The 53715-nt window shown below is 72.2% G+C and carries 63 protein-coding genes and 1 pseudogene (2 of these 64 cut by a window edge); 31 read left to right on the forward strand and 33 right to left on the reverse strand.

Annotated features, from left to right (window positions below):
• The 4 genes from GA0070608_RS25000 to GA0070608_RS25015 form a co-directional block, all read right to left on the reverse strand.
• Positions 1-513, reverse strand: the 5' portion of a protein-coding gene (locus GA0070608_RS25000; protein WP_091630914.1) for a DprA-like winged helix domain-containing protein. 825 nt of this gene lie to the left of the window's left edge; 513 of the gene's 1338 nt are visible here — the first part of the coding sequence; the start codon lies at positions 511-513; the stop codon falls past the left edge of the window.
• Positions 514-622: 109 nt separating this feature from the next.
• Positions 623-1351 (reverse strand): SDR family oxidoreductase, encoded by a 729-nt coding sequence (locus GA0070608_RS25005; protein WP_091630915.1) that lies wholly within the window; start codon positions 1349-1351, stop codon positions 623-625.
• Between the two features lie 68 nt (positions 1352-1419).
• Entirely contained in the window at positions 1420-1773 is a 354-nt protein-coding gene (locus tag GA0070608_RS25010; RefSeq protein WP_091630916.1) for a hypothetical protein, read from the reverse strand.
• Positions 1773-2351 carry a helix-turn-helix domain-containing protein gene (locus GA0070608_RS25015; RefSeq protein ID WP_091630917.1) on the reverse strand — a complete coding sequence of 193 codons (579 nt, stop codon included), beginning with the start codon at positions 2349-2351 and terminating at the stop codon, positions 1773-1775. The genes GA0070608_RS25010 and GA0070608_RS25015 overlap by 1 nt, the downstream gene beginning before the upstream one ends.
• Before the next feature lie 99 nt (positions 2352-2450).
• On the opposite strand from GA0070608_RS25015, the gene GA0070608_RS25020 reads away from it, so the two are divergent.
• Entirely contained in the window at positions 2451-2912 is a 462-nt protein-coding gene (locus GA0070608_RS25020) for a peroxiredoxin (protein WP_091630918.1), read from the forward strand.
• Between the two features lie 72 nt (positions 2913-2984).
• A complete protein-coding gene (locus tag GA0070608_RS25025) occupies positions 2985-3671 on the forward strand; it encodes a hypothetical protein (RefSeq protein ID WP_091630919.1) in 687 nt (228 codons plus the stop codon).
• A 57-nt stretch (positions 3672-3728) separates the two neighbouring features.
• On the opposite strand, the gene GA0070608_RS25030 is transcribed toward GA0070608_RS25025, so the two are convergent.
• Entirely contained in the window at positions 3729-4190 is a 462-nt protein-coding gene (locus GA0070608_RS25030; RefSeq protein WP_091630920.1) for a MarR family winged helix-turn-helix transcriptional regulator, read from the reverse strand.
• Positions 4191-4290: 100 nt separating this feature from the next.
• On the opposite strand from GA0070608_RS25030, the gene GA0070608_RS25035 reads away from it, so the two are divergent.
• Entirely contained in the window at positions 4291-5703 is a 1413-nt protein-coding gene (locus GA0070608_RS25035; protein ID WP_091630921.1) for an MFS transporter, read from the forward strand.
• 106 nt (positions 5704-5809) lie between these two features.
• Here the strand turns inward: GA0070608_RS25035 and cydB are convergent, their stop codons facing one another.
• The gene (cydB, locus tag GA0070608_RS25040) at positions 5810-6808 is read right to left on the reverse strand and encodes a cytochrome d ubiquinol oxidase subunit II (RefSeq protein ID WP_091630922.1); all 999 of its coding nucleotides are present in this window, start codon (positions 6806-6808) and stop codon (positions 5810-5812) included.
• A 15-nt stretch (positions 6809-6823) separates the two neighbouring features.
• Positions 6824-8239 (reverse strand): cytochrome ubiquinol oxidase subunit I, encoded by a 1416-nt coding sequence (locus GA0070608_RS25045; protein WP_091630923.1) that lies wholly within the window; start codon positions 8237-8239, stop codon positions 6824-6826.
• Between the two features lie 196 nt (positions 8240-8435).
• Here GA0070608_RS25045 and GA0070608_RS25050 point away from each other — a divergent pair, with 196 nt between their 5' ends.
• The 4 genes from GA0070608_RS25050 (at position 8436) to GA0070608_RS25065 (ending at position 12224) form a co-directional block, all read left to right on the forward strand.
• Positions 8436-9209: a lysophospholipid acyltransferase family protein gene (locus tag GA0070608_RS25050; RefSeq protein ID WP_091630924.1), complete on the forward strand. Its 774-nt coding sequence runs from the start codon at positions 8436-8438 to the stop codon at positions 9207-9209.
• 49 nt (positions 9210-9258) lie between these two features.
• Positions 9259-10020 (forward strand): glycerophosphodiester phosphodiesterase family protein, encoded by a 762-nt coding sequence (locus GA0070608_RS25055; protein WP_245715934.1) that lies wholly within the window; start codon positions 9259-9261, stop codon positions 10018-10020.
• 16 nt (positions 10021-10036) lie between these two features.
• Positions 10037-11425: an MFS transporter gene (locus GA0070608_RS25060; protein ID WP_091630926.1), complete on the forward strand. Its 1389-nt coding sequence runs from the start codon at positions 10037-10039 to the stop codon at positions 11423-11425.
• An 85-nt stretch (positions 11426-11510) separates the two neighbouring features.
• Complete coding sequence (locus GA0070608_RS25065; RefSeq protein WP_091630927.1) at positions 11511-12224, forward strand: thymidine kinase; 714 nt, start codon at positions 11511-11513, stop codon at positions 12222-12224.
• A gap of 3 nt (positions 12225-12227) precedes the next feature.
• On the opposite strand, the gene GA0070608_RS25070 is transcribed toward GA0070608_RS25065, so the two are convergent.
• The 3 genes from GA0070608_RS25070 to GA0070608_RS25080 form a co-directional block, all read right to left on the reverse strand.
• A complete protein-coding gene (locus GA0070608_RS25070) occupies positions 12228-12686 on the reverse strand; it encodes an Rv0361 family membrane protein (protein WP_091630928.1) in 459 nt (152 codons plus the stop codon).
• 121 nt (positions 12687-12807) lie between these two features.
• A complete protein-coding gene (locus GA0070608_RS25075) occupies positions 12808-13455 on the reverse strand; it encodes a response regulator (RefSeq protein WP_091630929.1) in 648 nt (215 codons plus the stop codon).
• The gene (locus tag GA0070608_RS25080) at positions 13452-14408 is read right to left on the reverse strand and encodes a HAMP domain-containing sensor histidine kinase (RefSeq protein WP_091636115.1); all 957 of its coding nucleotides are present in this window, start codon (positions 14406-14408) and stop codon (positions 13452-13454) included. Before GA0070608_RS25080 ends, GA0070608_RS25075 begins: the two co-directional genes overlap by 4 nt.
• Positions 14409-14886: 478 nt before the next feature.
• Between GA0070608_RS25080 and GA0070608_RS25085 the strand changes: the two genes are divergently transcribed.
• Positions 14887-16191, forward strand: coding sequence for an ArsB/NhaD family transporter (locus GA0070608_RS25085; RefSeq protein ID WP_091630930.1), 1305 nt, complete (start codon positions 14887-14889; stop codon positions 16189-16191).
• Positions 16192-16297: 106 nt separating this feature from the next.
• Positions 16298-16783, forward strand: a complete 486-nt coding sequence (locus tag GA0070608_RS25090; RefSeq protein ID WP_176733831.1) for a cation:proton antiporter regulatory subunit — start codon at positions 16298-16300, stop codon at positions 16781-16783.
• A 97-nt stretch (positions 16784-16880) separates the two neighbouring features.
• Here the strand turns inward: GA0070608_RS25090 and GA0070608_RS25095 are convergent, their stop codons facing one another.
• The 6 genes from GA0070608_RS25095 to GA0070608_RS25120 form a co-directional block, all read right to left on the reverse strand.
• Positions 16881-17879, reverse strand: coding sequence for a tyrosine-type recombinase/integrase (locus GA0070608_RS25095; RefSeq protein WP_091630932.1), 999 nt, complete (start codon positions 17877-17879; stop codon positions 16881-16883).
• A gap of 47 nt (positions 17880-17926) precedes the next feature.
• Complete coding sequence (locus GA0070608_RS25100; RefSeq protein ID WP_091630933.1) at positions 17927-19549, reverse strand: ABC-F family ATP-binding cassette domain-containing protein; 1623 nt, start codon at positions 19547-19549, stop codon at positions 17927-17929.
• 72 nt (positions 19550-19621) lie between these two features.
• Positions 19622-20047, reverse strand: a complete 426-nt coding sequence (locus GA0070608_RS25105) for an Hsp20/alpha crystallin family protein (protein WP_091630934.1) — start codon at positions 20045-20047, stop codon at positions 19622-19624.
• Between the two features lie 96 nt (positions 20048-20143).
• A complete protein-coding gene (locus tag GA0070608_RS25110) occupies positions 20144-20578 on the reverse strand; it encodes a GNAT family N-acetyltransferase (RefSeq protein ID WP_245715935.1) in 435 nt (144 codons plus the stop codon).
• Positions 20579-20638: 60 nt separating this feature from the next.
• Positions 20639-21157, reverse strand: a complete 519-nt coding sequence (locus GA0070608_RS25115; RefSeq protein WP_091636122.1) for a DUF2087 domain-containing protein — start codon at positions 21155-21157, stop codon at positions 20639-20641.
• 88 nt (positions 21158-21245) lie between these two features.
• Positions 21246-21743: a MarR family winged helix-turn-helix transcriptional regulator gene (locus GA0070608_RS25120; protein WP_091630935.1), complete on the reverse strand. Its 498-nt coding sequence runs from the start codon at positions 21741-21743 to the stop codon at positions 21246-21248.
• A gap of 69 nt (positions 21744-21812) precedes the next feature.
• On the opposite strand from GA0070608_RS25120, the gene GA0070608_RS25125 reads away from it, so the two are divergent.
• Entirely contained in the window at positions 21813-23033 is a 1221-nt protein-coding gene (locus GA0070608_RS25125; protein ID WP_091630936.1) for an MFS transporter, read from the forward strand.
• 61 nt (positions 23034-23094) lie between these two features.
• On the opposite strand, the gene GA0070608_RS25130 is transcribed toward GA0070608_RS25125, so the two are convergent.
• Together GA0070608_RS25130 and GA0070608_RS25135 are read right to left on the reverse strand one after the other, a co-directional pair.
• On the reverse strand, positions 23095-23727 hold the full coding sequence (locus GA0070608_RS25130; RefSeq protein WP_091630937.1) for a response regulator: 633 nt from the start codon (positions 23725-23727) through the stop codon (positions 23095-23097).
• A complete protein-coding gene (locus GA0070608_RS25135; RefSeq protein WP_091630938.1) occupies positions 23724-24929 on the reverse strand; it encodes a sensor histidine kinase in 1206 nt (401 codons plus the stop codon). The genes GA0070608_RS25130 and GA0070608_RS25135 overlap by 4 nt, the downstream gene beginning before the upstream one ends.
• Before the next feature lie 97 nt (positions 24930-25026).
• Between GA0070608_RS25135 and GA0070608_RS25140 the strand changes: the two genes are divergently transcribed.
• From GA0070608_RS25140 to GA0070608_RS25150, 3 genes are all read left to right on the forward strand, one after another.
• Entirely contained in the window at positions 25027-26181 is a 1155-nt protein-coding gene (locus GA0070608_RS25140; protein WP_245715936.1) for an ABC transporter permease, read from the forward strand.
• The gene (locus tag GA0070608_RS25145; protein WP_091630939.1) at positions 26178-26858 is read left to right on the forward strand and encodes an ABC transporter ATP-binding protein; all 681 of its coding nucleotides are present in this window, start codon (positions 26178-26180) and stop codon (positions 26856-26858) included. The genes GA0070608_RS25140 and GA0070608_RS25145 overlap by 4 nt, the downstream gene beginning before the upstream one ends.
• Before the next feature lie 90 nt (positions 26859-26948).
• Positions 26949-28412, forward strand: a complete 1464-nt coding sequence (locus GA0070608_RS25150) for a hypothetical protein (protein ID WP_091630940.1) — start codon at positions 26949-26951, stop codon at positions 28410-28412.
• 201 nt (positions 28413-28613) lie between these two features.
• Here GA0070608_RS25150 and GA0070608_RS25155 read toward each other — a convergent pair whose 3' ends face one another.
• Complete coding sequence (locus tag GA0070608_RS25155; RefSeq protein ID WP_091636130.1) at positions 28614-29978, reverse strand: MFS transporter; 1365 nt, start codon at positions 29976-29978, stop codon at positions 28614-28616.
• 67 nt (positions 29979-30045) lie between these two features.
• Here GA0070608_RS25155 and GA0070608_RS25160 point away from each other — a divergent pair, with 67 nt between their 5' ends.
• On the forward strand, positions 30046-30780 hold the full coding sequence (locus GA0070608_RS25160) for an AraC family transcriptional regulator (protein WP_091630941.1): 735 nt from the start codon (positions 30046-30048) through the stop codon (positions 30778-30780).
• 104 nt (positions 30781-30884) lie between these two features.
• Here the strand turns inward: GA0070608_RS25160 and GA0070608_RS25165 are convergent, their stop codons facing one another.
• Complete coding sequence (locus tag GA0070608_RS25165; protein ID WP_176733833.1) at positions 30885-31583, reverse strand: class I SAM-dependent methyltransferase; 699 nt, start codon at positions 31581-31583, stop codon at positions 30885-30887.
• A gap of 497 nt (positions 31584-32080) precedes the next feature.
• Here GA0070608_RS25165 and GA0070608_RS25170 point away from each other — a divergent pair, with 497 nt between their 5' ends.
• Positions 32081-32803: a hypothetical protein gene (locus GA0070608_RS25170; protein WP_245715937.1), complete on the forward strand. Its 723-nt coding sequence runs from the start codon at positions 32081-32083 to the stop codon at positions 32801-32803.
• Between the two features lie 95 nt (positions 32804-32898).
• Positions 32899-33906, forward strand: a complete 1008-nt coding sequence (locus GA0070608_RS25175) for an RNA polymerase subunit sigma-70 (protein WP_091630944.1) — start codon at positions 32899-32901, stop codon at positions 33904-33906.
• 324 nt (positions 33907-34230) lie between these two features.
• Here GA0070608_RS25175 and GA0070608_RS25180 read toward each other — a convergent pair whose 3' ends face one another.
• Positions 34231-34815: a dihydrofolate reductase family protein gene (locus GA0070608_RS25180; protein WP_091630945.1), complete on the reverse strand. Its 585-nt coding sequence runs from the start codon at positions 34813-34815 to the stop codon at positions 34231-34233.
• A 649-nt stretch (positions 34816-35464) separates the two neighbouring features.
• On the opposite strand from GA0070608_RS25180, the gene GA0070608_RS25185 reads away from it, so the two are divergent.
• The gene (locus GA0070608_RS25185) at positions 35465-35815 is read left to right on the forward strand and encodes a VOC family protein (protein WP_091630946.1); all 351 of its coding nucleotides are present in this window, start codon (positions 35465-35467) and stop codon (positions 35813-35815) included.
• Here the strand turns inward: GA0070608_RS25185 and GA0070608_RS32250 are convergent.
• Positions 35793-36065 carry a hypothetical protein gene (locus GA0070608_RS32250; protein WP_141719543.1) on the reverse strand — a complete coding sequence of 91 codons (273 nt, stop codon included), beginning with the start codon at positions 36063-36065 and terminating at the stop codon, positions 35793-35795. The genes GA0070608_RS25185 and GA0070608_RS32250 overlap by 23 nt on opposite strands.
• 56 nt (positions 36066-36121) lie before the next feature.
• Here GA0070608_RS32250 and GA0070608_RS25190 point away from each other — a divergent pair, with 56 nt between their 5' ends.
• From GA0070608_RS25190 to GA0070608_RS25210, 5 genes are all read left to right on the forward strand, one after another.
• Positions 36122-36457, forward strand: coding sequence for an ArsR/SmtB family transcription factor (locus GA0070608_RS25190; RefSeq protein ID WP_091636135.1), 336 nt, complete (start codon positions 36122-36124; stop codon positions 36455-36457).
• Positions 36457-37158: a cation diffusion facilitator family transporter gene (locus GA0070608_RS25195; protein WP_245715938.1), complete on the forward strand. Its 702-nt coding sequence runs from the start codon at positions 36457-36459 to the stop codon at positions 37156-37158. The genes GA0070608_RS25190 and GA0070608_RS25195 overlap by 1 nt, the downstream gene beginning before the upstream one ends.
• A complete protein-coding gene (locus GA0070608_RS25200) occupies positions 37155-37778 on the forward strand; it encodes a methyltransferase family protein (RefSeq protein ID WP_091630948.1) in 624 nt (207 codons plus the stop codon). Before GA0070608_RS25195 ends, GA0070608_RS25200 begins: the two co-directional genes overlap by 4 nt.
• A 90-nt stretch (positions 37779-37868) precedes the next feature.
• The gene (locus GA0070608_RS25205; protein ID WP_091630949.1) at positions 37869-38705 is read left to right on the forward strand and encodes a M55 family metallopeptidase; all 837 of its coding nucleotides are present in this window, start codon (positions 37869-37871) and stop codon (positions 38703-38705) included.
• Positions 38706-38836: 131 nt separating this feature from the next.
• A complete protein-coding gene (locus GA0070608_RS25210) occupies positions 38837-39634 on the forward strand; it encodes an aminoglycoside adenylyltransferase domain-containing protein (RefSeq protein ID WP_091630950.1) in 798 nt (265 codons plus the stop codon).
• Here GA0070608_RS25210 and GA0070608_RS25215 read toward each other — a convergent pair.
• Both GA0070608_RS25215 and GA0070608_RS25220 read right to left on the reverse strand, forming a co-directional pair.
• On the reverse strand, positions 39603-39968 hold the full coding sequence (locus GA0070608_RS25215; RefSeq protein ID WP_091630951.1) for a nuclear transport factor 2 family protein: 366 nt from the start codon (positions 39966-39968) through the stop codon (positions 39603-39605). The genes GA0070608_RS25210 and GA0070608_RS25215 overlap by 32 nt on opposite strands.
• 106 nt (positions 39969-40074) lie before the next feature.
• On the reverse strand, positions 40075-40521 hold the full coding sequence (locus GA0070608_RS25220; protein ID WP_091630952.1) for a DUF6194 family protein: 447 nt from the start codon (positions 40519-40521) through the stop codon (positions 40075-40077).
• A gap of 122 nt (positions 40522-40643) precedes the next feature.
• Between GA0070608_RS25220 and GA0070608_RS25225 the strand changes: the two genes are divergently transcribed.
• Positions 40644-40844 (forward strand): hypothetical protein, encoded by a 201-nt coding sequence (locus GA0070608_RS25225; protein ID WP_091630953.1) that lies wholly within the window; start codon positions 40644-40646, stop codon positions 40842-40844.
• Positions 40845-40934: 90 nt separating this feature from the next.
• Here GA0070608_RS25225 and GA0070608_RS25230 read toward each other — a convergent pair whose 3' ends face one another.
• Entirely contained in the window at positions 40935-41774 is an 840-nt protein-coding gene (locus GA0070608_RS25230) for a nitroreductase/quinone reductase family protein (RefSeq protein WP_091630954.1), read from the reverse strand.
• A gap of 439 nt (positions 41775-42213) precedes the next feature.
• Here GA0070608_RS25230 and GA0070608_RS25235 point away from each other — a divergent pair, with 439 nt between their 5' ends.
• Positions 42214-42396: a hypothetical protein gene (locus GA0070608_RS25235; protein ID WP_091630955.1), complete on the forward strand. Its 183-nt coding sequence runs from the start codon at positions 42214-42216 to the stop codon at positions 42394-42396.
• Positions 42397-42402: 6 nt separating this feature from the next.
• On the opposite strand, the gene GA0070608_RS25240 is transcribed toward GA0070608_RS25235, so the two are convergent.
• Together GA0070608_RS25240 and GA0070608_RS25245 are read right to left on the reverse strand one after the other, a co-directional pair.
• Entirely contained in the window at positions 42403-42870 is a 468-nt protein-coding gene (locus tag GA0070608_RS25240; protein ID WP_091630956.1) for a DnaJ family domain-containing protein, read from the reverse strand.
• A 61-nt stretch (positions 42871-42931) separates the two neighbouring features.
• Positions 42932-43498, reverse strand: coding sequence for a GNAT family N-acetyltransferase (locus GA0070608_RS25245; RefSeq protein WP_091636139.1), 567 nt, complete (start codon positions 43496-43498; stop codon positions 42932-42934).
• Positions 43499-43876: 378 nt separating this feature from the next.
• Here GA0070608_RS25245 and GA0070608_RS33665 point away from each other — a divergent pair.
• Both GA0070608_RS33665 and GA0070608_RS25255 read left to right on the forward strand, forming a co-directional pair.
• Positions 43877-43933: pseudogene (locus GA0070608_RS33665) on the forward strand (hypothetical protein); the annotation flags it as partial.
• A gap of 124 nt (positions 43934-44057) precedes the next feature.
• Entirely contained in the window at positions 44058-44366 is a 309-nt protein-coding gene (locus tag GA0070608_RS25255; RefSeq protein ID WP_245715939.1) for a substrate-binding domain-containing protein, read from the forward strand.
• A gap of 116 nt (positions 44367-44482) precedes the next feature.
• On the opposite strand, the gene GA0070608_RS25260 is transcribed toward GA0070608_RS25255, so the two are convergent.
• Genes GA0070608_RS25260 through GA0070608_RS25275 form a run of 4 tightly spaced genes read right to left on the reverse strand, consistent with a single transcriptional unit; the run spans position 44483 to position 47858 of the window.
• Positions 44483-44992, reverse strand: coding sequence for an NUDIX hydrolase (locus tag GA0070608_RS25260; RefSeq protein ID WP_091630958.1), 510 nt, complete (start codon positions 44990-44992; stop codon positions 44483-44485).
• 9 nt (positions 44993-45001) lie between these two features.
• Positions 45002-45826, reverse strand: coding sequence for an SDR family NAD(P)-dependent oxidoreductase (locus GA0070608_RS25265; RefSeq protein WP_091630959.1), 825 nt, complete (start codon positions 45824-45826; stop codon positions 45002-45004).
• Positions 45823-47148, reverse strand: coding sequence for a flavin-containing monooxygenase (locus GA0070608_RS25270; protein WP_091630960.1), 1326 nt, complete (start codon positions 47146-47148; stop codon positions 45823-45825). The genes GA0070608_RS25265 and GA0070608_RS25270 overlap by 4 nt, the downstream gene beginning before the upstream one ends.
• Before the next feature lie 59 nt (positions 47149-47207).
• Complete coding sequence (locus GA0070608_RS25275; RefSeq protein WP_281186146.1) at positions 47208-47858, reverse strand: TetR/AcrR family transcriptional regulator; 651 nt, start codon at positions 47856-47858, stop codon at positions 47208-47210.
• A gap of 71 nt (positions 47859-47929) precedes the next feature.
• Between GA0070608_RS25275 and GA0070608_RS25280 the strand changes: the two genes are divergently transcribed.
• Together GA0070608_RS25280 and GA0070608_RS25285 are read left to right on the forward strand one after the other, a co-directional pair.
• Complete coding sequence (locus GA0070608_RS25280) at positions 47930-49279, forward strand: MFS transporter (protein ID WP_091630961.1); 1350 nt, start codon at positions 47930-47932, stop codon at positions 49277-49279.
• A 112-nt stretch (positions 49280-49391) separates the two neighbouring features.
• Positions 49392-50549, forward strand: coding sequence for a coiled-coil domain-containing protein (locus tag GA0070608_RS25285; RefSeq protein ID WP_091630962.1), 1158 nt, complete (start codon positions 49392-49394; stop codon positions 50547-50549).
• A gap of 380 nt (positions 50550-50929) precedes the next feature.
• On the opposite strand, the gene GA0070608_RS25290 is transcribed toward GA0070608_RS25285, so the two are convergent.
• The gene (locus GA0070608_RS25290; protein ID WP_245715940.1) at positions 50930-51850 is read right to left on the reverse strand and encodes a serine protein kinase RIO; all 921 of its coding nucleotides are present in this window, start codon (positions 51848-51850) and stop codon (positions 50930-50932) included.
• Between the two features lie 215 nt (positions 51851-52065).
• Here GA0070608_RS25290 and GA0070608_RS34040 point away from each other — a divergent pair, with 215 nt between their 5' ends.
• Positions 52066-52194 (forward strand): hypothetical protein, encoded by a 129-nt coding sequence (locus tag GA0070608_RS34040; RefSeq protein ID WP_281186147.1) that lies wholly within the window; start codon positions 52066-52068, stop codon positions 52192-52194.
• 78 nt (positions 52195-52272) lie between these two features.
• A complete protein-coding gene (locus tag GA0070608_RS25300) occupies positions 52273-52863 on the forward strand; it encodes a pyridoxamine 5'-phosphate oxidase family protein (protein WP_091630965.1) in 591 nt (196 codons plus the stop codon).
• Positions 52864-52986: 123 nt separating this feature from the next.
• Here the strand turns inward: GA0070608_RS25300 and GA0070608_RS33675 are convergent, their stop codons facing one another.
• On the reverse strand, positions 52987-53145 hold the full coding sequence (locus GA0070608_RS33675; protein WP_245715941.1) for a hypothetical protein: 159 nt from the start codon (positions 53143-53145) through the stop codon (positions 52987-52989).
• 110 nt (positions 53146-53255) lie between these two features.
• Between GA0070608_RS33675 and GA0070608_RS25310 the strand changes: the two genes are divergently transcribed.
• On the forward strand, positions 53256-53715 hold the 5' portion of the coding sequence (locus GA0070608_RS25310; RefSeq protein WP_176733834.1) for a DUF4158 domain-containing protein. 2 nt of this gene lie beyond the right edge of the window; only the first 460 of its 462 coding nucleotides appear in the window; it begins with the start codon at positions 53256-53258; only part of the stop codon is in view: it crosses the right edge, with 1 base visible at position 53715.

Genomic DNA, 53715 nt, shown 5'->3' on the forward strand with positions numbered 1-53715 from the left:
GATCTGGACCTCGGCGAAGCCGCGTAGCCAGCGCACCGGGAGGGGGACCTTCTTTTCCACGACCGGGCCGTCCATGGTGGAGACGGTCAGGTCGTCGGGGCCGACGGACAGGTGCAGGGGGTCGAGGCCGCCGACGCGGGCCAGTGCCTCCCGGAGTGGGTTGTTGACGTCGACGTTGGTGGTGCCGTGCTCGACCACGTCGCCGTCGATGCCGGCGGGCAGGGTGTCGAGGCGGGCGTAGACGCCGCAGCAGCCGGAGAAGGATTCGAACCGGAGCCGGTCGCGGCTGCCGGTGACGACGGGGTCGAGGCTGGCCGGGCTGACCGGCCGGTGGTAGCGGGTCCGGGCCACCTCGGCGACGGCCAGTAGGCCGACGGCTGCGGCCTGCGGGGTGGTGAGGAACCCGGTGAAGAAGCGGGGGTTCGGGGTGGGGCCGCCGCTGGTCTGCAGGGCGAGTCCGCCCTGGCCGAGGGCGGAGGATCCGAGATACCGGTACGTCTGGACTGCGCTCACGTTCGCGGACAGTAGAGGACGCCTGCGACAGGAACCAGCGGCGCGGTCGTCGCCGACCGCGCCGGTGGGATTCTGATCTGGTCCAGGGTTTCCGGGGCTGGGTGGCGGGTCAGAGGCCGCCGGCGACGCGCAGGATGGTGCCGGTGGTGTAGGTGGCGTCGGGGCCGAGCAGCCAGGCGATGGCTCCGGCGACCTCGTCGGGTTCGCCGGGGCGGCCCAGCGGGATGCGGGCGGCGGCCTGCTCGGGTCGGTCGGGTTGACCGGACAGGGCGTGGATTTCGGTGCGGATGATGCCGGGGGCGACGGCGTTGACGCGGATGCCTCGGGGGGCGAGTTCCTTGGCGAGGCCGATGGTCAGGGCGTCGGTGGCGGCTTTGACGGCGGCGTAGTGGACGTACTCGCCGGGGCTGCCGAGGGTGGCGGCGACGGAGGAGACGTTGACGATGGCGGCGTCGGCGACCATCCGGCGGGCGGCCTGCTGGGCGCAGAGGACGTAGCCGATGAGGTTGACGTCGACGACGTCGCGCAGGTCGGTGGGGTCGAGGTCGACGAAGGCGCCGATGGGGCTGGTGATGCCGGCGTTGTTGACCAGGCCGGTGATCGGGCCGAGGTCGGCGGCGGCGTCGAAGAGGGCGGTGACGTGGTCGGGGTCGCGGGTGTCGGCGGGGACGGCGAGGCCGCGTACGCCGGTGGCTTCGATGTCGGCGAGCACGGCGGTGGCGGCGGTGTGGTCGCGGCGGTAACTGAAGGCGACGTGGTGCCCGGCGTGGGCGAGGCGGCGGGCGGTGGCCGCGCCGATGCCGCGGCTGCCGCCGGTGATGACGGTGACCGGTTTCATGGGCTTGTTCTTCTCCTGCTGTCTGACGGGCGACGTCACCGGGCGGCGCGTCGTGGGGTTGGTGGCGCTCAGGTGGCGTGGCGGATGGCGGCGGCGATGGTGGGTGCGGTGGGGTCGGACAGCAGGATCTCGTCGTAGCCGGTGGCGGTGCGGTCGACGGTGAGGTGCAGGCCGGGTTGGCCGGCGCGGGCGGACACGAGTTGTCGGGGTCCACCGAAGATGCCCCAGGTGCCGATCTTGACGAAGCCGGAGACGGTGAGGCCGCTGCGGGCGCCGCGGGCCAGGCGCAGCGGTTCGGCGACGGTGGTGACGTCCCGGACGGCGGTCAGGGGCACGGTCAGTTGTTGTCGCCTGGTCCACATCCGTTCGGCGGCGGTGAAGCGGATGTGGAGGTGGCCGGGTGTGAGGGTGGTGGTGGCCATCAGGTGGGTCCTTTCGTGGTGTCCGGGTCGTGGGTGTGGGGTGGGTCGACCGGCAGTAGGACGGTGGCGAGTAGCCGGGGCGTCCGGTCGGCGGTCGGTTCGTGGCGTACGAGTGGGAGCAGGAGTGCGCTGAGGTCCTGGCCGAGTCGGGCCAGTTCGGCGTCGCTGAGGTGCAGCACGAGTTGCTGGTAGCCGACGCCGTCGGCGGCGTAGTCGATGTGCTCGCGGTCGAGGTAGCGGGTGAACTCCGACAGCAGGCTCGACACGAAGGCGGTGAACCAGCGGGTGTGGTCGTCGCGGGTGGCGGCGGCGAGGGCGGTGGCGTCGGGTGTGATGCCCCCGTCGGGCAGCGCGTAGACGCGTTCGGTGGCGCCACCGACGCGTCGTTCCTCGGCGATCTCGATCAGGCCGGCCCGGACCAGGGTGGCCAGGTGCCGGTAGAGGGTCGCCTGGGGGACGTCGGGCAGGGCGGCGGCGAGGTCGCGGGTGGTGCGGCGGGCGCCGGCGACGGCGCGCAGGATCCGGATCCGTACCGGGTGCAGGGCCAGGTCGGACCATCGGTTGGGCGAGGTGTCCACGACCCAGACGTTATCATTCTCAATAGTGATAGCGGTAGCGGGAGGCAGGATCGCATACGCTTCGGCGCACTGCGGTGTCGACGGTGGAGGTGCGCGAAAGTGGCGGGTGTGGGTGTCGGGGACGTGGTGCAGGACTTCGAGCTGCCCGACGAGACGGGCACGCCACGGCGGCTGTCGGAGTTCCTGGCCGCCGGGCCGGTGGTGCTGTTCTTCTATCCGGCGGCGATGACCCGGGGGTGCACGGCGGAGAGCTGCCACTTCCGGGATCTGGCGGCGGAGTTCGCGGCGTTGGGCGCGAGCCGGGTGGGGATCAGCCGGGACCCGGTGGCGAAGCAGGCGGAGTTCTCCCGGCAGCACGGGTTCGACTATCCGTTGCTGTCGGATGCGGACGCGACGGTGGCGGATCTGTTCGGGGTGCGGCGGCGGTTGCCGCTGGGCGCGCTGAGTACCCGGCGGATGACCTTCGTGATCGGCACCGACCGACGGGTGCTCGAGGTGGTCCACAGTGAGCTGAACATGAACGAGCACGCGGACGCGGCGTTGCGGGCGCTGGGGGGTTGATCTTCCGCTTGTCGGGCCGGACTGGTATCAAGGCAGGCGTCTGAACAGGTGTACGAGGGGAAGAGGTTGCTGATGGGTGCCGCTGGCCAGGGTTTGTCCACTGACGAGGTGCAGAACATCCGGGAGTCGCTGGCCGCGGGTCGCAAGCCGAAGGTGGTGTTCACCGCCTCGGCGGGTCAGATCGCCGGCCAGGTGGGTCAGGTGGTGGAGCTGACCGACCCGGCGGTCTCGGACGAGTTCGTGGTGGTCCGCTTCGGTCGCGACGAGTTGCCCTTCTCCCCCACCGACGTGGCGGTGGCGCCGCGGGGCGCCGGACGCAAGGCGGCGGAGCCGCAGCCGGAGCCGCAGGTGGAGGCAGTGCCGGCGGAGCCGGAGTTCGTGTTGGACCGGCCGCGGGAGCCGGCGCCGAGGGAGGAGCCGAAGGTGGAGACGACGGACGCGAAGCCGGCACCGGCGCGGCGGCCGGTGAAGGCGGTGAAGCCGAAGGGCCCGGCGGGGCTGACGGTGACGCTGGCGTACGCCGACGGTGAGTGGACGGTGGCGGCGCAGCAGGGCAGCAAGTCCCTCGCGAAGCCGTACGTGGTGAAGCCGGCGGAGGCGCTGCGGATGGTGGCGCTGGTGGACGTGCCGGGGGTGCACGAGGCGGTGGAGCAGATCATGGGTGCCGAGCGGGCCGAGGCGGAGCAGCAGGCGGAGAAGCTGCGCGCGGAGCTGGCGGAGATCGAGGCGCGGTTGGCGGAGTTGCGCGAGGCGCGCTGAGCCCGGTGGTACGGCGGCGGGGTGGGTGGCACGATCACCTGCCCCGCCGCCGCGTGTTCAGCGCCGTGGCCGGGTGTGGTGGTCCAGGAGTTTGCCGAGCAGGCGGGTGAGCTGTTCGCGTTCGGTGCTGGTGAGCGGGGCGAGCAGGGTTTCCTGGACCTCGGCGAGGGCCTGCCCCATGCGGTGCAGTTCGGTGCGCCCGGCGGCGGTCAGGGTGATGACGTTGCGGCGCCGATCGGTGGGGTCGGGGGCGCGGACGACGAGATCGCGGGCGGTGAGTTCGTTGACGGTGGCGACGACGTCGCTGCGGTCGATGCCGCCGCGGCGGCCGAGGTCGGCCTGGCTGGCGGGGCCGAACTCGTCGAGGGTGGCGAGGACCCGGTAGTGGTAGCCGCGGGCGCCGACGCCGGCGAAGCTGTCGCCGACGAGCCGGCTGGCGTGGGCGGCGGTCTGGGTGAGTAGCCAGCTAGGGGTGGTGCGCAGCCGGGCGGGGGGTTCCTGCTCGCCGATGTGGTGCATGGGGTGAGCCTACCGTAATCGTTGGTGGGACCCACTATTGCTGTTAATGTTGGTCGCACCAACGTTGGCGCTACCAACATTTTCGGTGAAGGGATCCCTCATGTCCGCAGCCACCGCGACCGCTCTGCCGGCCGCGACCGATCGACGCCGCTGGCAGGCCCTGGGCTGGGTCGCCACCGGCCAACTCATGATCGCCGCCGATGCGACGATCATGAACATCGCCCTGCCCACCGTGCAGCGCGACCTGGCCCTCTCCCCCGCCCAGACGCAGTGGGTCGTCACCGCCTTCGCGCTCTGCTACGGCGGGTTCCTGCTGCTCGGCGGGCGACTGTCGGCGCGCTGGGGCCGCCGCCGCTGCCTGCTGGTCGGCCTCGGCGTCTTCGCGGCGGCCTCCCTGCTCGGCGGACTGGCGCAGGGCCCGGCCATGATCATCACCGCCCGGGCGTTGCAGGGCCTCGCCGGTGCCCTGTTCACCCCCTCGGTGCTTGCCCTGATCGGCACCGCCTTCCCCGCCGGCGCCGCCCGGGCCCGGGCGTTCGGCCGCTACGGCACCGTCATGGGCAGCAGCACCGGCGTCGGCCTGCTGCTCGGCGGCGTCCTCACCGACCTGGCCGGGTGGCGGTGGAGCCTGCTGGTCGCCGTCCCGATCGCCGCCCTGGCCGCCGTCGGAATCCTGCGTACCGTCGACGACGGGCCCGGCCACGGCGGCGCGCCGGTCGACCTGGTCGGCGCGGTCCTGGCCACCGCCGGGCTGATGACCCTGGTGTACGGGTTCAGCCGGGTCGAGGCCGCCGGCTGGGGCACGCCGTCGACCCTGGGCGCCCTCGCCACCGGCACCGTCCTGCTGGCGGCCTTCATCGCCACGCAACGGCGGGTGGCGCACCCGCTGCTACCACCGCGGGTGGTCCTCGACCGGCGGCGCGGCGGAGCGTACCTGGCGGTGCTGGCCATGGCGGTGGGCAACTTCGCCGCGTTCTTCTTCCTCACCTTCCACCTACAGGACGTGCTCGGCTTCCCGCCCGTGCTGGCCGGGCTGGCGTTCCTGCCCTACACCGTGGCCATCGTCGTCGGGGTACGCGTCGCCCGCCGGCTGCTCGCCGACGCACCGGTGCGTCGGCTGCTGGTGCCCGGCCTGCTGGCCACCGCGACCGGGCTGGCCCTGCTCGGCCTGCTGCGCCCGGACAGCACCTACCCGACCCTGCTGCTGCCGGTGATCGTGCTGCTCGGCCTGGGCAACGCACTCGTGCTGGCCACGGCCAACAGCGTCGCCACGCAGAACACCGGTCCGGACGCCGGCGTGGCGGGGGCCACCGTGATGACCGCGATGCAGGTCGGCTCGTCGCTGGGCGTGGCACTGCTGGGCAGCGTCGCCGCAGCGGTCACCGACGGCCACGGCGGCACCCACACCGAGGCCACCGTGCACGGCTACGCGGTAGCGGGCCTGGTCGCCGCCGTGATGCTCACCGTGGCCGGCGTGATCGTGCGCGCCGTCCTCGGCTCCGGGCGCCGGTGACGTGACGGGATGCGGCCAGGGGGCCGACGCGGAAGAAGTGTCGCGTCGGCCCCCTGGCCGGTGCGGGTGGCGGCGGCGGGGCCCACGGCCACCCGGCGGGGGCGGGTCAGTGCTGCGGGATGTGGGCCACCCCGATGCGCTTGCGGAACACCCAGTACGTCCAGCCCTGGTAGGCCAGCACGATCGGGGTGAACACCACCGCCACCCAGGTCATGATCTTCAGGGTGTAGGGGGTGGAGGCGGCGTTGGTGGCCGTCAGCGTCCCGGCCGCGTCGAGGGTGGAGGGCAGCACGTTCGGGAACAGCGCCGCGAACAGCGTCGCCACGGCCAGCGCGATCGCCACGGCGGTGCCGGTGAACGCCCAGCCCTCGCGGCGTACCCGGGCGGCGGCGAGACCACCGAGCAGGGCCAGTGCCGCGCCGACGGCGAACACGACGGCGGCCGGGCTCGAACGGATGGTCAACGTCCAGCTCAGGAACGCCACCGCGAGCACGGCGGTGGCCACGCCCAGGCGTACCGCGAGCGCGCCGGCGCGCTCGCGGACGTCGCCGACGGTCTTCAGCGCGATGAACACGGCGCCGTGGGTGAGGAACAGCGCCGCGGTGGTCGCGCCGCCGAGCAGGGCGTACGGGTTGAGGAGGTTGAGCAGGCCGCCGACGTACTCGTGCTCGGCGTCCAGTGGCACGCCGCGCAGGATGTTGGCGAACGCCACGCCCCACAGCACCGCCGGCACCGTCGAGCCGATGAAGATCGCCATGTCCCAGCGGCGCTTCCAGGACGCCTCGGGACGCTTGTGGCGGTACTCGAAGGCGACCCCGCGGATGATCAGGGCCAGCAGGATCAGCAGCAGCGGCAGGTAGAAGCCGGAGAACAGGGTGGCGTACCACTCGGGGAACGCGGCGAACATGGCGCCGCCGGCGGTGATCAGCCAGACCTCGTTGCCGTCCCAGACCGGGCCGATGGTGTTGATCAGGACGCGGCGTTCCTTGTCGTTGCGGCCGAGTACGGGCAGCAGCATGCCGACGCCGAAGTCGAATCCCTCGAGGATGAAGTACCCGGTGAACAGGACCGCGACGAGCAGGAACCAGATGGTGGTGAGTTCCACGGTTGTCTCCGGTGATCAGTAGGCGAACGCGAGCGGGCGCTCGGCGTCGTCGTCGGTGTCGTCGGTCTCCGGCGCCGGGGTGAGGTCGGGCACGCCGGCCTTGGCGTAGCGCAGCAGCAGTTTGACCTCGACCACGGCGAGGGCGGCGTAGATGAGGGTGAAGGCGGTGAACGAGGTGAGCACCTCGGCCATGGAGACGCTGCGGGACACGCCGTCGCGGGTGAGCATCTCGCCGAAGACGATCCACGGCTGGCGACCCATCTCGGTGAAGATCCAGCCGAAGGAGTTCGCCGCGAGGGGCAGCAGCGGCATGACCAGGCCGGCGCGCAGCAGCCACTTGCTGGTGGGCGTACGGCCCTTGCGCTGGCTCCAGAGCACCAGCAGGGCGATCGCGGCGGCAGCCATCCCGAAGGCGATCATGAAGCGGAAACTCCAGTAGGTGACCGGGATGATCGGGGTGTAGCTGCCGGCGCCGTACTGCGCGGCGTACTGGGCCTGCAGGTCGTTGATGCCCTGCACGGTGCCGTTCGGGTCGCCGGTGCCCAGCCAGGACAGCAGGTGCGGGATCTTGAGGGCGAACACCTCGCGGCTGCCGTCGAGGCTACCGATGGTGAGTACGGAGAACGAGGCGGGCGACTCGGTGGTGTAGAGGCCCTCGGCGGCGGCCATCTTCATCGGCTGTACCTCGGTCATGATCTTGCCCTGGATGTCACCGGTGAAGGCGACGGCGGCGGCGGAGATCAGGGTGACCCAGGAGCCGAACTTCGCGGCGAACCGGTAGGCGGGGGTGTCGGCGGAGTCGCGGTTGCGCACCAGGTGCCACATGGCGACGGCGACCAGCAGCGAGCCGGCCACCAGGAACGCGCCGGCGATGGTGTGCGGGAAGGTGATCATGGCGACCTTGTTGGTCAGCACGGCCATGAAGTCGGTGAGTTCGGCGCGGCCGGTGTCGGGGTTGATCCGGTAGCCGACCGGGTTCTGCATGAACGAGTTCGCCGCGAGGATGAAGTACGCGCTGAGGTTGCTGCCGATCGCGGCGGCCCAGATGGCGGCTAGGTGCAGCCGCTTGGGCAGCCGGTCCCAACCGAAGATCCACAGGCCGATGAAGGTCGACTCGAGGAAGAACGCGACCAGCGCTTCGATAGCCAGGGGGGCGCCGAAGATGTCGCCGACGAAGCGGGAGTAGTCGCTCCAGTTCATGCCGAACTGGAACTCCTGCACGATGCCGGTCACCACGCCCATGGCGAAGTTGATCAGGAAGAGCTTGCCGTAGAACTTGGTGAGCTTCAGGTACTTCTCGTCGCCGGTGCGGTGCCACATCGTCTGGAGGATCGCCACCAGCACGGACAGGCCGATGGTCAGCGGTACGAAAAGAAAGTGGTAGACGGTGGTGACACCGAACTGCCAGCGGGCGACGTCCAACGCGTCCACCAGTAACCCCCCAGGCTGTGCATACTACGAGACGTAGTAGATACTACTGCTCGTCGTAGACGATCCGGCAGGGGCGGGGGTCCCGAAGCGACCCGGGACCAATGACCCTGATCACCACTGCCGGACGGCCCGGTCGCCGGGCGAGGCGTGCCCCGCACCCCACGACCGGGGTCCCGCATGCGACCATTGCGCGCTGATGGACACCACCCGGCCGACCTGGCAGCCGCCGCTGATCTGGCGCGCCGCACAACTGTTCGCCCGCCTCGTCGTCGCGATCGTGGCCCGGCTGGAGGTCAGCGGCGACGTGCCCGCGGCACTGCGCCGGGGCCCACTGATCCTGGCCGCCAACCACATCAGCCCGTTCGACCCCGTCGTGCTCGCCGCCGCCTGCCGCACCCGGGGCGTCGCCCCGCGGATCATGGCCACCGGCGGGCTGTTCCGTACCCCCCTGATCGGCACCGCGATGCGCCGCGCCGGGCACCTGCGCGTCGACCGGGGCACCGCCGCCGTCGGCCGCGCCCTCGACGACGCCGCGGCGGCGGTCTCCGCCGGCTCGGTGATCCTGGTCTACCCGGAGGGCCGCATCGGCCTGGACCCCGGCATGTGGCCCGAACGCGGCAAGACCGGCACCGCCCGCCTCGCCCTCACCTGCGGCGCCCCGGTGATCCCGGTCGCCCAGTGGGGCTCGCACGAGGTGGTGCCCTACCGCGCCCCGAAGGGACTGCCGCGCGGCGTCGCCCGCGCGGTGTGGCACCGCCCGGTGCTGCGCGTGCACTTCGGCGACCCCGTCGACCTGGCCGACCTCACCCACGGCGCACCCGGCGCCGCCCGCCAGGCCACCGACCGGATCATCGACGCCGTCACCGATGCCCTCGGGCCGCTGCGCCCCGACGAACCCGAGCGCCCCCGGCACGTCGACCCCGGTCGACCGACCGACACCAGCCGCTCGCACCGCCGGCCAGCCGGCTGATTCACGGGTGGCCATCGGGCGGCCACCGGAGGCCGGGCATACTCCCCGCGTGGACCACGCCTACCTCGACGGCCCCGCACCGCTGGCGTTCGCCCACCGTGGCGGCGCCGCCGAGGGCGACGAGAACACCGCCGCGGCGTTCGCCCGCGCGATCGGGCTCGGCTACCGGTACGTCGAGACCGACGTGCACGGCACCGCCGACGGCATCGCGGTGGTCTTCCACGACGCCACGCTGACCCGGGTCACCGGCGAGCCGGGGCGCATCGCCGACCTGCGCTGGGCCGACCTGGCCTCGGTACGCGTCGGCGGCGCCGCCGTGGTCCCCCGCCTCGACGAGGTCCTCGACGCCTGGCCGCAGGTGCGGTTCAACATCGACGTCAAGGCCGACGGCGGCGTCGATGCGACCGTGGCCGCCGTCGGGCGTGCCAAGGCCGGCGACCGGGTGCTGCTGGCCTCGTTCAGCGACGCCCGGCTGGCCCTGCTGCGCGTCCTCACGCAGGGACGGGTCGCCACCAGTCTCGGCATGCGCGGGGTGGCCCGGCTGCGGATGGCCTCCCTGACCGGGCGGGCGCTGCGACTGCCTCCGTCGGTGGTCGCCGCGCAGGTGCCGGTGCGTTACGGGCGGGTGCCCGTGGTGGACCGCCGGTTCCTGCGGTATGCCCACCGACTCGGCCTGCACGTGCACGTCTGGACGATCGACGAACCTGCCGAAATGCACGAGTTACTTGATCTTGGGGTGGATGGCATCATGACCGATCACGTCGGCGTGCTGCGCGACGTCTACCGCAGCCGCGGCCACTGGGCCGCCTGAACGCCGAAGGACCCCGATGGCCGAGACCGTCACCCCCACGGTGGGCGACACCCCCGCCCCGGCGAGCACCCGCCGCGAACGCAGCGGCTGGTACTTCTACGACTGGGCGATGTCCGCCTTCTCCACCACCGTCATCACCGTGTTCCTCGGCCCGTTCCTGACCACCGTCACCGAACTCGCCGCCGGCTGCGAACTCGGCGCCGACACCTGCTCCGGGTACGTCTACCCGCTCGGCATCAAGGTCGCCGCCGGCTCGTACTTTCCGTACCTGGTGTCGTTGTCGGTGTTCCTCACCGTGTTCGTGCTGCCGATCATCGGCGCGATCGCCGACCGGTCGGCACACAAGAAGCGGCTGCTCGCCGCCGCCGCGTTCACCGGCGCCGGCGCCACCATCGGCATGCTCTTCGTCACCGGCGACCGGTACCTGCTCGGCGGGGTGCTGTTCATGGTCGCCAACATCGCCTTCGGCGCCGGAGTGGTGGTCTACAACTCCTTCCTGCCACAGCTCGGCGGCCCCGACGACCGCGACGGCATCTCCAGCCGCGGCTGGGCACTGGGCTACCTGGGCGGCGGCGTGCTGCTGGCGCTCAACCTCGTCGCGGTCAGCATGCTCGGCGAGGAGGGCAACCACCACCGCACCCTCGACCTGGCCCGCTGGTCGATCGTGTCCGCCGGCGTGTGGTGGGCGGTGTTCACCCTGGTCCCGCTGCGCTGGCTGCGGGAGCACCCCACCGCCGCCGCGCTGGCCGGCGGTAACCCGGTCACCGACGGGTTCCGGCAGCTCGGCCGCACCCTGCGCGAGATCAAGGCGTACCCGCTGACGCTGTTCTTCCTGCTCGCCTTCCTGGTCTACAACGACGGTATCCAGACCGTCATCGCCCTGGCCAGCCAGTACGGCACCGAGGAGCTGAAGCTCGGGCAGACCACCCTGATCATCACGATCCTGCTGGTGCAGTTCCTCGCCTTCGGCGGCGCGCTGCTGCTCGGCGCCCTCGCCAAGCGCATCGGCGCCTGGAAGACCGTGCTGATCAGCCTGGTGCTGTGGACCGGGGTGATCCTCGGCGCGTTCCGGCTGCCCGCTGAGGCGCCGCTGCCGTTCATGATCCTCGGCGCCGCCATCGGCCTGGTGCTCGGCGGCAGCCAGGCCCTGAGCCGGTCGCTGTTCAGCCAGCTCATCCCCGCCGGCAAGGAGGGCGAGTACTACGGCTTCTACGAGATCAGCGACAAGGGCACCAGCTGGCTCGGCCCGCTGGCCTTCGGCATCGTGTTCCAGCTCACCAACTCCTACCGGGTGGGCCTGGTCTCCCTGCTGATCTTCTTCGTCGTCGGGTTCCTGCTGCTGCTGGCCGTGCCGATCCGCCGGGCCATCGTCGCCGCCGGCAACACCCCGCCCCGGGTGCTCTGAGCCGGGCGGAGCGCGCCGGGGGGTCCGGACCGGGCGGACCGCGCCGGCCTGATCGAGTGACGTCGATCGGCTAGGCTGCCCGACCGTGACCGACCACGCCGCCGCCCCGACCTGCCTGGCGCACCCGCCGCTGGGCCCCGACGACTCCCCCGCCCGATGTGCCGCGGCGCGGGGCGTGGACGGGCGTCCGCTACACGCGGCGGCGTTGAAGTTCTTCTGGGGGCCGATGGACTGCGGCAAGTCCACGATGGCGTTGCAGATGAACCACAATCACGCCCGGCAGGGCCGCCGCGGCCTGGTCACCACCCGCATCGACCGCTCGCTCGGCCCACAGGTCACCACCCGCATCGGCCTCGCGCACGAGGCCATCGAGGTCACCGACGAGGTGGACCTGCGAACTCTCGTGCGCGACAACTGGGCCGAGGGCGTCCGCGTCGACTACCTGATCTGCGACGAGGCGTCGTTCTACAACCTGGAACACATCGAGCAGATGGCCGAGCTGGTCGACAGCTACGACGTCGACGTGTACGCGTTCGGGCTGGCCACCGACTTCCGGTCCTGCCTGTTCCCGGCGGCGCAGCGGCTGTTCGAACTGGCCGACGAGGTGGCCCGCATCCAGGTCGAAGTGCTCTGCTGGTGCGGCCGGGAAGGGCTGCTCAACGCCCGGGTGGTCGGCGGCCGGGTGGTCCGCGAGGGCCAACAGGTCGTGATCGGAGACACCGTGGACAGCGCCGACGTGCGCTACCAGGTGCTCTGCCGCCGACACCACCGCGCAGGCGAACTCGGCCCTGGCCGCTGACGGTCAGTACGGGTCACCGCACACCCGCCAGTCCCCGTCCTCCCGCACCACCGACAGCTTCCGCTCCTCGGTGAGGCCACTGTCACGGGTCAGCCGCACCGCGACCGTGCCGCGCGGGCTGCCACCCCGGGTCGCCACCGACACGTCAACGATCTCGTAGCCGTTGACCACCGGCGGGGTGCGCAGCCAACTGGTGAACCCGATCGGGCTCCACCGGCTGCGCGCGTCGGCGCAGAGCCGGTCGTACGCGCCGTCGGTGTCGCCCGCCGCCACCGACCGCAGGAACCCGTCGGCGGTCTCCCGCACCGGGCCGCTGGCCTGCGTGACCACCTGCACGTTCCAGGCGCCCAGCCCGGCCACCCCGATGCAGCACAACAGCACGGTCACGCCCGCGAACACCAGGCCGGTACGCGCCGGGCGGTGCCGACGGGCCGGCCGGCTCCACGGCTGCTCAGCGCCCACCCGTCGACCGTAGAGAACCGGCGGGCCCGCCCGCAGGAAAGTCGGCTCTGTCGCCCCCGCCGCCGTGTCGTCCCCGCGTCGTACGGCCGGATCGGGGTCCGGCCCTGCCCGCCGAGTTCGCTCACGGCTCGATGAGCCCGGCCCGGATGGCGTAGCGGGTGAGCTCGAGTCGGTCTTTGAGGCCGAGTTTCTGCAGCAGGTTGGCCCGGTGCCGCTCGACGGTCTTGACGCTTATGAACAGCAGGCGGGCGATCTCCTTGGACGAGTGACCCTCGGCGACGAGCTTGAGGATCTCCTCCTCCCGCTCGGTGATGGCCCTGGCCGGCAGGCTCTCGCCCCGTGCCGTGCGTTCCAGGTAGGTGCGGATGAGGGCGTTGATGGCGCCGGGATAGAGGAACGGTTCGTCGCGTACGGCCGCGCGGCAGGCCTCCACCAGGTCGCGGTCCGCGACGGACTTGAGCACGTAGCCGTTGGCGCCGACCTTGAGAGCTTCGAAGAAGTACTGCTCGTTGTCGTACATCGTCAGGATGAGGATGCGCAGGCCCGGCTGCTGCCGGGACAGCTCCCGGGCCGCCTGCAGGCCGGTCAGCCGTGGCATGGCGATGTCGAGGATGGCCAGGTCGGGGCGCTCGGTCTGGGCCAGGGCGATGGCCTCGGCGCCATCGCCGGCCTCGGCGACGACCGTCAGGTCCGGTTCGCTGTCGAGGATGAGGCGCACGCCCCGGCGCACCAGGGCGTGGTCGTCGGCGAGCAGGATGCGGGTGGTCACGGCCGGCCCTCCCGGTCACCGACCGGCACCCGCAACCGCACCTCGGTGCCGCCGGCCGGGCCGGGCGCCACGGCCAGCTGGGCGCCGATGAGCAGGGCCCGTTCGCGCATGCCACGCACGCCGGCGCCCTCGGCGGCGTCGCCGATGCCCCGGCCGTCGTCGCGGATGCGCAGCTGCACGTGGCCCGGTTGACGGACCAGGGACAACTCGACGGTGGTGGCCCGGGCATGCCGGACGGTGTTGGTGAGGGCCTCCTGCGCCACCCGGTAGAGCACCAGTTCGACCTCGCCCTCGAAGACAGGCAGGTCCGGGTCGAGGTGCTGGCGCACGGACACCTCGGTGTGCCCGGTGACCTCCGTGACGAGCGCCTTGAGAGCGCTGGTCAGGCCGAGTTCCTCCAGCACGCCGGGGCGCAGCCGCCGCGCGATGCGGCGGATCTCGTCGAGGCTGTCGCGGGTGGTCTCCTGCACCTGGGCGAGCTGGGCGCGGACCGGTTCGGGAGCGTGCCGGGCGACCTGTTTGAGTTCGAGCAGGACCGCGGTCAGGGTCTGGCCGACCTCGTCGTGCAGTTCCTGGGCGACGCGGCGACGCTCGGCCTCCTGGGCGGACAGGGCGCTGGCGGCGCTGGAGGCCCGCTCCGCCTCCAGCCGGTCGATCATGGCGTTGAAGGCGCGGATCAGGTCCGCGATGCCGGCCTGCCCGGCCGGGACCGGGCGGGGCTCGGGCTGGAGCAGGTCGATGGTGGTCATGGCCCGGGTCAGCCGGTGCAGCGGCGCCAGGCCGACCCGCAGCAGCGCGGCGTTGGCGACAAGCATCGCGGCGAGACCCACGGTCAGGACGACGGCCTCGGTGAGCAGGACCGGGGTGGACACCGTGACCGGGCCGAGCAGCAGCAACATGGCGGCGACGAGCACGGCGGCGTTGAGCAGGAAAATCCGCCAGAACAGCGACACGACGGTGCCTCCCCTTCCGGCCCGGATCCGACGCCGTCCGGCGCCGGCAGTTGTCTGCGGGTCGGACCGCGACAGGCCGGCACGCTTCGCGGCGGTGGTCACCCTCATCATGGTCAGCCTGTCGGCCGGGGCACGTCCTGTAAATGCGTGCCCACACCCATTATTCCGAGCCCGCCGGGCCGCCGAACAGCCTGGTCACCGGTAGGGCCGGCGGCAAATGGGTGTCAGCCCCGATGTCGACCCGCGCCGCAGCGATGACCATGAACGCGAGACCGGGGCCGGGAGCCGCTCCGGGCTCCGATTCCCCCTGCCCGGCTCCGCCCCGACGCCGTCCGTGCGGACGTCGCCCACCGTGCCGAACCCCGGAGGATCCTGTGAACCGTCATCTCATGGTGGCCGAGCCCACACCACCGGAAGCCGCCGTCACGGTCACCTGCGCGCACCGCCTGCCCGGCGCGGAGAACGGCCCGCCGGGTGGATGCCCGTGAGCGCCTGGCCCGCCCTCGCGGCGATCGTCATCTTCACGGTCGCGTTCGTCTTCATCGCCACCGAGAAGATCAACCGGGTCGCGGTGGTGCTGGGCGCCGCCGGCCTGATGGCCGCGCTCGGGCTCGTGCCCGGCTCGGACGTGTTCTACTCGCACCAGGCCGGCATCGACTGGGATGTCATCTTCCTGCTGCTCGGCATGATGATCATCGTCGGGGTGATCAAGCAGACCGGTGTCTTCGAGTTCCTGGCGATCTGGGCCGCACAGCGCTCCCAGGGACGGCCGTACCGGCTGATGGTGCTGCTCGTCGTGCTCACCGGGGTCACCTCGCCGTTCCTGGACAGCGTCACCACGGTCATGCTGGTCGCCCCGATCACCATCTCCGTGTGCCGCCGGCTCGGCATCCCCGCCGCGCCGTATCTGATCGCCGAGGTGTTGGCCGCCAACATCGCCGGCACGGCCACCCTGATCGGCGACCCGCCCAACATCATCATCGGTAGCCGGGCCGGGCTGAGCTTCAACGACTTCCTGTTGCACATGACCCCGGTCGCGGTGCTGATGTTCCTGGCGTTCCTGGTGCTGGCGCGGGTCATGTTCCGTCGGTCGTTCGTGTACCGCCCCGAGCGGTTCGAGGCCGTGCGCGACATGGACGCCCGCGCCGCCATCACCGACCCGAAGATGTTGACCCGCTGCCTCGTCGTGCTCACCCTGGTGATCGCCGCGTTCATGCTGCACACCGTGATCCACGTCGACGTGGCCGTCGTCGCGCTGCTCGGCGCCGGCCTGATGATCCTGGTGACCAGGGCCGACCGGGCGGCCTACCTCGGCGAGGTCGAGTGGCCGACTCTGGTGTTCTTCACCGGCCTGTTCGTGATGGTCGCCGGCCTGACCGAGACCGGAGTGATCAGCCGGATCGGCGAATGGGCCAGCGACGCCGTCGACGGCAACTACTCGGTGGCGGCGGCCGGTCTGGTCTTCGGCTCGGCGGTGCTCGGCGCGTTCTTCGACAACATCCCCTACACCGCGACCATGGCGCCGATCGTCGAGGGCCTCGTCGCCGGGACCCCGGATGCGGGCACCGGCCAGGCGTTGTGGTGGGCCTTCGCGCTGGGCGCCGACCTCGGCGGCAACGGCACGGCCGTGGCGGCCAGCGCCAACATCGTCGTGCTGGGCATCGCCGCCCGATCCGGCGAGCCGATCAGCTTCTGGCAGTTCACCCGGTACGGCATCGTCACCACGGTCGTGACCACCGTGATCGCCTGGGCGTACGTGTGGCTGCGCTACTTCGCGACGTAGCCGCCACCGGCGACGGGACGGACGTGCACCCCGCCCGCGCCGCTCGGCCAGCCACCTGGTCCGGCCGAGCCGGCCAATCCGCTCCGCAACACGACAGGAGGCAATGATGCAGATAGAACGTATGCCGCTGCCCGGCATCGGTGTCGGCTACACCCTGCACACCAGCGAAGGGCAGGTGCTCGGGGTCGTCTGCCACCGCAGCGGCCGGCGCGACATCGTCGTCTACGCGCCCGGTGACCCGGACACCGTCGAACGGTCCGTGGCACTGAGCCCGACGGAGGCGCAGGAGGTGGCCGAACTGCTGCACCCCGTCGCCACCATCGACCACGTCACGCACCTGGAACGGCACCGGGAGGCGGTCAGCGTCGCCGAACTGCCGATCACGGCCGCGTCGCCCTACGACGGTCGGACCCTGGCAGAGGCGGTGGCCCGCACCCAGGGGGTGAGCGTCATCGCCGTCATCCGCGGCGAACGCACGATCACCGCACCGGGGCTCGGGCACGTCCTGGCCCACGGCGACATCCTGATCGTCGCCGGGGGCCAGCAGAGCATCGGCGCGCTGAGCCGCGCGCTCGTGCACACGGACCCGTAGGCCGCCCGGCAGCACAGTCGCCGCGACCTCGCCGGTGTAAGGAAGGGCCCCTTCCTTACACCGGGTCGGCGTTGTAGGAGTTCGGCGCGTCGCCGACTCAGCCGCGGCGGCGGGCCCGGGCGGCCCAGATGGCGTACGCGGGGTCGCGGTCGAGGTTGTGCCGGTCCCGGTCGTAGCGGCGGGTGGTACGCGGATCGGCGTGGCCCATCGCGTCCTGCACGTCCTCCAGGGGCACGCCCTCAGCGCGGGCGGTGGTGGCGAACGCGTGCCGCAGCGAGTGCGGCGACAGCCGCGCCCACGCCGGGATGCCGGCCGTCCGGGCCAGCCGGCGCACCAGCCGGAACATCGCGTGCCGGTCCAGCCGGGACCCGCTGGCGGTGACCAGCAGCGGGCCGGTCAACTCGGGCACCGTCACGCCCTGCGCGGCGGCCCGCTGTGCCAGGTAGGCGTCGAGCGCGTACGCGGTGCCGGGGGTCAGGGCACGACGGCGGGGCTTGCCGCCCTTGCCGACGAACCGCACGCTGCGGTGACCCCGCTCGGCGCCGAGGTCGGCCAGGTCGAGCGAGACCAGCTCACCCACGCGCAGCCCGAGGTCGGCCAGCAGCGCGATCGCGGCCCGGTTGCGGACGGCGGTCGGCCCGGTGTCGGCCTCGGCGGCGGCGAGCAGCGCGTCGACCTCCTCAGGGGCGAGGCCCACGGTGGCGGAGTGGTCCCGGTCGAGCCGGGGACGGTCGGCGCCGGCAACCGGGTTGGCCTCGACCGCGCGCAGCTTGACCAGGAAGTCGTACCAGCTGGACAGGGCGGAGAGCCGGCGGGCGACGGTGGCCGGGGTGAGCGGCTTGCCGGTACGCACACCGAGCGTGACCTCCAGCGCCCGGCCGTACTCGTTGACGTGCAGGAAGTTCGCCTGCAGGGGGTCCAGTTCGCGTGCGTCGCACCAGGCGAGCCAGCCGGCGACGTCCCGCCGGTACGCGTCGCGGGTGTGCTCGGACAACCGCCGGTTACGCAGCCACGCCTCGGTGAAGTCGACGGGCCCGCCGGGCAGGGCCAGCGGAGTGGGCTGACTCGGCCGCGCCGGAGCGTTCGGGGAGAACATGCGAAAAAGGTTCTCAGCTTCGGGTCGGGAACGGGAGGAGGCGCGCCCTACACGATCGTGGCCACCGCCGGCTCCTCGACGACCCGCTGGTCGGCGAACCGCCAGCGCCGGTGGACACCGACCGCCTCGGCGAACCAGGCGTCGTGGCTGGCCATCACAAGTGTGCCCCGGAACTGCCGCAGCGCCTCCTCCACCACGTCGAGGGCGTCGAAGTCGAGATAGTTCGTCGGCTCGTCGAGCAGCAGCACCCGCGCCGGGCTGTTCACCAGCACCGCGAGCAGCAACCGGCGCAGCTCACCGGCGGAGAGCAGCCGCAGCGGCGCGTCCCACTGGTCCGCGCCGAACAGGTGGGCGTCGAGCAGGCGTTCGGCGTCGTCGACGTACACCGGCACCCGGGAGCGGAAGAAGTCGCGGACGGTGACGTCGGTACGCAGCGCGTCGTGGGTCTGCGGCAGCACGGCGATCCGCTCGCCCGCGACGGGGTCGTGGCCGCCGGCGAGGGCTCGCAGCAGGGTGGTCTTGCCGGTGCCGTTCGCGCCGGTGAGCAGGATCCGGTCACCTGTGCGAACGGTCAGGTCGACGCGGTCGAGCAGCACCCGGCCGCCGGCGCGCAACGTCAGGCCCCGCGCCCGAAACACCTCCCGGTCGTCGGTGGTCTCCTGCGGGAACGCCAGCGTCAGCGGCGGCCGGGTACGGGGCTCGGCGAGCCAACGGATCGAGTCCATCTGCCGGCGCAGCCGCCGCTCCCGAGCCTTGGCCTTCTTCGCCACCTTCTTGGCGTAGCGGCGCTGCTGGTCCGCGCCGAGGCCGCTGCGTACCGTCTCCTCCACCCCGCGGGCCTGCTGCTTGGTGCGGTCGATGTCGGCCAGCCAACGGCGGTGGTCCTTCTGCTGGGCCTCGTAGTCCAGCAGCAGCCGCTGCCAGCGGCGGATCTTCTCCGCCCGGTAGTCGGTGTAGCCGCCGGTGTAGGTCTGCGGCGCCTCGTGGATGCCGTCCAGCTCGACGATCCGGGTCACCGTGCGGTCCAGGAACGCCCGGTCGTGGCTGACCACCAGCACCGCGCCGGGAAACGCCGCCAGCCAGTCGCCGAGCCAGGCGATGCCGTCAGCGTCGAGATGGTTGGTCGGCTCGTCCAGCACCAGCAGGTCGGGGGTGTGCAGCAGCACCCGGGCGAGGGTGAGCCGGGCCTGCTCGCCGCCACTGACCCGGCGCAGCGGCGTGTCGTCGTGCAGGTGGTCGATGTCGAGGCGCTGACGGACCTCCGTCAGCCGGGCCTGCGCCCGCCAGCCGTCCAGGGCCGCCCACCGCTCCTGCGCGTCGCCGTACTCGGCGAGCACAGAGCTGTCGCCGTCGGCCATCCGCCGTTCGAGATCACGCAGCCGCGCGGCCAGCGGATCCAGCTCGCCGAGCCCGGCGGCGAGGAACTGCCCGACGGTGGCGTCCGGGTCCGGCACCTGCTGCGCGAAATAGCCGATCCGGATGCCGGGGGCCAGGGCGACGTGCCCGTCCGACGGCGGTTCCTCGCCGGTGAGGACCCGCAGCAGGGTGGACTTGCCCACTCCGTTCGGACCGACGAGGCCGACCCGGTCGCCGGCGTTCAGAACGAGCTCGACGTCGGTGAACAGCGGCTCGGCGTCGTAGTGCTTGCTGACGGACACGACCTTCAACACGGGTGATCCTCCGCGGGACGACGGGCGGGGGGCGGGTGGCCGCACCGGCCGTCCCGCCCCCCGGTGTCGGGATCAGGCGTTGATCTCCTTGCGACCGTTGCCGGTGGCGGTGACGGTGACCCGGCGGGGCCTGGCCCGCTGCGCGACGGGGATCCGCAGGGTCAGCACGCCGTTGTCGTAGCCGGCCTCGAGCCTGTCGGTGTCGAGGGTGTCGCCGAGGAAGAGCCGCCGGGTGAAGGTGCCCATCGGGCGTTCTGCGGCGACGAGCTCGACGTTGTCACCGGCCGGGCGCCGCCGCTCGGCGCGTACGGTCAGCACGTTGCGCTCGACCGTGCAGTCGATGCTGTCCGGATCGACGCCGGGCAGGTCAAGCACCGCGTGGAACCAGTCGCCGTCACGGTAGGCATCCAGCGGCATGACCGCGGGGCGCGCGGCGGTGCCGAAGAACTGCTCGGTGATCCGGTCGATCTCACGGAACGGGTCGGTACGCATCAGCATGGTCCAGCCTCCTCGGGTCTCCTGGCCGAAGGTCCTTGAGTTGAGCCGGAGCGACTCAACTCTCCCTTATGTGTTTAGCGCAGCCCGGCCGCGTCGTCAACTCAGGACCTTCTCGAACCAGTGCTCGGCATAGACGCCGTCGTTGAACGCCGGGATCTCCCGATAGCCGTGCCGGGCGTACAGGGTGCGGGCCTCGACCAGGTCGCTGCGGGTGTCCAGCCGGATCCGGGTGATCCCGGCGGCACTGGCCCGCTCCTGCACGGCGGCGAGCAGGGCCGCTCCGCCGCCGTGTCCGCGGTGGTCGGGGCGCACGTACACCCGGGTCAGCTCCGCCAAGCCCGGTCGGTACCGCAGCCCGACGCAGGCGGCCGGAACCCCGACGCGATACGCGACCAGCAGGATGCCGGTGGGCGCGGCCAAGTCGTCGCTCGGATCGTCGGCCATCGCCGCCGCGACCTCGCCCGGGCGGACCGGACGGCCGTGGTAGCGGCGGGCCATCTCCTCGAAGTACGCCTCAAGCAGGGCCGCCACCTCAGGCCGGTCGGGCCGGGTCGGGGCCGTCTGGGAGCAGACGGTTTCCGGTGCGGACGATCAGTCGCCGATGCGCCAGTAGACACCCTGCTCCCGGGCCATCAGCTGCTCGTCAACCAGGTATCGGCGCAGCGCCGCGTGGTCGCAGCCGCCGCGCTCGCACCAGTGCCGCAACACCTCGTCCACCGCCCGCTCGGGATAGCGCACCCCCGGTTCGAAGGACTTCGCCACGTGCGCCAGCACCACCCGCCGCCGGCCGCGCTGCGCCGGCAGGCCGGTCAGCCTGCCGTCGCTCACGAACGTGCGCAGCACCCGGTCGGTGGGGTCGTCGGCCGGACGGGGAACCGACGGCGTGCGGGCCGCCTCCCGCAGCCGGTCGGCGTCCACTCGCAGGTCACGGTCACCGCCGGTGACCAGGCCCGCGTCGACGAGCCGCCGGATCGCGGTGACCACCTGCCGCGCCGACAGGCCCGTCCGGCCGGCCACCGCCGGGGCGTCGGCGCCGCCCAGCACGATCGCCGCGAAGACCTGCCGCCGTACGTCGTCGGCGAGGGCCCCCGCCAGAGCCTGTGCTGTCATGCCGACCACCCTGCCAGCCGACACACGCGGGCCGCACGTCATTTCCGGCGGTACGGCCCGAGCGGCGGGCCGCCGTGCGCGAGGCCGGTCAGTCGCCCGGCTGATCGGCGCGCAGCACCACCCGGCGCAGCAGGTCGGACAGTTGCCGTCGCTCGTGCGGGGCGAGGGCGGCCAGCAGCCGGTGCTCCTCGGCGCCCCGCCCGTCCATGGCCCCGTGCCAGGCCGCCTGTCCCGACTCGGTCAGCTCCACGTCGACGCGCCGCCGGTCGGTGGTGGACGGAATCCGGTGCACGAAGCCGCGTCGGACCAGCGCGTCGACCCGGGCGGTGACGGAGGCGGGAGCCATCGCCAGGTCGCGGGCCAGGTCCGACGGGGCTGCCCGACCGCCCCGCCCGGCCAGGGCGTGCAGGGTGTCGTACTCGTGTCCGTGCAGGTCGAGGCCGACCAGGGTCCGCTCCTTGGCCTCGCGCAGGTGGCGGGTGAGGAACTGGATCCGGGTCACTGCCCCTTCGACGTCGGGGTCGAGCGTCGGCAGGATCGGTTGCCAGCGCTCGACGTGCCGGTCGACGTGGTCACGGTCGCTCATGCCGCCAAGCCTATGCCGACGCCGAAATATTCGCTGTCGAAAGATTCGACGTCGAATTACATTGTCCGGGTGACCCACCCCCTCCGCGTACGCCCGTTCCGGCTGCTCTTCCTGGGCCGTACCGTCTCCGCAGTCGGCGACGCCGTCGTGCCCACCGCCCTCGCCCTGGCCGTGCTCCGGGCGACCGGCTCCACCGGTGCCCTCGCCCTCGTGCTGGCCTGCGCGGTGGTGCCCCGCCTGCTCCTGTTGCCCCTCGGCGGCGTGCTCGCCGACCGTCTCGACGCCCGTCGGGTCGCGATCATCGCCGACCTCGTGCGCTGCCTCACGCAACTCTGCGTCGGCGTCGAACTGCTCGGCGACGCCTCGCTCGCCGTGATCGCGGTGGCCGCCGCGGCCGGTGGCGCCGCCGGCGCGTTCGCCCTGCCCACCGCCTCACCCCTGGTCGCCGGCACGGTCGAGGCGCCCCAGCGGCAGCAGGCCAACGCCCTGATGGGCGTCACCGCCAACGCCAGCCGCCTCGCCGGCCCCGCCCTCGCCGGCGCGCTGATCTGGGCCGTCGGACCAGGCTGGGCGTTCGTCCTCGACGCCGCGACGTTCGCGCTCAGCGCGCTGCTGCTCACCGTCGTCCGGATCCGCCACGTCCCGATGCCGAAACGGAGCGTCCTCGCCGACCTCGCACACGGTTGGCGGGAGGTCCGCAGCCGTGACTGGTTCTGGACCAGCCTGCTCGGCCACGGCGTGTGGAACGGCGCCGCCGCCGTCCTGACGACCCTTGGCCCGGCGATCGCGGTGCGTCGCCTCGGCGGCGAGGGCGTCTGGGTGCTGATGCTCCAGGCCGGCGCCGTCGGCATGCTCGCCGGCTCGCTGCTCGCCGCCCGGATTCACCCCCGCCGACCGGTGCTGGTGGCCAACCTCGGGCTGGCCAGCTACGCCGCGCCGCTGGCCCTGCTCGCCGTCGCCGCGCCCGCCCCGCTCGTCATCGCCGCCTACGGGGTCGCGCTGACCGCCCTCGGCTATCTCAACCCGGTCTGGCAGACCGTCGTGCAGGGCCAGTTCCCGCCGCACGTCCTCGCCCGCGTCACCTCGTACGACTGGCTGGTCTCCCTCGGTGCGATGCCGCTGGGTTACGCCCTCGCGCCCGTCGCCGCCCGGGCCTGGGGCGACTCGGTGCCGCTGCTCACGGCCAGCGCGCTGGTCCTCGTCGCCTGCGCGGGCACCGCCGCCGTGCCCGGCGTACGGCGGCTCACCGCGCCGCACGACGAGGTGAGCCGGCGCACGGTGAGCGCGTGACCGGTGGTGGTCACGACCGACCCCGCCGACCCGCGCCGCCGCCGGACCCCGGCACGGCCCGTCAGCGGCGGATCAGGCCACGGGCCCTGGCGGCGGCGACGGCGGCGGTACGGGAGTCGACGCCGAGCTTGCCGTAGACGTGCACCAGGTGCGTCTTGACGGTGGCCTGACTGAGGTGCAGCCGCAGACTGATCTGCTGGTTGGACAGCCCGTCGGCGACGAGCTGCAGGACCTCGGTCTCGCGGCGGCTCAGGGCGGTACCGGGGGTGCGCATCCGGTCGATCAGCCGGTGCGCGACGGTCGGGGCGAGAGCGGACCGGCCGGCGGCGGCGGCGCGTACGGCCGCGGCGAGCTCTTCGGGCGGGGCGTCCTTGAGCAGGTACCCGGTCGCGCCGGCCTCGACGGCCGCGAGGATGTCGGCGTCGGTGTCGTAGGTGGTCAACACCAGCACGACGGGGCCGTCCGGGCGTGCGGTGATGGCGGCGGTGGCGGCGGCGCCGTGCATGCCCGGGCCGAACTGGAGGTCCATGAGCACCACGTCGATCCGCTCCCGTTCGGCGAGCGCGACGGCCCGCTCGGCGGTCGCGGCCTCGGCGACCACCTCGAAGTCGGGCTCGGTGGCGAGGACGGCACGCAGCCCGGCGCGTACGACCGGGTGGTCGTCGGCGAGCAGCAGCCGGATCGGATCTCTCACGCGCCCGCCCCCGACGCACCGGTGCCCGGAAACGCGAAACTGACGGCCAACGTGGTGCCCCGGCCGGGCGCCGACTCCACGGCCAGGGCGCCACCGAGTTCCTCGGCCCGGGCACGCATCGCGGCCAGCCCGAACCCTCCGTCGCCGCCCGGCCTGCCGGCGTCGTCGACGTCGAAGCCCGCGCCGTCGTCCACCACGTCGAGGACGACGCCGGAGTCCCGGTATCGCAGGGTCACGTCGGCACGGCTCGCCCCGGCATGGTGAACGGTGTTGGCCAACGCGGACTGCGCGATCCGCAGCAGGGCCACCTCGTGACCGGTCGGCAGCCGCACCGCCGTCCCGTCGAGATGCAGACGCACCGCCAGCCCGGACCGGTCGGCGGTCGCGGCGCACAGCCGCCGCAACGCCGCCGGCAGCGAGCCGCCGTCGAGGCCGGGCGGGGTCAGCGCGCGGACGAACCGGCGGGCCTCGGCGAGGTTGTCCTGCGCGGTCCGGCGGGCCTGCTCGACGTGGCCGGCCGCCACGTCGAGCTGGTCGGGAATGGCCCGCTGGGCGGCACGCAGCAGCAGTTGGATGCTCGACAGCCCCTGGGCGAGGGTGTCGTGGATCTCGCGGGCCAGGCGTTCGCGTTCGGCGAGGACACCGGCGGCGTGTTCGGCGGTGGCCAGCTCGGCGCGGGTGGCGGTCAGCTGCTCGATCAACCGCTGGCGGCGCTCGCTCTCCCGGTACAACGCCTGGTAGCCGAGCACGGTGCCGACCGCGACCGCGGCGCCGATGCCGGGACCGATCACCGCGCCCGGCGTGAGCGTCCCCTGATGGGCGGCGACACCGACGACCGCCACCACGGTCGTCGCCGCCACCGCGAGGGTCCCCCAGCGGGTGGGCAGCAGAAACAGGTGCAGCAGGAACAGCGGGAACGCGAACCACACCCCGTCCGGGGTCAGCACCAGCAGCACCAGCCACCCGGCCGTCAACACCGCCAGCCACGCCGCCGCGGCGCCTCGGGATCGGCGGACCAGTGGCAGCGCCGCCCCGGCGGCGTAGACGACGGCCAGCAGCACCGACGCCGCGAGTACGGCGGCACGCTGCGGCCCCTGTCCGGCGAGGGCCCGTACGGCGGCGACCGCGAGGAGCACCGCGACCAGCAGGTGCAGGCAGACGCGCAGCACCCGCAGCGGCCGAGCGAGCGATTCCGGGTTCACGATGTGTCCAGGCTAGGACGCCGACGGCCGCCGCCATCAACCAAAAGGTTGATCCTGACGTACACAGTTCGACGTCGCGAACCCGATCGGCGGCGCGATGGCGACGGCCGTGATCCGGACGACGGTTGGTGCCGGGGCCGCCACCGCGCCCCTCCCCCGCTACCGGAAGGCCGATGCGATCGTGTTCGTCGCGTGGAGAGATCTACGGTTCGCCAAGGGCCGGTTCGCCCTGATGGGAACGGTCGTCACGCTGATGACGCTGCTGGTGGTCCTGCTGTCCGGGCTGACCGCCGGCCTCGGCCGGGGCAGCACCTCGGCCATCTCCGACCTGCCCGCCGACCACCTGGTGTTCTCCGCCCCGGCCGACGGGCAGAAACTCTCGTTCACCGAGTCGACCGTCACCCGGGAACAGTGGCTACGCTGGCAGGCCGTGCCGGGAGTGACCGGCGCCGCGCCGCTCGGTATCGCCACCACCCGGGTCAGCGTCGGCGACCGCAGCGCCGCGCTGTCCGCGTTCGGCGTCCCGCCCGGGTCGGGCCTGGCGCCCGACGCCCTCGCCGCCGGGCAGGCCGTGCTGTCCCAGGAAGCGGCCGACGCCCTGGGCGCCGGGCCGGGACAGACCGTGTTCGTCGGCGGACGCCCGCTGAAGATCGCCGCGGTGGCCGGGGACGCCTCGCACAGCCACACCCCGGTGATCTGGACCGACCTGGCCGACTGGCAGAGCCTGGCCCCCGGTGCCGACGGTGACGCCGCGACGGTCGTCGCGCTGACGACCACCCGCGACGTCGACCTGGCCGCCGCCGACCGGCAGCTGCGCACCCACACGGTCACCCGCTCGGCGGCGCTGTCCGCCATCGGCTCGTACACCGCCGAGAACGGGTCGCTGCAACTCATGCGCGGCATGCTGTTCGCGATCTCCGCGCTGGTCATCGGTGCGTTCTTCACCGTGTGGACCATCCAGCGCGCGGCGGACATCGCGGTGCTGAAGGCACTCGGCGCCAGCACCGGCCACCTGCTACGCGACGCGCTCGGACAGGCCCTGGTGCTGCTGCTCGCCGGCACGGCCGCAGGCACCGCACTCGCGGTCACGATCGGTGCGGCGGCAGCCGGCACGGTGCCGTTCGCGCTCACCGCCGGATCCGTGCTGTTCCCGGCCGCCGTGATGATCGCGCTCGGCGCGACCGGCGCCGCCCTGTCCATCCGCCGGATCACCTCCGTCGACCCGCTGATCGCCCTGGGGAGCGCCCGATGAGTCTCGACCTCGCCGACGTCACGCTGACCTATCCCGACGGCGACACCCGGCTGACCGCGCTCGACCGGGTCAGCCTGAGCGTGCCGGCGGGCACCACCACCGCCGTCATCGGACCCTCCGGCTCCGGCAAGTCGAGCCTGCTGGCGGTGGCCGCCACCCTGATCACCGCCGATTCGGGAACGGTGGTCGTCGCCGGCACCGACACCACGCGGCTCGGCCGCCGGGAGACGACCGCGCTGCGCCGCGAGAAAATCGGAATCGTCTTCCAACAGCCCAACCTCATCGCCTCGCTGACCGCCGCCGAACAGTTGCGGGTGATCGCCCACCTCGCCGGCGGTTCCCGCCGCGCCGGACACGACCGCGCCGCGGAACTGCTGGCCGCGGTGGGGCTGACCGGGCAGGCCGACCGTCGTCCGCACCAGCTCTCCGGCGGCCAACGCCAGCGGGTCAACATCGCCCGCGCCCTGATGAACGACCCGGCGGTGCTGCTGGTCGACGAGCCCACCAGCGCGTTGGACCACGACCGCGGTGCGGCGATCATCGAGCTGGTCACCGACCTCACCCGGCAGCGTGGCACCGCCACCGTCCTGGTCACCCACGACCGGGGGCACCTGCACCGCGTCGACGCGGTCGCCGAGATGGTCGACGGCCGGCTGTGCCTGCCGGCCCCGGCCTGAACACGCCCGCGCGAGGCGGCCGGCTCTGCGCGACGCGGCCCGGTGCGGCAGAGTGTCACCGTTGGCTCGGGGCGAGGGAGGGCGGAGTTCGTGGAGGGTCCGACGGGGGTGGTGTTTCCGAAGACCGACACGGGACGCAGTACGTCTGCGCTCGGGCGGTCGGTCGTCGCCGACGCCCTACGTGCCGTCGATCCGGTGGGTGCGCGCTCGACGGAACACGAGACGAACTGGCGGCACGGATACCTCGGGCACTTCCGGCGGCTCGTCGAGGCCGGGCTGCTCTCCCGCGACGCCGCGGTGACGATCGCCCGGGACGGGCTCGCCTCGCTGCATCGCCGGATGGCGGTGCTCCGCGCCGACGGCACCGAGATCGGCCTCGGCGACGTGTTCGCCACGCCCACCGAGGCCGAGCAGCTCCAGACAGCGACGGTAACCGGCACCGGCGAGGTCGAGCGCGAACTGTCGCTGCCGTACCGGGGCCAACGGCTGCGCGGCGACGACCTGCGCCGCCGGCTCGACGCGTGGGTCACCGCCGGCGTCGTCGAGCCGTCCTGCGCCGACGCGGTACGTGCCGTCATGGCCAACCCGGACTGGCTCGACCTGCGCGACCAGCGCATCGTGGTGCTCGGCGCGGGCGCGGAGATGGGCCCGCTGCCGTCCGTGTTGCGCTGGGGTGGCGATGTCGTCGCGGTCGACCTGCCACGCCCGGAGATCTGGCGGCGTCTGCTGCACACGACGCGCCGCTCCGGGGGCCGGCTGCACCTGCCAGTCCCGGCCGGCGCGGACCCCGGGGAAGACGCGTTGGCCGCCCGTGCCGGCGCCGACCTGTTGCACAACCTTCCGCAGGTGGCCGACTGGCTGCTCGGTGTCGACGGCCGGCTCGTCCTCGGCAACTACGTCTATGCCGACGGTGCGACCAACGTCCGGGTCGCCACGGCGGTCGACGCGCTCACTGTCCGGTTGCAGGACCGCCGTGACGACGTGGCGCTCGCGTTCCTGGCCACCCCCACCGACGTCTTCGCCGTTCCCGGTGACGCGGTACAGCACGCCGAACGGGGCTATGCGGCGCGCGGCATCGTCCGCCGGTCGCTGCGGGTGGCCTCCGGCGGCAGGCTCCTGCACCGCAACTACCCGCCGGGCGTCGACCCGGGCGTCAACGACAGCCTCGTCCCCCAACAGGGCCCCAACTACGCGCTGGCGAAACGGATGCAGCGGTGGCGGGCGACGGCGGCCCGGGACGCCGGGGCGACGGTGTCGTTCACGGTCGCCCCGCCCACCCGGACCCGCTCGGTGCTGCGCAACCGGGCGCTGGCCGCCGCGTACGCCGGTGCGCACCGCTTCGGCATCGAGGTGTTCGACCCGGCGACCAGCAACACGCTGATGGCCGCGCTCCTGGTGCACGACCTGCGCACCGGCGGCGGCCCGGCGCTGCCACACCCGTGGCAGGACGAGGCGTACGGTGCGGCGCACGGCGGGCTGTGGCGGGTGCCGTACGCCCCGCGCAGCGCCCTGGGCCTCGCCGTTCTGCTCGGTCTCGGCGGCGCACGGGCCTGACCCGCCCCGCGCTGCCCGCCAGAATGGACGACGTCGCCCACGCCATCGGCCGGTTCCGAGGGTACGGCCTGATGGAGAACCACGGCGGCAACGGCGTGGGCCACGCCATGCATGAGGACCCGTGCGCTGTTTGGCGGCCGGAGGACCCTGCTTCCTTCAGGTCTGCGCCGTCCTGGTGCACGGACGGGGTGGCCCAGATCCTCACCGGGGAGCGGCTGTCGGGGTGCTCCGGCCGCCGGCTCCATGTCCAGCAGGCTGCCGTGGGCCACTGGCACGCGCCGGCAGCAGCACGACGATGAGCACAGCGCCGAGCGCCATACAGACCGCGCCCGCCGTGAGCCCGCCTGAGTAGCCCATGATGGCCAGCGCGGCCACCCCGACGGCGCCGCCGATCTGCTGGACGGAGGTGAACAGGGCCGAGCCGAGACCGGCGTCCTCCTCGGTGGTGCCGTCGACCGCGGCTACGGCCATGACGGGCAGGCTCAGCCCGTTGCCCACGCTCAGTATGAGCATGCCGGGCAGGACGTGGACGGCGTAGGAGTCGCCCGCCCCCACCCCGGACAGCAGCAACAGGCCGGCGATGTTGACCAGGAACGCCAGCAGGAGTGCCCAGCGCGTCCCGATTCTGAACGAGATGCGGGAGGACAGCCACATGCCCGCCAGGATGCCGGCGCCGTAGGGCAGGTAGGCGATGCCGGCCAGGAGCGGGCTGTACCCCAGAACGGTCTGCACCTGGATCATCAGCAGGAACGACATCGCGTACATCGCCATCGAGAACAGCAGGGTCGCGCCGTTGGCGACCGCCCGCGTCCGCGAGGCCAGGAACGACCTGGGCACCAGCGGCGCCACCGCCCGCGACTCTGCCACCACGAACGCCACCGCCAACGCGGCGGACAGCACGACGGCGCCGATGACGATCGGATCGCTCCAGCCGGTCTCACCGGCCCGCAGCAGTCCGTACACCAGCGACACTGCGGCACCGGTGACCAGGACCGCGCCGGGAACGTCGAGGTGGCGCCGGCCGGGGACGCGGGACTCGGGAACCAGGCGGGGGAACAGCGCCAGGGCCACGGCGACGACGGGCAGGTTGATCAGGAAGATCCCGCGCCAGGACACCAGGTCGGTCAGCGCTCCGGACAGCACCAGGCCCGAGGTTCCGCCCAGGGCCGCGATGCCGCCCCAGATGCCCAGTGCCTTGGCCCGCTCCTCCGGCCCCGGATGCAGCAACATGATCATCGACATCGCCGCCGGGCTGGCCATCGCAGAACCCGCGCCCTGCACGAACCGCCCGGTCACGAGCTGCCATGGCTCCTGCGCGAGCCCGCAGGCCAGGCTGGCCACGCCGAACAGCGCCACGCCAATGAGGAAGACACGGCGGCGGCCCAGCAGATCCGCCATCCGGCCGCACAGCAGTAGCAGCCCGCCGAAGGCCAGGAAGTAGGCGTTGACGACCCAGGGCAACCCGGACGCGCTGAAGCCCAGCTCATCGCGGATGCTGGGCAGGGCCACGTTCACGACGGTGTCATCGAGCACGAGCATGAACTGGACAAGACACAACACGATCATCGGCACCTGACGACGCTATGACCCGCCGCATTTGGCCACAATCCGCGACGAGGCCAAGCTGTATCGCATGGAGGACATGGGCGCGATCATCGTCGGCCACTTCCCGCTGGCCTCGGGAGAGTGGATTCCCCCGCACAGTCACACCCACCACCAGCTCGCCTGGACCCGGCGCGGCGTCCTTAGCGTCGGGGTGGGCGAGGTGTACTGGGTCCTGCCGCCCACCAGGGCGCTGTGGCTGCCCGCGGGCGTCACCCACAGGACCGGTGCGACCCGCGACGCGGTGCTGTGCAGCCTCTACCTGGCGCCGGAGCGCTGTCCGCTGGACTGGCCCGAGCCCACGGCGGTCGGCGTCGACAGTCTGCTGGCCGAGCTGATCGGGTACCTGGCCCGTACCGACCTCACCGACGATGCGCGGTCGCGCGCCGAGGCGGTGCTGCCCGACCTGCTGCGCCCGCTGCCCACCCGGCCCATCGACGTACCGCGACCCACCGACGAGCGTGTCCGGGTAGTGGCGGCCGCCCTGCTGGCGAACCCGGCCGACCCGCGCGGCCTGGAGGCTCACGCCCGCGCGGCGGGCGTGAGCCGGCGGACGTTGACGCGGCTGTTCGTGCGCGACACGGGCATGAGCTTCGACCATTGGCGAACGCAGGTACGGCTGCGCGCCGCCCTGCCGCTGCTGGCCGAGGGGCAGCCGGTATCGCGGGTGGCGCACAGCGTGGGGTACGCCACGGCGAGCGCGTTTCTGGCGGCCTTCCGCCGTACGGTCGGCACCACACCCCGGCGCTACCTGCTCAGTCGCTGACTGCTGCTGGCGGTCGCCTTCGTGGCGCAAGTCCCACGAGCGTCAGTGCTGGCCGGCCCGGCGAGGCATCTCGGCTTCCATCGTGGACATAGGCACGGCCGCCGTCAGTGTGCTTCCAAGACGAAGAAGATGAAGCAGATGAAAGCTGTTCGGTCGCCGAGCCCGGGCGGCAGGAGCTCGCGTGGGGTGTCGGGTAAGAAGGGAGGCTCACTGATGACCGCGATGCGGAAGCCAGCCTCGGTGAACGCGTCGGTCATGGCGTGCAAGGGGCGGTGCCAAAAGGTCAGCACCGCGCGCTCGTCGCCGAAGGTGTACTCGTCCGAGTACTGCGTGACGGAGAAGTAGTCGGCACTGGGGTCGCTCGCCTCGAGGACGCGGGGGTGGTTGACCGACAGGAGGAGGCGGCCACCGGGCTTCAGCACGCGCCGCAGCTCGGACAGGGGTGCCTTCCAGTCTTGCAGGTAGTGCAGCACGAGCGAGACGACGACATCATCGAACGCGCCGTCGGCGAACGGTAGCGGCAGGCTGATGTCGGCTACCTGTAGGTCGGCGTCCTCACCCAGCCTCTTTCGCGCCAGTTCGACCATGGCAGGGCTGGAGTCGAAACCGGTCACGACGGCGCCCCTCGCACGGAGGGCTTCGGACAGGGGTCCGGAGCCGCACCCTGCATCGAGCATTCGACGACCCCGGACATCGCCGGCGAGTTCGAGCATTGCCGGTCGCTCGTAGTGCGCGTTGAAGAGGCCTGACTCGTTCTCTCTCGAGTAGCTCTGGGCGAAGCCGTCGTAGTGGTCGGCCCTCATCAAGTCCTCGCTTCTTCGGGTGCTTGCCGGGCGGGAGGAACCCGGTCGATGTTGGCACATGTCGTCGATGTTCCTCGGGCCCCTCCCAGTGCAGCCAAAACGGCTGGGAGGGGCCCGCGACAACATCCGGGTCAGCGTCCAACACGATCAGCCGCTCCAGCCATGACCAGCGGATCGTCCACCAAGAGTTGACCGACCGCAGCCGCCCCTTGCCTGGCGCCTCGACGGTCGCACATAACAGTCATTATGGTGTCTGCTCGATTTGCACCCTTCGTCCCACCTGATTACTGGTTTACTATTACCAGTAATCTAGTAACAGATGAAGGGTGCGTCCCCACCCAGGAAGGCCCGTCCGTAGTTCCCATGTCGGTTCTCGGCGATACTGGCGAGCGCGCTGTGTAGGTGGCGGACTCGTGGCGAGCAAGTTGGCGAGGGGCTGCCGAAGCCTTCGGCGAGCCGGACACCTGCAGCACGCCGCCCTGCTCGAAAATCGGCGTGTGACGACGACTTCTTTTGTGCGGCAGGCAGCCGACTCCTCTCCCGCGCTGCACTACTACGTGATCTACGACAGTGCTGGCGTGCCGGAAGGGCTGCTGGCCGAGGAGTTCCTGCTCGCGGCGGACTACTCCTCAGCCGGGCTGGTGAGTGGTGGCTGGAGCCGGTCGGAGGGCCGCTGGCGCGACGCGTCGGCCACCAGTCGGCGCTTACGCCTCGACGCCGCGCTGCGGAAGCGAGTGACGCCCGTCGGCCGGACAACGGCGGCGGCGTTCTACCGGGACCTTTGCGGCGCCGACCTGCCGGACGAGCCCGCGCTGCGGGCGTGCTTTGGCGCCCCTCCAGCTCAGCCGCCGTCCGCCTTGCGGTTGAGCGGTTCCGAGCCCAGGCCGGGGTTCCGCGAGACGCGTGTCTACCGGATCCTGTTCGCCGACGAGCTGAGCCCGGACGGCCTCGCGGCACTCAGTGAGGCGTGGCAGATGCCGGTCACCGGCGACCTCGCGGAGCCCGAGGTGCGCATCCTGGGCGCGGTACGCCGTCAGGTCTCCGGCGACGCCTTCCGCTGGGATCTGCGCCGGGTCGCTGCGGGTGCCGCATGGGGGCTGGACGTAACCTGCGATCTTCTCGGGGATCGTGATGAGGCGGTCGGCGTGCTGCTGCGCGGTTTGACGACCCAGATGCGGCAGCAGGGGATGATCCCTGTCACCGTCGATCGGTTCCGCTGAGTGGTTACGGCCCGGTGTCAGCGGCTTCACCGATCAGAGATCCTTCGCCACGTCGTCAGTTCTGTTTCCTCGCACCGGTGGAAGGATTGCTGACCATGACCGATGCCAGACTGCCGGGCGCCGACGAGGCCACGTTCATCGCGGCGGTCCGCTCAGGTGACACGACGCGGTTCGCACGAATCACGGAGCGTCACCGGCGTGAGTTGCAGGTGCACTGCTACCGGATGCTTGCGAACTACGAGGACGCCCAGGACATGACGCAGGAGACGTTCCTGCGAGCGTGGAACAAGCGGGCGTCGTTCAAGGGCCACGCGGCCCTGCGGACCTGGCTGTACCGGATCGCGACGAACGCCTGCCTCGACTTCCTGGAGAAGCGCAACGACCGCACACCCGTACCGTCCGAGCTGGCGGACGTCGGCTCCGAGGTGCTGTACCTCCAGCCGTACCCCGACCGGATGCTCCCCGAGGACCCGCAGGAATCGGTGGTGGCGCGGGAAACGGTCGAGCTGGCTTTCATCGTTGCCGTCCAGCACCTGCCACCGCGGCAGCGGGCGGTGTTCATCCTGCGCGACGTCCTCGGCTGGCCGGCGTCGAAGGCCGCCGACGCCCTCGAGCTGACCGTCGCATCGGTGACCAGCGCACTGCAGCGGGCGCGCGTGACGATGCGCGAGCAGCTGCCCGCCCGCCGCCTCGACTGGCGGAGCCCCGCCACGCACGAGCTGTCGAACGACGAGCGCGCTGTGGTGAAGTCCTATATCGACACCCATGAGCGCAACGACCTCGACGGGCTGATGGCCCTGCTGCGCGACGACCTGCGCTTCGTAATGCTGCCCGAGGCGGGCACCTCGGTCATCACGGCCAAGGACGCGGTGGACGGCTGGGTCTCCGGTGGGCTCTTCCAGCCCGGCTACGACGACTGGCGCTGTATCACCACGACGGTCAACCGCATGCCTGCCGCCGTGCTGTACCTCCGCACCCCCAACGACCCGGAGTACCGGTTGTTCAACATCGCGGTCCTGCACATCGTCGACGGGAAGGTCGCCGAACTCACCGGATTCGACGCCACCGACAAACCATGGCTGGACCTGCCCGCGACACTGTGATCACCCACGTCCCCATCGTCGACGAGTCCAGCGCACGGGCCACCGTCACCGAAGTCACCGCGAAATGAGCACCCCGACCAGCTGAACACCAAGGCGACAACGCATAACGCCGCCCCGCCGGCGTTGCCGGCGGGGCGGCGTTATGCCCGAAGAACATCGTCACAATCAACGACGCCGTCGTCGCTCATCTCCAGCAAGTCGGTCAACAGCTCACTCGGAACGCAAGGAAGGGCCCGGGGAAGGTTCCCTCACAGCCGAGGATCATGGTGAGCACGCCAGGAAGGATTTCGACCTGGCCTTACGAGCCGGGCAGCTGGCCCGTGCTCATCGCCTCGTCTCGTATCGGGTCAGCCCTACGCCGCCGGGAAATATCCGCGTCTCGACCAGGTTCAAGTTCACCCAGGTGTCCAACGCGGGGAAGAACGGCGTGCCGCCGCCCACCAGGACCGGGCGGGTGACCAGCACGTACTCGTCGATCAGCCCGGCCCGCATGGCCGCCCCGGCAAGCGTCGCGCCGCCGATGTCCATCGGGCCGCCGTCCTCGGCCTTGAGCCGGGTGATCTCGGCGACCGCGTCGCCGGTGACCAGGCGCGTGTTCCAGTCGACCTTGTCGATCGTCGAGGAGAACACCACCTTCGGCATGTCCCGCCAGCGGCGGGCGAACTCGATCTCCGCCGGTGTGGCGCCGGGCTGCTGGTCGGCGGTCGGCCAGTGAGGACTCATCGCCTCCCACAGCTTGCGCCCATACAGCGCCAGGCCCGTCGCCCCCACCCGGTCGGACCACCACTGGAACAGCTCATCGCTCGATGACGAGTCCGGTCCCTCACCCCCACTCCAGCCGAGGTCGTCGCCGGGAGCGGCGATGTAGCCGTCCAGGGTCACGTTCATGCCGAAGGTCAGTTTCCGCATCGTGCCAGCCTCCCGTAGGTCGATCTCACACGTACAGACGGGCGCGGCGCGGAAAACTAATCGGTGCGCGATCTGCGTCCGCAGGCAGTCCCCAGCACTAACTCTCGGATGAACGGACAGTGACGGGCCGTCACTGTGCGCCCGTGTCAGGGTCGTAGCGCGTCCTTCACGAAAGATCCTTCTCCCGGTCGGCGTTCGCGGGCGATGAACGACGTGCGGCGAGTGTGGCCACGAACCCCTCGTACGCAGCCACCTGGTCATCGGACAGAAACCCCACAGGCACAGCCGCACAACGTACGCCGACTCAACCGGCCACCACGGCACCAGCCCCAAGATCATCCTTATCGCTACTGGCGGAAGGATCTTCCTCAACCCCGAGGTCGTCCGCCATGGAGGGCGTAGGAGACGGCCGCCCGGCACGCCTGGCATGACGGACCCGCCATGATCGAGGGGCTGCTCCGAGCGGCCGAAGCCGGCGCGGACCAGCTGCACGTCGGGCCGCTAGCCCATGCCCGCGAAGCAGGTTGGGCGCTCGCTCCCGACGGCAGTCGCCGTGATCTCTACCGGCCATCACCGAGCCGGAGGACCCGAAGGTTCTGGCACTGACCGGTGTGTTGCCAACCGGCGGGGTGGGAACGAAGATCGCCGCATGGCAGTCAGCAGGATCGTTCCGGACTTCAAGAGCATGTCACTGGAGGCGGCCAAGGCCTTCTACACGCAGGTCCTCGGGCTACAGGTGGTGATGGACCACGGCTGGATCGTGACGCTGGCGGACCCCGGGAATCCCCACGTGCAGTTGAGTCTCATGACCCACGACGCGACCGCTCGCGTCGTCCCGGTTGCCTCGATCCAGGTCGACGACGTGGAAGCGAGCTACCAGGCCGCCCGGGCTGCGGGAGCCGAGATCGTGCACGAGTTGACCGAGGAACCGTGGGGCGTGCGGCGGTTCTTCGTCAGGGATCCTGACGGCCACGTGATCAATGTGCTCGCGCACGACTGAACTGAGTACGGTCACCACCCACGCCGAAGGTTTCATCAGGATCACGACGATCTGGCTCATGGCCGCCCGCCCGGCCGGTGAGCAGACCAGACTCCGGCCCGGTTCGGTGAGCAGGCCACGGCGCCCGCAGTAGCGCAGCGTCTGCCGCGGTGGCGACCTCGCCGCTGTGCAGCGCGCTCACGCCGGCGGCCCGGTCGGCGAGGGCCTCCACGCCCACGTGCGCGACCGGCACGTGCACGTCGAGGCGCACCGCGTCACCGGACTTACAGTACAGCTTCCGCTGAATACAGCATGTGATGTACTGTGCTGGCCGTGGAGACGTTGACGCACGGGCAGGTGCTCGCCCGTTTCGGTCATGCCCTGTCCGACCCGGTCCGGGCCCGGCTTTTGCTCGCTCTGCGCGACGGGCCCGGATACCCCGCGGAGCTGGCAGACCTACTGGGTACCAGCCGGCAGAACCTGTCCAACCATCTGGCGTGTCTGCGGGGCTGCGGTCTGGTCGTCGCTGTCCCGCAGGGCCGGCGCACCCGCTACGAGTTGGCCGACGCCCGGCTCGCCCATGCCCTGGGCGACCTGCTCGGCCTGGTCCTGGCGGTCGACCCGGCCGTATGCCCGGCCACCGAGTCCGACAGGTGCTGCTGATGGCCACCCCGTTGCCGCTGCTGTCGACCGGCCCGACCCCGGCGCGGCGGGCGCTGCTGGCCCGGCGGGTCCGGTGGCTGGTCGCCGCGACCATCGCCTACAACACCGTTGAAGCGGTCGTGGCGATCACCGCCGGCACCCTGGCCTCGTCGACCGCGCTGATCGGCTTCGGTCTGGACTCCGTCATCGAGGTTGCCTCGGCCGCTGCGGTGGCGTGGCAGTTCTCCAGCGCCGACCACGAGCGCCGGGAACGGACCGCGCTGCGGATCATCGCCGTGTCGTTCTTCGCCCTCGCCGCGTACGTCGGCGTCGAGTCGGTGCGGGCGCTGCTCGGCGCCGAGCGTGCCGAGCACTCCACCATCGGCCTCGCCCTCGCCGCGGTGTCGCTGGCGGTGATGCCGGTGTTGTCGGCCTCGCAGCGCCGCGCTGGCCGGGAACTTGGCTCCCGGTCGGCGGTCGCCGACTCCAGGCAGACCCTGCTGTGTACCTACCTGTCCGCGGTGCTGCTGGTCGGGCTCGCGGTCAACTCGCTGTTCGGGTGGTGGTGGGCCGACCCCGCCGCCGCTCTGGTCATCGCCGCCGTCGCGATCAAGGAAGGCCGCGAAGCCTGGCGCGGCGAGAGCTGCTGTTCTCCCACCACTGCGCCTGCGGCGGCCGGCGACTGCGCGGACGGCTGCTGCACCCCGGAGCAGCCGCGATGACGGCTGCCCTCGCACTGTGCCTCTACCTGCTCGGCCTGGCGTTGGCGTTCGGGTGGCGCAGCCTCGCCCAATGGCGGGCCTCCGGCGACACCGGGCTGCGGCTCGACACCGGCCCGACCGGATCGGTCAGCTGGTGGGCCAAACTGCTGTTCATCGCCGCACTGCTGCTCGGCATCGCCGGCCCCGCCGCCGGGATCGCCGGCGCGGACCCGGTCGCCGCCCTCGACCTCGACCCGATCCGGATGGCCGGGCTGGTCCTGGCCGTCACCGGTGTGGCCGCGACCCTCGCCACCCAACTCGCGATGGGCGCCTCGTGGCGGATCGGCGTCGACCCGGACGAGCGCACCACACTGGTCACCACCGGCCCGTTCGCGCTGGCACGCAACCCCATCTTCACCGCCATGATCGCCACCAGCCTCGGTCTCACCGCGATGGTGCCCAACCCGGTCTCACTTGCCGCCACCACTGTCCTCATCGCCTCGATCCAGCTCCAGGTCCGCGCCGTCGAAGAGCTATACCTCACCCGCACCCACGGTGGCGACTACACCGGGTACGCCGTACGCGTCGGCCGCTTCTGCCCCGGCATCGGCCGCCGCCAGCCAACACCGGTCAACCGCTGATCGTTGGCTTTCGCTGGAAACTACGGCCGGGCCGGGTGGGGCAAAGGAATGTCAGATGCGGACAGTCACGCGCGTCAGTACATTGAGGTGATGACAGGGCCCACGGTGCTGATCTCGGCCGACATGGAGGGAATCTCGGGGATCGTCCACCCGACCGAGACGAACCCGGACAGATACGACTACGACCGCTCTCGCAGGCTGATGACGGCCGAGGTGAACGCGGCCATCCTCGGTGTGCTCGAGGCGGAGCCTGACGCAGCCGTGCTGGTGGCAGACGCCCACGGGCCCTTTCGCAACCTCCTGCCCGAGGAACTCGACCGGCGAGCACGACTCGTCCGTGGTCAGCCCCGCCCGCTGGGCATGGTGGCCGGACTCGAGTTGGGGGCCGACGCCCTGCTGTTGGTCGGATATCACGCGCGCGCTGGTTCGGGTCCAGCGGTGCTGGCCCACACGATGAGCGGTGCGGTGCTCGACGTACGGCTCAACGGGCGGCCGACGGGCGAGATCGGCCTGAACGCCACGGTGGCGGGTCACTTCGGTGTGCCGGTGGTGCTGCTCAGCGGTGACGACGTCGCGTGCGCCGAACTGCGCGACCTGGTCCCCGGCGCGGTGACCGTCGAGGTCAAGCACGCGCTGGGCCAGGCCGCGGCGGTGACCCTGCATCCCGGTGAGGCCCAGGAGCGCCTCCGGCGGGCAGCCACCACGGCGGTACGCCAGCGCGCACAGGTACCGCCGCTGACCCTCCCCGGTCCCATCGACGTCGAGGTCGACCTGTACAGCCCTGCGACCGTGGACCTGGCGACGCTGGTTCCCGGGTTCGCTCGCGCACCTGGCGCGCGGACGGTGACATTCACCGGCCGGGACATGGCCGAGGCGTACCGAGGGGTGCAACTGCTCGTGCAACTCGGCCAGATCAAGCCTGGCTGACCGTTCTCCGCAGTCACCGGCACTGACAACCGTGCGCCTGGGGCGCGCGTGATTGCCTCCAGGCTCGGGGCTTCCCGCAGGCATGAGCCGCCGAGCCGGCTGCGGATGATCTCTGGTGGTATGAATGCTGGGTGACGCCACAGTCAGACAGCGCGGCACTGGCCGTTGCGGGGCACTTCGCCGGAGCCTGCGCCGATATCGTCGGCACGTCGGTCCGATCGGTGATCCTGCACGGCTCACTCGCCGGCGGCGACTTCCGCCCCGGCCGTAGTGACATCGACCTGCTCATCGTGGTTGAGGGTGGGCTACCGGACGCGCAGGTCGACGCGCTGGAGAACCTCGTACGCCGGGCCGATCTCGGCGGTGCGAGCGGCATCGATCTGCATGTCGTGGCCGCCGATGTCGCCGGCGCGCCGACCCGGATGCCGCCGATGGAGCTGCACATCGGCCGGTACGACGGCTCATCTGTCGGGGTCGAGGTCGAGTCGCGGGTGGCCGCCGCGCCCGACCTACCGGCCGAGCTGTCCATGGCTCGCGCAGCCGGGCGCGCCCTGATCGGCGCGCAGCCGCACGACGTGATCGCGCCGGTGCGGGCCGACTGGATCCGCGAGCGGGGCAGGCACTGGCTGAAGATCTGGCGGTGCCATACCGACGACACGGAAGACGCCGTGCACATGGTGCTCACCGCCTGCCGGATCTGGCGTTTCGCGGTCGACGGGGTGCACTCCCCCAAGTCGGAGGCTGCCCGGTGGGCCCTGAACCAGGATCCGTCGCTGACAGCGGTCGGGCAGGCCCTCCATCAGTACACAGTCGATCCGGCCGCGCCGATCGGCGAAGCCGGCATTGCCCACCTGTTGGACACCGTGCTACGTGAGACCGCGTCCCCCTCGTCCCCTGTCAGCGGTGGTCGTTCTCCTTCAACTCGATGACCCAGGCGCGCCGCTCGGCGATCCTGCCGTCACGCATGACGAACACCTCGGCCATCGACATGCGCATCTCCTCGCCGTTGTCGCGCCGCACCGAGCCGATGAGCTCCGCCATGACCGTGTCGCCCTGCTCCACCATGCGTACGACCTCCAGGTGGGGCGGCGGCACGAAACCCGGCCCCTCGATCGCGGCGTCGTACGCCTCCTTGCCCTTGAGGTTGAAGGCGCCGAACACCGTCCACTCGATGTCGTCGGTGAGGCAGGACAGGATCTGCGCGTGGTCGTTCTTGCGGAAACCGTCCAAGTAGGTCTCGACGGTCTGGGTGTTACGTGACATGGGCGGTGTCCCCTCGTCCTCGGCGGGCCTGCCCGATGGCAGACCCGCCGAAGCTAACCCGGCGGTACGACAGCAGGCCCGTGGGACGCGCCGGCCGGCACGGATCTCAGGACGGGGCCTGCCGGGACCGGTGGTTGGTGTGCTTGCGGGCCGCGAAGTCGTACGCCTCGGTCAGCAGCCGCCGCACCGTGTCCACGGTCGCCTCGCCGGGGTTCACCACGCACACCCAGTGTTGCCGGGCGTAGACCGGATGCGGCAGGACGGTGTCCGTCACGGTGTGGTCGATGTCGCCGTCCGACCCGTGCCGCCGTGGAAACAGCGCGCCGTACGCCGACCGGGTCAGCCCGATGTTGAGCCGCCACGCGTCCGGCCTGCTCAGCGCGGAGGCGTCGTCGTAGTGGTCGCCGGTCACGATCGTCGCGAACGGCAGCTGCCGATCGGCGGGCAGATCCCGGTCGGGGTCGTAGATGAAGAAGGTGTCCCCGTTCGCCTCGAGGGTGTCAACCCCGTCGAAGGTCTCGCAGACGTACCGCGTCATGTCCTCAACGTCCATGCCTCAATTTTTTCATTGAAATGCTTGTTGAGGCTTACGCCCCATTTCTGTCATCTCCAGATGGGAATCCCTCAAATCCGGGCACAACCCGGCCGGTCACGTCGGGGTTGTCGCGACGCGTCGTGCGGTGTTGTTCACGGGTCAGGGCTCGCAGCGCGCCGGTCACCAACCCGCTGTCCGGTACGCCCACCGGCGACCTTCCCGACGCCGGGAAGGGTCTGACCGGGCTCGCCGAGCGGGTGGCCCTCGCTGGCGGCACCATCGAGCACGGCGTCGCCAGCGGGTCCTTCCGGCTGACCAGCCGACTATCCTGGCCGGCGTGACGTCAGGCCCGATCCGGGCGCTGCTCGCCCACGACACCGACGACGGCTGAGGGCGGCACGGGCAAACCGTGCCGGTGCCGCCCTCAGTCGCTACGCCTGGTCGGTGCCGTCGAGGACGGGGATGAGCTGCTCCTCCTCGTACGCCAGGTGGGCCTCCAGTTCGGTGGTGAGACGCTCGACCTCCCGGCGGGCCTCGGCCGGGTCGGCGTCGGGGTCGCCGATCACCTGTTGGAGGCGTTCGACGAGCGCCGCGATGCGACGGTGTTCCTCGCGCAGCCGCGCCAGCGTCGGGGCGAGGTCCGGACGTTGCCCCTCCAGCCCGGCGAACATCCCCGCGTCCTCGTTGCGGTGGTGGTGGTGCAGGCCCTGGCAGACGGTCAGGCAGTTCACCCGCAGCTGGGCACCCAGACCCGCACCGGAGCGGGCCACCTCGTCGCGGATCAGTGCCAGTTCCCGGCGGAACGCGTCGTGGACCAGCTTGAGCGCCGCGCCCCACGACGGCGCCTCCGGCGGCCCGCCAGCTACCTGGTGCAACGCCACCACGGGAATCACCCGGGACGTCTTCGCCTGGTACGCGGCCCAACCCGGATCGGCCTCCACGGCCCGGGCGAAGATCTCGTCGCGTTCGGCGCCGGTCAGCACCTCCGCGCGCGCCTGGTAGGTGAAGACCCCGTCCTCGACGGTGGCGGACGGGTCGGCGAGGAGGTTGTGGTACCAGGCCGGGTGCCTCGGGGCGCCACCGGCGGAGGCGATGACAAGGATGCGTTGCTCACCGTCGGGCAGGTAGCCGACCGGGGTGGTGTGCGGGGCGCCGGAGCGGGCGCCGGTGGTGGTGAGCAGGATCAGCCGGGCCCCCTCGAAGGGCCCGCCTACCCGGCCGGAATTGGCGCGGAACTCGTCGATGATCTGCTGGTTGAAGTCGTTGGGCAATGCTCTGCTCTCTGCTCGGCAGGAGGATGCGGCCACGGTGGATCGCCCGCCCGGCGACCGGTGGCGGCAAGGACGCGGGTACGCCGGCGTACGACCGGCGTGGACGGTGGGGAATGCGAGAGGAGATGTGCGCTGCGGTGGACGTGGCGTCGACACCGGCAGGTGCGGGGCGTCGGCGGGCCGCGGGCCCGCCCCCGGCTCAACTGATGGCCGGGTGCCCTGTCCGCTTGTGGCCCATGGCCGACCCGGCAGTCACGGGTTCGACCCTAGTGCGGGTGGCGACGGCGGGCAAGCGCCATCCGGGTTGCCGGAGTCGGGGTGTTGGTAGCCGTTGCTCTGACCGCCAGGGCGCGGGCAGGGCCGAACGGTTACCGGTCGCGCCCGTTGTCGACGACCGTGCGGAGCTGTCAAACCAGACACCTCACACCAGACTGCGAATATGCAGACCGACAACCTGCTGGCGTACGCCGGTCAGGTCAGTGGGCGGCCCGACGACGGCCACCTGCCGTTCGACCTGGTCGTCTCCCCCGCTGCCGAGGTGCTGCGGTGGCTGACCGGTCGGGGCGAGTTGCCCGGTCAGGCCCGGCGCGCGTCCTGGGCGTGGCGGGCGGCGGTGGACTGACCGGGGCTACACCGCCCGGCGGCGCCAGGGCGGTAGCCAGCCTCGCCGACGCGACGGAGCCGACGGAGCCGGTGCCGGGAACGAGGCGACGGCCTCCCGCTCGGAGCGCCAGCCGCGGAGCACGTTGTCGGCGCTGACCGGGCGCACCGAGACCCGGGGGCCGATGGGCGTGCGCAGCCAGGAGACGATCTGGGCGTTGAGGTCGGCGACGAACGCGCGTACGGATTCCTCGGTCGGCAGGTCCCGCACGTCGTCGGGCAGCTGCTCGATCCGGCGGCGCAGTCGCAGTGGCGTCGGCAGCAGCAGATCGGTGGGGATCTTCTCCCGCTCCAGGAAGCTCTTGATCCACCACGACTCGTCGTACGGCTGGCCACTGCCGGGAATGGGCTTGCCCATGCCCGGGAGGTTGTCGAACTCGCCCTGCTCCTGCGCCGCGCGGATCCGCGCCTCGACCGACGCTTCCCAGCTGTCCACCTGCCGACACCTCCCCGGTCCCCACGGTAACGCGGCCACCCGTTTCGGGGCCGACGCAAGCTCAGCGCCCCGACCGGGACGGGCATTCCTGGGCGGGTTCGGCCCAGCGGGCGTGCCGGTGGCCGTCGCGGGGAAACGGCGGCCGGGCCGGCAGCACCTCCTGGAAGGGGTAGCCGGCCTTCTCCGCGACCCGGCAGGATGCCGGGTTGTCGATCTGGTGCATCAGGTCCAGCCGCCGCAAGCCGGCCAACCGGGCGAACGCCCATTCGGTGACCGCCGTCAGGGCGCGCGGGGCGACGCCCCTGCCCCGGGCCGGCGCGGCGGTCCAGTAGCCGACCTCGGCGTCCTCGCCGCCCTCGGTGACGTTCTTGAGGATCACCTGTGCCACCAGGGTTTCGCCGGTCGGCGACGGCTCGAGCACAGCGAAGCTGAACCGGTGTCCGTCGTCCCAGTCCCGGCGCGCCGCGGTCAGGAACCGGCGCGCCTCGGCGATCGTGGTCACCGGCGCCCGGGTCCAGCGCCGCAGCACCGGGTCGCGGTACGCGGCGATCAGGGCGGTGGCGTCGTCGTCGCGCCAGGGACGCAGTAGGAGTTCCGGCAGGGTCGGGGTGGGCGGGGCGCACAGCATCGGCACAGTGTGCCGGCGTCGACGTCGGCGGTGGGGGCGGGCGGTGACGCCGGGCCGGTCGTGACGGGCCCGGCGGTCGCTGGGCGACGCCGAGCCCGGCGGCCGGCTCACCCAGACCTGGTACGCCGACGCCGCGGAACTGCCCGACCTGCTCGGCTCCGACGCCACCTACCTGTACCACCGGGGCGATCCGCTGTACCCGTTCGGCCACAGGCTCAGCTGCACCCGCTTCGACTACGCTGGCCCGCGGTTGAGCGCGGCCAAGGCGACTGCTTGCCGGTGTCCGCTCCGGTGAGCCGGCCGAGCCGACTGCGGGCGAGGAGGTCGAGGGTGAGCGTCGAGGTCACCAACGCCGGCGACCGGCCCGGCGAGGAGCTCGTGCAGCTCTGCACCCGGCAGCGGCGCTCCCGCGGCGAGCAGCCCCTGCGCCAGCTGCGCAACTTCGCCCGGATCAGCCTCGCACCCGGGCAGCGGCAGGTGGTCCGGGTGGTCGACACCCTGGTCGTACGCGGCGACGAGGCCACCGCCGACGACCGGACGGCTGGAGCGCCACCCGGACGTGTCGGGACTGATCGTGCAGAACGAGGCCGCCGTGGGCCCGGTGCTGGCCACGCTGCCCGCCCTGGGCCGCCGGGTGCCACAGGACGTGTCGGTGGTCGCCGTCTGCCCGGAGCAGTTCGCCGAGCAGGCCAGCCCGATGCTCACCGCCGTGCCGGTCCCCGCCGAGGAGATCGGCACGCGGGCCGTCGCGCTGCTGATGCGCAAGCTCGGCGACGAGGCAGTGCCGGAGGTAACCCTGCTGGAACCCCGGCTGACGGTACGCGACAGCACCGCCGTCCCCGCCCCGGCGGTGGAGGCCGGCCGGTGACCGCCGGGCCGACCGCATCGTCGACACCGCCCCGCCATCCGCTGGGAGACGCGTTCTCACCTTCGACGCGCTCGCCGCTGGAAATGGCCTTCGGCACGCGGGGCTGACCCCGGTGGTCAGAGCGCGTCGGGCCGGCCGAGCGCGGGATGTCGCTCGCCGGGGCCGGCGTGCCAGACGGGGGCTTCCTCGCGCAGTGTGGTGTCGATGCGCAGCCGCGCCCACTCGTCGATCTCCGGCAGGTCGGCCGGGTCGAACCAGGCCACCTCGGTGGACTCGTCGTCGTTGACCCCCGGCTCGCCGCCCACCGCCCGGCACCGGAACCACACGTTCAGGTACTCGCAGGCGTCGCCGTTGGGGTAGACGACCCGGTGCGTGGCGACGCCGGCGACTCGCTCGATGCGCACGTGCACGCCGGTCTCCTCGTACACCTCCCGCAGGACGGCGTCGGCGGGCTGCTCGCCGGGGTCGATCTGGCCGGCGGGCAGCGACCAGCGGCCGTTGTCGGCGCGCCGGGCCAGCAGCACCCGCCCGGCGTCGTCGCGGACGACCGCGCTGACTCCGGGCAGCAGGAGCAGGTCGCGGCCTACGTGGGCGCGCAGCCTGGCGACGTACGGGGAGACGGCCACCCGGTCACGCTAGCCGGTGGCGTCGCGGTGCCGGCGCAGCATCCCGGCGGCCAGCGGCGCGGCGTCCAGGTCACCGGCGGCGATCCGGGTGGCGACGGTACGCCGAACGAGCCGGTCGGCCAGCGTCGGCGCGTGCCGGGCGACGGCCAACTCGAAGCGTCCGCGCCTGGTGGTGGCCACGTCCCGGGGCGCCCGCCGGGCGGTGGCGGCGCGCAGGATCGCCGCGACGACCCCCTGCACCGTCTCCGGGCGGGACACCCCCTCCAGCGACAGGCCGGCGTCGGCGGTGCTGTCGTGGATCGGCGAGGCGACCATGCTCGGGTAGACGACGCTCACCCCGACGTGGGTGCCCACCTCGTGGCGCAGCGCGTCGGCGTAGGCGACCAGCGCCCGCTTGCTGACCCCGTACGCGGCGGCCAGCGGCAGCGGCAGCAGGGCCATCCGGCTGGCGACGAAGACCACCCGTCCGCGCGCGGCCTCCAGGGCGGGCAGCGCGGCGGCGGTGGTCCGCCAGGCGGCGAGCAGGTTCACCTCCAGTTGCTGGCGCACCACCTCGTCCGGCGGCAGTTCGGCCGGAGCGGGCCCGCCGACACCGGCATTGTTGACCAGCAGGTCCAGCCCGCCGAGCCGGTCCACGGCGGCGGCGACCGTCGGCGGCACGGCGTCCGGGTCGGTCAGGTCGCAGCCGAGCACCGGCACGCCGTCGATGCTGCCCGGCTGGCGGTCGACGCCGACGACCCGGGCTCCGGCGGCGGTGAGCGCGGCACACAGCTGCCGGCCGAAGGTGCCGCTGGCCCCGGTAACCAGCACCCTGCGCTGGGCCAGCGCGCTCACGCCGTGGCTCCGGTGGCGCGCGCCCGGCGAGTGCCGGCGGCCAGTTCCCGCCCCAGCTCGACCAGGTACGCGTCGAAGTCCACCCGCATCGCGGGCCGGCGTTGCCCCCACCGGGCGGTGGCGGCGCGCAGCTCGGCCCGGCAGGCGGCACGCTGCCGGTCCGGCTCGGGCAGGGCGTAGCGGCCGGACAGCTGCGCCGCGACCAGCTTGGCCTGCGCCTCGACCAGCGGGAACGCGGCACCGGTGGACTGCATCAGCCCGACGAACGCCAACCCGGGCGCGTCGAGGTGGAAGACGTGCCGGTACAGCGCCAGGGTGTCCGCCCCGTCGCCGAGCAGCGCGGGATCGAGGAACGGGATCTCGACCCGGTAGCCGGTGCACCAGATGACCAGGTCGATCTCGTCGGTGCGGCCGTCGGTGAAGGTGACGCGCTCGCCGTCGAAGCCGGCGATGCCGGGGCGGGGCTCGATCTCGCCGTGGGCCAGCCGGGACAGCAGCCCGTCGGAGAGCGTCGGGTGGTCCTGGAGGAAGCCGTGGGTGGGGGCGGGCAGGCCGTAGCGGGCGGGCGGGCCGACGGTCGCGGCGAGCATCCGCTGGGTGATGCGCTGGCGCAGCCGCCACGGCAGCCGTCGGGCGAGGGCCCCGTTGAGGGTGTCCGATGGGCGCCCCAGCAGGTGTTTCGGCACCACCCAGACGCCCCGGCGCAACGACAGCAGGGTGCGCCGGGCCGCGTACGAGGCGTCCACGGCGATGTCCATCGCGGAGTTGCCGCCGCCGACGACCAGGACCCGCCGGCCGGCGAGCTGCTCGGGACCCCGGTAGGCGTGGCTGTGCATCTGCGTCGCGGTACCGGTGCCCGGGTGCTCAGGGGTGGGCGGTTTCGGCACCCGGTTGTGGCCGTTGGCGACGACCACGGCGTCGACGGTGACGTCGATCGGGCCGTCGGGTCCGTCGGCGTGCACCGTCCACCGGCCGTCGGGTTCGCGGACGACCCGGTCGACGGTGTGCCGCAGCCGCACCATGTCGTGCAGCCCGAACCGGTCGGCGTAGTCGGTGAGCCAGCCGGCGACCCGGGCGTGGTCAGGGTAGTCGGGCCAGTGCGCCGGCATCGGGTGGTCGGCGAACTCGGTGCGCGCCTTGCTGGTGTTCAGGTGCAGGGTCCGGTACGCGGGCGAGCCAGGTGTCCCGTACACCCAGAGGCCGCCGACCCGCTCGGCCGTCTCGAAGCAGACGGCGGGCACGCCGACGTCGGCGAGCGCCTTGAGGGTGGCCAGTCCGGCCGCGCCTGCGCCGATGACCGCCACGGTTGGCTGTGCGCCCATCGCCGACTCCTTCCCATTATCCAACGTGCGTTGGATAATGGCCCGGTGCGGGCGGCGCGTCAAGGCGTCGCCGACCCGTACAGGCCGTCGAGGAAGCGGTGTACGAACGCGCGGAACTCCCGCCGCTCGCGCGCCTGTGACCCCCCGGCGGCGGCCAGGGCCACCACGTGACCGTGCACCGCCCACACCAGGCTGCGCACCGTCACGTGCGGCGTCGGCTCGACCAGCGCCCCGCTCGTCGCGGCGGCGGTCAGCAGGTCGGCGACCAGCCGGTACAGCGGGGCCGCGTACGACTCGTCGAGCTCGGCGTGTCGCTGCGGCTCCAGCCAGCGACGCAGCCACAACGCGGTGGTCTCCGGCCGGTCCTCCAGGAAGTCCACGAACACGTCCACCAGCTCGTGCAACGCGCGCCGAACCTCGGCCGGCCCGCCGTCCAGCGCGGTACGGGCCCGCCCGGCCGCCGCCTCCAGCACCTCCCGCTCGGCGGCGAAGACCCGGGCGAAGCAGGCGTCGTAGAGCTGCGCCTTCGTACCCATGTGGTGCGAGACCGTGGCGACGTCGACGCCGGCCGCCGCCGCGACCTCCCGCAGCCCGACGGCGTCGAAGCCACGCCGGGCGAACAGCGCGGTCGCGGCGGTGAGCACCACCTCCCGGGTGGGTCGGGTCTCCTCACGACGGGGCCGCCCGGGTCGGCGACGAGGCATGGTCATGGCCGCCATTCTGCCCCTACAATCCAGCATCCGTTGGATTGCGGGCGGCGCGCCCGGAGAGGAAGGCCGCCATGACCGGGCTCGACCAACAACCGACAACCAGCACGGACGCCACCACCCTGCCCCGCGGAGCACTGCTCGGCTTCGCCACCGGCTCCCTCGGCATGGGCGTCTGGGTGACGGTCCCCGGCCTGCTGCTGCTCTACTTCCTCACCGACGTGCTGGCTGTCGCCCCCTGGCTGGCCGGCCTGGCGCTGCTGCTGCCGAAGATCGCCGACGTGCTGCTGCACCCCTGGGTCGGGCACCGCTGCGACGTCGAGCAGGCACGCCGAGGCAACCGACGCCGGCTGCTGCTGCTCGGCTGCGCCCTGCCGCTTGCCTTCGCCACGCTGTTCGCCGTGCCCGGCACACTCACCGGCGCGCCGGCCGCCGCCTGGGTGGCGCTCGCCTTCATCGCCGGCAACCTGCTCTTCGCCGCCTACCAGGTCCCCTACCTGGCCACCCCCGCCGACCTGCGGATCGGCTACCACGAGCGAACCCGGCTGATGGCCTTCCGGATGGTGGTGCTGACCCTCGGCATCCTCGCCTCCGGGCTGCTGGCGCCGCTGCTGGCCGGTGGACAGGACCCCACCCGGGGCGGCTACCAGCGGATGGGCATGCTGCTGGCCGTCGGGATGCTGGCCGCCATGCTGGTCGGGGTGGCCGGCATCGGCCGGCTGCGTCGGGCCGCCGCCGCGCCGCCCGCACCGCACGGCGGCGGCTGGCGCGGGCTCGCCGAGGCGCTGCGCGACCGGCAGTTCCGTTGGCTGGTCGCCGCCTACCTGGCCATGTCCACCACCACCCACCTGGTGCTGGCCGGGGTGCCCTACTACGCGGAGTACGAGCTGGGCCGCCCCGGCCTGACCACCGTGCTGGTGGCCGCCTTCGTCGCCCCGGCGCTGCTGGTCACCCCGGCCTGGCTGGCGGTGGCCCGCCGGTTCGGCAAGCAACGGGCGCTGCTGGGCGCGCAGGGCGCCTTCGCGGCCGGCTCACTGGTCCTCGCCGTCGGCCGCCCGGCCGGACTGCCGATGCTGGTGGCAGCCGTGGCGGTGCTCGGTGTCGCCTTCGCCGGCATGCAACTGCTGCCGTTCTCGATGGTGCCCGACGTGATCCGTGCCGGCGGTGGCGCCGCCGGCACCTACACCGGGGTGTGGACCGCCACCGAGGCTACCGGCGCGGCGCTGGGCCCGTGGGCGTACTCGCTGTGCCTGGCCGCCGGCGGGTTCGTCGCCTCCACCGCCGGGGACAGCGTCACCCAGCCCGACGGCGCGGTGGACGCGATCCGCTGGGGGTTCGGGCTGCTGCCGGCGGCGGCGATGCTCGTCGCGCTGCTGCTGCAACGCCGCTACACCCTGGACCGGACGGCCCGCACGGCCGGCTGAGCGGCCGGGCTCCGGCCCGGGTCGTGGACGCTGCGGCACACCCGGGTCCGGGTCGTGGACCGTCGGGCGCTGCGCGGGCGGCGGTCGGAGCCGGCAGTAGACTCCGCCCTCGATGGACGCCGAGCCCACCCCCGCCGAGACCCGCCCCTGCGCCCACTGCGGACGGCAGGTGCCGCAGCGTGCCGGCGCGGGCCGGCCGTTCCGCTACTGCCGCGACAACGACGGCGCCTGCCAGCGGGCGTCGCGCAACAGCCGGATGCGGCACCGCAACGCCCCCGGCCTGCCAGGTCAGGTGGCCCGCACCTGGGAGGCCGTGGACCGGCTGGAGCAGGTCGCCGAGGCCCTCACCGAGGCCCTGCACGCCGAGTTGTCCCCGGTCGGGGTGGAACGTCAGCTCGCGCAGGCCCGCGCCGACGCGGCGACCCAGGTGGCAGCGGCGCAGACCGAACGCGACGAGGCCCGCCGCGACGCCGAGGACGCCGCCGCGAACGCCATCCGGGCCCGCGAGGAGGCCCGGTCCGCCGCCACCGAGCGGACCGCCGCCCACGACGAGGCCCGGCACGCCACCGAGCGGGCCACGGCTGCGATTGAAACTGCCGACCGGGCGGAGGCCGCCCGGGACGACGCCCGCCGGCAGGCCAGCGCCGCGGAGGCCCTGCGGACGCAGGCCGAACGAGACCGCGACACGGCCCGCCACGAGCTGCGCGCGCTGCGCGTCGAGGTGGACACCGAACGCCGCCGGGCCACCGAACTGACCGGCGAGCGGGACGCCGCCCGCGCCGACGCCGACCGGGCGACCCGCGCCGCCACCGAGGCGCTCGACCGCGCACAGCGTCTACACGCCGAGGCCGAACAGGCCCGCCAGCACGCCACCGAGGCCCGCGAACGGGCCGAACAGGCCCGCGCCGAGGCCGCTGCCGCCCGCACGGCCGCCAGCGAGGCCGACACGGCCCGCCAGCACGCCGAGGCCACCCGCCGGAAGGCCGAGGAAGCCCGGCGGCAGGCCGAGGCGACGGCCGAGGGGACCCGCGCGGAGCTGGCCGCCCTCACCGGGCAGCACGACACGTTGCGCACGGAGCTGGCCGCCGCGCGCGAGGCCGTGACCGCCGCCGAGGGCCGCGCCGACGACCTGGCGGTACGGCTGCGCGCCGCCGAGACCGACCGCGACGAGGCGCAGCGGCGCACTGCCCAACTGGCCGACCAGGTCAGCCACCTCGCCGCCGCCCTGGCCCACCTCGGCTCCCCCGGCAGCGCCCGGCAGGCGATCTGAGCGACCCGAGGACCGCCGCTGTCTTAGGTGGCGCCTCGGCACCCGGCGGCGCGTCGGCACGGGGCCGGCCCGTCTTCGTGCTCCGCACGGACGCGTTCGGCGCCCCGAGCGCGGCGTCCGCCGGGCTCATCCGGGCGGCGATGCCGCGGATGCGTCGGTGGCGATGGTGCTCCATGTTGCGCTTGGTTCGCAGGCTGCCGGCTGCCGGCTGCCGGCTGCCAACCCCGGCCCGGTCCGGAAGCTGGTGGTCGAGTCGGTCGGCTGCCAGGCGATCGGAGCGGTCGAGGCGGTTGTGCATCTGCTGGTCAGGTGCCGCTACCGGCACCGGGGTGGCAGCTCGGCCAAGCATCGGCTGAGGGACCGCGTTCTGCATAGGGCGATCAGAACACCATCGTGAGCAGGTCGACGAACAGTTCCTGTTCGTCGATCTCGAGCCCGCGGTTCGTGAACCACGTGGCCATGTTGTGGCAGTCGCGCATCAGGAAGTCCATGCCCTTCGGGTTGCCAACGATGTCGACGACCTGGGGCAGGTCGATCATCACGATCCGCTCGGCCTGTGCGAGGACGTTGTACGGCGAGAGGTCGCCGTGCGCGAGCCCCGCGCGGGCCAGTTCACGCATGCCGTTGCGGAGCTGCTCGAAGTACACACCGAGCAGCTCCTTCGACGGCCGGACCTGAGCGAGCCGGGGCGCGGCACCGCCCTCGCCGTCGTCGATGAACTCCATCAGCAGTTCGGTGCCGTCCACCTGCACGGGATACGGCACCGGGACGCCGGCCTTCCACAACCGGTTGAGGGCGTCCCATTCGGCGTACGCCCACTGACCGGCCGCGACACTGCGGCCGTGAGAGGTCTTCTTCGCCATCGCCCGGCTGTCGCGGCTGTTGCGGGTACGACGGCCTTCGACGTACGACGTACTGCGGTGGAAGGACCGGTGTTCCTCGGTGCGGTACCGTTTCGCGGCCAGCAGCGAGGACTTCGCCGGGTTGTCGCCGATGGCTTCGACGGCCCGTTCGAGCAGGAAGACGTCGGCTTCCTTGCCGGTTTTGAGGACGCCGAGCTCAGTATCGATCGCAGCCTGTTCCGTGACGACCCACGAGGGGCGTGGTTCCGGGCCGCGCGAGCCGCGCTCGACGTCCAGCCAGGTGGACCACCGCTGATCCGGGCGCAGTTCCTCGTCGACCGAATGGAACTTGAAGACAAAGGCGCCGGCCGGATCTGGTTGGGGCTTGTCACCGGTGAAATCGGACCCGCGGGAGTCGAGGTCGGAGTAGGTATCAGAGAGTTCGTACTCGGAAGACAACGGGTGTGCTCCTGAACAAAGAGGTGGGACTGATGCGGACATGCCGCAGCACAGTGATGGCCATCCGTCAGCCCTCCTTAGTCCAGGCAGCGTTCGCCGCCGCTCGATCAACCCAGCATGCCCGCCCGTTCCGGACCCGGCAACGTATTTACCGGAACTGGGACCGCGCGGGTCGGGGGCTCAGCCTGCGCGCCTGGAGCGTCGAGGCCGGCACCGTGACCGTGACCCCGCTGCGCCGTTTCTCCCGCGCCGACCGTACCGCCGTGGCCGAGCAGGGGCGGTCGCTGGCGTCGTTCCTCTCCGACGACGACAGCGACCGCGTACGGATCGCCGCGTCCCGCTGAGCGGGACACCCGCGAGCTGTCGTGGGACGGCGGCACCCCGGGCCAGCAGGCGGGCGGTCATCAGGTGACGATGCGGGGGTGGGAAAGACATACGAACGCATCGAGGGCCGGCTACGGACCTTCATCGAGGACCAGCCGCTGTTCTTCACCGCCACCGCCCCGCTGTCGGGCGACGGCACCATCAACCTGTCCCCCAAGGGGTTGCGCGGCTCGTGGGCGGTCGTCGACGCGTACACCGTGGCCTACCTGGACTTCGCGGGCAGCAACGCCGAGACGATCGCGCACCTGCGCGAGAACGGCCGCATCACCCTCATGTGGTGCGCGTTCGAGGGGCCGCCGAACATCGTCCGGGTGCACGGACGGGGCGAGCCCGTGTTTCGCGACGACCCCCGCTGGGGCGACCTGACGGGCCACTTCCCGGACGTCGACACCAGCCTGCACGGCCTGCGGGCGATCATCGTCGTACGGGCCGAACTGATCCGCGACACCTGTGGCTACGCGGTGCCGTTCATGTCCTACGACGCCGACCGTGACCTGCACGGCAGGCGGTTCGCCCGGGAGGACGACAAGTCGTTGAGCGACTACTTCGCCGGCAAGGACCACGTGGCCCGCAGCATCGACGGACTGCCGGGCCTGCCGCTGCCGCTGCCACCGACCCCGACGACCTGAATCCGGGGATCAGGATCGGGTTGACCGCCTGGAGCCAGGACGCGGGGAAGGTGAACCCGGCGACGTCACGGTCGGTGTTGTCGGCGGCGAAGATGTTCAGCACCGACCCGGCCTGGTCGAAGATCAGCCAGAACGCGGGGCGAAGACGAACAGCCACACGTACGCCTTCATCCGGCTGCGTTCGGTGGCGCTCAACTCCCGGTCCACCATGATCCGCACGAAGTAGCCGATGGTGATCAGCACGGTGACGGCGGTGAGCAGGTTCAGGGGGTTGAGGAACACCTCTGCGAAATCGTGCGCTAAGGGTTCGGTGTGTTTGTTGGTGGCTTGACCTGGGGTGATTGACGCCTCCAGCCTTCGTGGGTCGCTGTTGCCGATCTTCGGCGGGTGTTGTGGCGGTCGAGTTTCTGACTGATGAGCAGGCGGCTGGGTACGGGGCGTTCGGTAGGGCGCCGTCGCGTATGGAGCTGGAGCGGTACTTCTTCCTGGACGACGCGGACCGGGAGCTGATCCAGGACAAGCGCCGTGACCACAGCCGGCTCGGGTTCGCGGTCCAGCTGACCAGTGTGCGGTTCTTGGGCCGGTTCATGCCCGACCCGCGGCAGGTGCCTGCGGAGGTGGCCGAGTACCTGGCGGAGCAGTTGGAGATCGCTGATCCGTCGTGCCTGAAGTTGTACGGGGGGCGTGACGGCACAGCCCGCACGCATGCTGGGGAGATCCAGCAGGCCGAGGGGTGGCGGGACTTCGCCGAGGTCGCCGAGGATCTGCGGGAGTGGGTGGACGCGCGGGCGTGGACGACCGGGGACGGGCCCAAGGCGTTGTTCGATTGTGGGACACGTTGTACGGGCTGCT

The sequence above is a fragment of the Micromonospora peucetia genome (assembly GCF_900091625.1).
Taxonomy (GTDB): Bacteria; Actinomycetota; Actinomycetes; order Mycobacteriales; family Micromonosporaceae; genus Micromonospora; species Micromonospora peucetia.

Excerpts from the sequence above, each read along its gene's own strand:
- GA0070608_RS25005 (WP_091630915.1), bottom strand. The coding sequence starts at position 1,351 with ATGAAACCGGTCACCGTCATCACCGGCGGCAGCCGCGGCATCGGCGCG.
- GA0070608_RS25010 (WP_091630916.1), bottom strand. The coding sequence starts at position 1,773 with ATGGCCACCACCACCCTCACACCCGGCCACCTCCACATCCGCTTCACC.
- GA0070608_RS25025 (WP_091630919.1), top strand. The coding sequence starts at position 2,985 with ATGGGTGCCGCTGGCCAGGGTTTGTCCACTGACGAGGTGCAGAACATC.
- GA0070608_RS25030 (WP_091630920.1), bottom strand. The coding sequence starts at position 4,190 with ATGCACCACATCGGCGAGCAGGAACCCCCCGCCCGGCTGCGCACCACC.
- GA0070608_RS25035 (WP_091630921.1), top strand. The coding sequence starts at position 4,291 with ATGTCCGCAGCCACCGCGACCGCTCTGCCGGCCGCGACCGATCGACGC.
- GA0070608_RS25050 (WP_091630924.1), top strand. The coding sequence starts at position 8,436 with ATGGACACCACCCGGCCGACCTGGCAGCCGCCGCTGATCTGGCGCGCC.
- GA0070608_RS25060 (WP_091630926.1), top strand. The coding sequence starts at position 10,037 with ATGGCCGAGACCGTCACCCCCACGGTGGGCGACACCCCCGCCCCGGCG.
- GA0070608_RS25085 (WP_091630930.1), top strand. The coding sequence starts at position 14,887 with ATGCCCGTGAGCGCCTGGCCCGCCCTCGCGGCGATCGTCATCTTCACG.
- GA0070608_RS25090 (WP_176733831.1), top strand. The coding sequence starts at position 16,298 with ATGCAGATAGAACGTATGCCGCTGCCCGGCATCGGTGTCGGCTACACC.
- GA0070608_RS25095 (WP_091630932.1), bottom strand. The coding sequence starts at position 17,879 with ATGTTCTCCCCGAACGCTCCGGCGCGGCCGAGTCAGCCCACTCCGCTG.
- GA0070608_RS25105 (WP_091630934.1), bottom strand. The coding sequence starts at position 20,047 with ATGCTGATGCGTACCGACCCGTTCCGTGAGATCGACCGGATCACCGAG.
- GA0070608_RS25115 (WP_091636122.1), bottom strand. The coding sequence starts at position 21,157 with ATGACAGCACAGGCTCTGGCGGGGGCCCTCGCCGACGACGTACGGCGG.
- GA0070608_RS25120 (WP_091630935.1), bottom strand. The coding sequence starts at position 21,743 with ATGAGCGACCGTGACCACGTCGACCGGCACGTCGAGCGCTGGCAACCG.
- GA0070608_RS25140 (WP_245715936.1), top strand. The coding sequence starts at position 25,027 with ATGGCGACGGCCGTGATCCGGACGACGGTTGGTGCCGGGGCCGCCACC.
- GA0070608_RS25145 (WP_091630939.1), top strand. The coding sequence starts at position 26,178 with ATGAGTCTCGACCTCGCCGACGTCACGCTGACCTATCCCGACGGCGAC.
- GA0070608_RS25155 (WP_091636130.1), bottom strand. The coding sequence starts at position 29,978 with ATGATCGTGTTGTGTCTTGTCCAGTTCATGCTCGTGCTCGATGACACC.
- GA0070608_RS25160 (WP_091630941.1), top strand. The coding sequence starts at position 30,046 with ATGGAGGACATGGGCGCGATCATCGTCGGCCACTTCCCGCTGGCCTCG.
- GA0070608_RS25165 (WP_176733833.1), bottom strand. The coding sequence starts at position 31,583 with ATGAGGGCCGACCACTACGACGGCTTCGCCCAGAGCTACTCGAGAGAG.
- GA0070608_RS25175 (WP_091630944.1), top strand. The coding sequence starts at position 32,899 with ATGACCGATGCCAGACTGCCGGGCGCCGACGAGGCCACGTTCATCGCG.
- GA0070608_RS25180 (WP_091630945.1), bottom strand. The coding sequence starts at position 34,815 with ATGCGGAAACTGACCTTCGGCATGAACGTGACCCTGGACGGCTACATC.
- GA0070608_RS25185 (WP_091630946.1), top strand. The coding sequence starts at position 35,465 with ATGGCAGTCAGCAGGATCGTTCCGGACTTCAAGAGCATGTCACTGGAG.
- GA0070608_RS25195 (WP_245715938.1), top strand. The coding sequence starts at position 36,457 with ATGGCCACCCCGTTGCCGCTGCTGTCGACCGGCCCGACCCCGGCGCGG.
- GA0070608_RS25200 (WP_091630948.1), top strand. The coding sequence starts at position 37,155 with ATGACGGCTGCCCTCGCACTGTGCCTCTACCTGCTCGGCCTGGCGTTG.
- GA0070608_RS25205 (WP_091630949.1), top strand. The coding sequence starts at position 37,869 with ATGACAGGGCCCACGGTGCTGATCTCGGCCGACATGGAGGGAATCTCG.
- GA0070608_RS25215 (WP_091630951.1), bottom strand. The coding sequence starts at position 39,968 with ATGTCACGTAACACCCAGACCGTCGAGACCTACTTGGACGGTTTCCGC.
- GA0070608_RS25220 (WP_091630952.1), bottom strand. The coding sequence starts at position 40,521 with ATGGACGTTGAGGACATGACGCGGTACGTCTGCGAGACCTTCGACGGG.
- GA0070608_RS25235 (WP_091630955.1), top strand. The coding sequence starts at position 42,214 with ATGCAGACCGACAACCTGCTGGCGTACGCCGGTCAGGTCAGTGGGCGG.
- GA0070608_RS25245 (WP_091636139.1), bottom strand. The coding sequence starts at position 43,498 with ATGCTGTGCGCCCCGCCCACCCCGACCCTGCCGGAACTCCTACTGCGT.
- GA0070608_RS25270 (WP_091630960.1), bottom strand. The coding sequence starts at position 47,148 with ATGGGCGCACAGCCAACCGTGGCGGTCATCGGCGCAGGCGCGGCCGGA.
- GA0070608_RS25275 (WP_281186146.1), bottom strand. The coding sequence starts at position 47,858 with ATGACCATGCCTCGTCGCCGACCCGGGCGGCCCCGTCGTGAGGAGACC.
- GA0070608_RS25280 (WP_091630961.1), top strand. The coding sequence starts at position 47,930 with ATGACCGGGCTCGACCAACAACCGACAACCAGCACGGACGCCACCACC.
- GA0070608_RS25285 (WP_091630962.1), top strand. The coding sequence starts at position 49,392 with ATGGACGCCGAGCCCACCCCCGCCGAGACCCGCCCCTGCGCCCACTGC.